At 53.1% G+C, this 51,504-nt stretch carries 46 protein-coding genes, 3 tRNA genes, 2 rRNA genes and 2 pseudogenes; 14 read left to right on the forward strand and 39 right to left on the reverse strand.

Annotated elements, in window-relative coordinates:
• Window positions 1–75: 75 nt before the first annotated feature.
• The gene (locus SK51_RS22310; RefSeq protein ID WP_045608302.1) at window positions 76–432 is read right to left on the reverse strand and encodes a hypothetical protein; all 357 of its coding nucleotides are present in this window, start codon (window positions 430–432) and stop codon (window positions 76–78) included.
• Between the two features lie 291 nt (window positions 433–723).
• On the opposite strand from SK51_RS22310, the gene yecR reads away from it, so the two are divergent.
• Complete coding sequence (gene yecR / locus SK51_RS25710; protein ID WP_223862021.1) at window positions 724–897, forward strand: YecR family lipoprotein; 174 nt, start codon at window positions 724–726, stop codon at window positions 895–897.
• Window positions 898–918: 21 nt separating this feature from the next.
• Here the strand turns inward: yecR and SK51_RS22315 are convergent, their stop codons facing one another.
• From SK51_RS22315 to SK51_RS22320, 3 genes are all read right to left on the reverse strand, one after another.
• Window positions 919–1,161: a hypothetical protein gene (locus SK51_RS22315; protein ID WP_023303151.1), complete on the reverse strand. Its 243-nt coding sequence runs from the start codon at window positions 1,159–1,161 to the stop codon at window positions 919–921.
• Between the two features lie 157 nt (window positions 1,162–1,318).
• On the reverse strand, window positions 1,319–1,477 hold the full coding sequence (locus SK51_RS25515; protein WP_023303150.1) for a hypothetical protein: 159 nt from the start codon (window positions 1,475–1,477) through the stop codon (window positions 1,319–1,321).
• 754 nt (window positions 1,478–2,231) lie between these two features.
• On the reverse strand, window positions 2,232–2,615 hold the full coding sequence (locus SK51_RS22320) for a HumD family translesion DNA polymerase (RefSeq protein ID WP_047353026.1): 384 nt from the start codon (window positions 2,613–2,615) through the stop codon (window positions 2,232–2,234).
• 365 nt (window positions 2,616–2,980) lie between these two features.
• On the opposite strand from SK51_RS22320, the gene SK51_RS22325 reads away from it, so the two are divergent.
• Window positions 2,981–4,105: an acyltransferase family protein gene (locus SK51_RS22325; protein ID WP_048207154.1), complete on the forward strand. Its 1,125-nt coding sequence runs from the start codon at window positions 2,981–2,983 to the stop codon at window positions 4,103–4,105.
• Between the two features lie 29 nt (window positions 4,106–4,134).
• Here SK51_RS22325 and SK51_RS25085 read toward each other — a convergent pair whose 3' ends face one another.
• Complete coding sequence (locus SK51_RS25085) at window positions 4,135–6,384, reverse strand: SGNH/GDSL hydrolase family protein (protein WP_047353024.1); 2,250 nt, start codon at window positions 6,382–6,384, stop codon at window positions 4,135–4,137.
• 58 nt (window positions 6,385–6,442) lie between these two features.
• Window positions 6,443–7,636: pseudogene (locus SK51_RS22335) on the reverse strand (host specificity factor TipJ family phage tail protein); the annotation flags it as partial.
• 107 nt (window positions 7,637–7,743) lie between these two features.
• Between SK51_RS22335 and SK51_RS22340 the strand changes: the two are divergent.
• The 3 genes and pseudogenes from SK51_RS22340 to SK51_RS22345 all read left to right on the forward strand — a co-directional run.
• Window positions 7,744–8,016: pseudogene (locus SK51_RS22340) on the forward strand (DUF550 domain-containing protein); the annotation flags it as partial.
• A gap of 117 nt (window positions 8,017–8,133) precedes the next feature.
• On the forward strand, window positions 8,134–8,481 hold the full coding sequence (locus tag SK51_RS24665) for a helix-turn-helix domain-containing protein (protein ID WP_072023904.1): 348 nt from the start codon (window positions 8,134–8,136) through the stop codon (window positions 8,479–8,481).
• Window positions 8,364–9,518, forward strand: coding sequence for a site-specific integrase (locus tag SK51_RS22345; protein ID WP_230679803.1), 1,155 nt, complete (start codon window positions 8,364–8,366; stop codon window positions 9,516–9,518). Before SK51_RS24665 ends, SK51_RS22345 begins: the two co-directional genes overlap by 118 nt.
• 14 nt (window positions 9,519–9,532) lie before the next feature.
• Here SK51_RS22345 and SK51_RS22350 read toward each other — a convergent pair.
• The 3 genes from SK51_RS22350 to proB all read right to left on the reverse strand — a co-directional run bounded on the left by SK51_RS22350 (window position 9,533) and on the right by proB (window position 12,088).
• A tRNA-Thr gene (locus SK51_RS22350) sits at window positions 9,533–9,608 on the reverse strand.
• A gap of 111 nt (window positions 9,609–9,719) precedes the next feature.
• Window positions 9,720–10,973 (reverse strand): glutamate-5-semialdehyde dehydrogenase, encoded by a 1,254-nt coding sequence (gene proA, locus SK51_RS22355; RefSeq protein ID WP_023305491.1) that lies wholly within the window; start codon window positions 10,971–10,973, stop codon window positions 9,720–9,722.
• Window positions 10,974–10,984: 11 nt separating this feature from the next.
• Complete coding sequence (proB, locus tag SK51_RS22360) at window positions 10,985–12,088, reverse strand: glutamate 5-kinase (protein WP_015571369.1); 1,104 nt, start codon at window positions 12,086–12,088, stop codon at window positions 10,985–10,987.
• Window positions 12,089–12,393: 305 nt separating this feature from the next.
• Between proB and phoE the strand changes: the two genes are divergently transcribed.
• Window positions 12,394–13,446 carry a phosphoporin PhoE gene (gene phoE, locus SK51_RS22365; RefSeq protein WP_022647150.1) on the forward strand — a complete coding sequence of 351 codons (1,053 nt, stop codon included), beginning with the start codon at window positions 12,394–12,396 and terminating at the stop codon, window positions 13,444–13,446.
• A 131-nt stretch (window positions 13,447–13,577) separates the two neighbouring features.
• Here the strand turns inward: phoE and crl are convergent, their stop codons facing one another.
• From crl to gpt, 3 genes are all read right to left on the reverse strand, one after another.
• On the reverse strand, window positions 13,578–13,979 hold the full coding sequence (gene crl, locus SK51_RS22370; protein WP_022647149.1) for a sigma factor-binding protein Crl: 402 nt from the start codon (window positions 13,977–13,979) through the stop codon (window positions 13,578–13,580).
• Between the two features lie 56 nt (window positions 13,980–14,035).
• Window positions 14,036–15,280, reverse strand: a complete 1,245-nt coding sequence (gene frsA, locus SK51_RS22375) for an esterase FrsA (protein ID WP_023305490.1) — start codon at window positions 15,278–15,280, stop codon at window positions 14,036–14,038.
• A 104-nt stretch (window positions 15,281–15,384) separates the two neighbouring features.
• Window positions 15,385–15,843, reverse strand: coding sequence for a xanthine phosphoribosyltransferase (gene gpt / locus SK51_RS22380; protein ID WP_003863205.1), 459 nt, complete (start codon window positions 15,841–15,843; stop codon window positions 15,385–15,387).
• Window positions 15,844–16,101: 258 nt separating this feature from the next.
• Here gpt and pepD point away from each other — a divergent pair, with 258 nt between their 5' ends.
• Window positions 16,102–17,559: a cytosol nonspecific dipeptidase gene (pepD, locus tag SK51_RS22385; protein ID WP_032676430.1), complete on the forward strand. Its 1,458-nt coding sequence runs from the start codon at window positions 16,102–16,104 to the stop codon at window positions 17,557–17,559.
• Window positions 17,560–17,614: 55 nt separating this feature from the next.
• Here pepD and dinB read toward each other — a convergent pair whose 3' ends face one another.
• The 8 genes from dinB to SK51_RS22425 form a co-directional block, all read right to left on the reverse strand.
• On the reverse strand, window positions 17,615–18,673 hold the full coding sequence (dinB, locus tag SK51_RS22390; protein ID WP_023299391.1) for a DNA polymerase IV: 1,059 nt from the start codon (window positions 18,671–18,673) through the stop codon (window positions 17,615–17,617).
• A 107-nt stretch (window positions 18,674–18,780) separates the two neighbouring features.
• Window positions 18,781–18,981, reverse strand: a complete 201-nt coding sequence (gene nqrM, locus SK51_RS22395; protein ID WP_023305488.1) for a (Na+)-NQR maturation NqrM — start codon at window positions 18,979–18,981, stop codon at window positions 18,781–18,783.
• A gap of 2 nt (window positions 18,982–18,983) precedes the next feature.
• Window positions 18,984–20,207 (reverse strand): NADH:ubiquinone reductase (Na(+)-transporting) subunit F, encoded by a 1,224-nt coding sequence (gene nqrF, locus SK51_RS22400; RefSeq protein WP_015571374.1) that lies wholly within the window; start codon window positions 20,205–20,207, stop codon window positions 18,984–18,986.
• Window positions 20,208–20,217: 10 nt separating this feature from the next.
• Entirely contained in the window at window positions 20,218–20,814 is a 597-nt protein-coding gene (nqrE, locus tag SK51_RS22405; protein ID WP_003863217.1) for an NADH:ubiquinone reductase (Na(+)-transporting) subunit E, read from the reverse strand.
• Between the two features lie 6 nt (window positions 20,815–20,820).
• Entirely contained in the window at window positions 20,821–21,459 is a 639-nt protein-coding gene (locus SK51_RS22410; RefSeq protein WP_003863219.1) for an NADH:ubiquinone reductase (Na(+)-transporting) subunit D, read from the reverse strand.
• Window positions 21,452–22,246, reverse strand: a complete 795-nt coding sequence (locus tag SK51_RS22415) for a Na(+)-translocating NADH-quinone reductase subunit C (protein WP_022647144.1) — start codon at window positions 22,244–22,246, stop codon at window positions 21,452–21,454. The genes SK51_RS22410 and SK51_RS22415 overlap by 8 nt, the downstream gene beginning before the upstream one ends.
• A complete protein-coding gene (locus SK51_RS22420) occupies window positions 22,239–23,474 on the reverse strand; it encodes an NADH:ubiquinone reductase (Na(+)-transporting) subunit B (protein ID WP_022647143.1) in 1,236 nt (411 codons plus the stop codon). Before SK51_RS22420 ends, SK51_RS22415 begins: the two co-directional genes overlap by 8 nt.
• Before the next feature lie 2 nt (window positions 23,475–23,476).
• Complete coding sequence (locus SK51_RS22425) at window positions 23,477–24,820, reverse strand: Na(+)-translocating NADH-quinone reductase subunit A (RefSeq protein ID WP_023305487.1); 1,344 nt, start codon at window positions 24,818–24,820, stop codon at window positions 23,477–23,479.
• A gap of 300 nt (window positions 24,821–25,120) precedes the next feature.
• Here SK51_RS22425 and dpaA point away from each other — a divergent pair, with 300 nt between their 5' ends.
• Complete coding sequence (gene dpaA, locus SK51_RS22430) at window positions 25,121–25,861, forward strand: peptidoglycan meso-diaminopimelic acid protein amidase (protein WP_023305486.1); 741 nt, start codon at window positions 25,121–25,123, stop codon at window positions 25,859–25,861.
• Here the strand turns inward: dpaA and SK51_RS22435 are convergent.
• Window positions 25,832–26,599, reverse strand: coding sequence for a class II glutamine amidotransferase (locus SK51_RS22435; protein ID WP_017383120.1), 768 nt, complete (start codon window positions 26,597–26,599; stop codon window positions 25,832–25,834). The two genes, dpaA and SK51_RS22435, sit on opposite strands and share 30 nt — an antisense overlap.
• A 48-nt stretch (window positions 26,600–26,647) precedes the next feature.
• Window positions 26,648–27,226 carry a D-sedoheptulose 7-phosphate isomerase gene (gene lpcA, locus SK51_RS22440; RefSeq protein WP_003863232.1) on the reverse strand — a complete coding sequence of 193 codons (579 nt, stop codon included), beginning with the start codon at window positions 27,224–27,226 and terminating at the stop codon, window positions 26,648–26,650.
• A gap of 239 nt (window positions 27,227–27,465) precedes the next feature.
• Here lpcA and fadE point away from each other — a divergent pair, with 239 nt between their 5' ends.
• Window positions 27,466–29,910, forward strand: coding sequence for an acyl-CoA dehydrogenase FadE (fadE, locus tag SK51_RS22445; RefSeq protein ID WP_023305485.1), 2,445 nt, complete (start codon window positions 27,466–27,468; stop codon window positions 29,908–29,910).
• Between the two features lie 107 nt (window positions 29,911–30,017).
• Window positions 30,018–30,788 carry an amidohydrolase gene (locus tag SK51_RS22450; protein WP_023305484.1) on the forward strand — a complete coding sequence of 257 codons (771 nt, stop codon included), beginning with the start codon at window positions 30,018–30,020 and terminating at the stop codon, window positions 30,786–30,788.
• A gap of 41 nt (window positions 30,789–30,829) precedes the next feature.
• On the opposite strand, the gene SK51_RS22455 is transcribed toward SK51_RS22450, so the two are convergent.
• The 9 genes from SK51_RS22455 to dnaQ all read right to left on the reverse strand — a co-directional run bounded on the left by SK51_RS22455 (window position 30,830) and on the right by dnaQ (window position 39,932).
• A complete protein-coding gene (locus SK51_RS22455) occupies window positions 30,830–32,431 on the reverse strand; it encodes a gamma-glutamyltransferase family protein (protein WP_023305483.1) in 1,602 nt (533 codons plus the stop codon).
• A gap of 9 nt (window positions 32,432–32,440) precedes the next feature.
• Window positions 32,441–33,316 carry an ABC transporter permease gene (locus tag SK51_RS22460; RefSeq protein ID WP_022647137.1) on the reverse strand — a complete coding sequence of 292 codons (876 nt, stop codon included), beginning with the start codon at window positions 33,314–33,316 and terminating at the stop codon, window positions 32,441–32,443.
• 2 nt (window positions 33,317–33,318) lie between these two features.
• Window positions 33,319–34,260 (reverse strand): ABC transporter permease, encoded by a 942-nt coding sequence (locus SK51_RS22465; protein WP_023305482.1) that lies wholly within the window; start codon window positions 34,258–34,260, stop codon window positions 33,319–33,321.
• An 18-nt stretch (window positions 34,261–34,278) separates the two neighbouring features.
• Complete coding sequence (locus tag SK51_RS22470; RefSeq protein WP_022647135.1) at window positions 34,279–35,793, reverse strand: ABC transporter substrate-binding protein; 1,515 nt, start codon at window positions 35,791–35,793, stop codon at window positions 34,279–34,281.
• Between the two features lie 2 nt (window positions 35,794–35,795).
• Window positions 35,796–36,878, reverse strand: a complete 1,083-nt coding sequence (locus SK51_RS22475) for an ABC transporter ATP-binding protein (protein WP_023305481.1) — start codon at window positions 36,876–36,878, stop codon at window positions 35,796–35,798.
• Window positions 36,875–37,888 (reverse strand): ABC transporter ATP-binding protein, encoded by a 1,014-nt coding sequence (locus tag SK51_RS22480; RefSeq protein WP_023305480.1) that lies wholly within the window; start codon window positions 37,886–37,888, stop codon window positions 36,875–36,877. Before SK51_RS22480 ends, SK51_RS22475 begins: the two co-directional genes overlap by 4 nt.
• The gene (locus tag SK51_RS22485) at window positions 37,885–38,604 is read right to left on the reverse strand and encodes a FadR/GntR family transcriptional regulator (protein WP_023299382.1); all 720 of its coding nucleotides are present in this window, start codon (window positions 38,602–38,604) and stop codon (window positions 37,885–37,887) included. The genes SK51_RS22480 and SK51_RS22485 overlap by 4 nt, the downstream gene beginning before the upstream one ends.
• 387 nt (window positions 38,605–38,991) lie before the next feature.
• Window positions 38,992–39,068: transfer RNA gene (locus tag SK51_RS22490), tRNA-Asp, on the reverse strand.
• A 132-nt stretch (window positions 39,069–39,200) separates the two neighbouring features.
• Window positions 39,201–39,932 carry a DNA polymerase III subunit epsilon gene (gene dnaQ, locus SK51_RS22495; protein WP_075551289.1) on the reverse strand — a complete coding sequence of 244 codons (732 nt, stop codon included), beginning with the start codon at window positions 39,930–39,932 and terminating at the stop codon, window positions 39,201–39,203.
• Between dnaQ and rnhA the strand changes: the two genes are divergently transcribed.
• Window positions 39,886–40,464 carry a ribonuclease HI gene (gene rnhA / locus SK51_RS22500; RefSeq protein WP_162196835.1) on the forward strand — a complete coding sequence of 193 codons (579 nt, stop codon included), beginning with the start codon at window positions 39,886–39,888 and terminating at the stop codon, window positions 40,462–40,464. The genes dnaQ and rnhA overlap by 47 nt on opposite strands.
• Here the strand turns inward: rnhA and SK51_RS22505 are convergent, their stop codons facing one another.
• Window positions 40,465–41,181: a class I SAM-dependent methyltransferase gene (locus tag SK51_RS22505; protein WP_023305478.1), complete on the reverse strand. Its 717-nt coding sequence runs from the start codon at window positions 41,179–41,181 to the stop codon at window positions 40,465–40,467. It lies immediately after the preceding gene.
• Between the two features lie 32 nt (window positions 41,182–41,213).
• Between SK51_RS22505 and gloB the strand changes: the two genes are divergently transcribed.
• A complete protein-coding gene (gene gloB / locus SK51_RS22510; RefSeq protein WP_023305477.1) occupies window positions 41,214–41,972 on the forward strand; it encodes a hydroxyacylglutathione hydrolase in 759 nt (252 codons plus the stop codon).
• A gap of 68 nt (window positions 41,973–42,040) precedes the next feature.
• Window positions 42,041–43,405 (forward strand): murein transglycosylase D, encoded by a 1,365-nt coding sequence (gene mltD, locus SK51_RS22515; RefSeq protein WP_022647128.1) that lies wholly within the window; start codon window positions 42,041–42,043, stop codon window positions 43,403–43,405.
• 52 nt (window positions 43,406–43,457) lie between these two features.
• On the opposite strand, the gene SK51_RS22520 is transcribed toward mltD, so the two are convergent.
• The 3 genes from SK51_RS22520 to SK51_RS22530 form a co-directional block, all read right to left on the reverse strand.
• Entirely contained in the window at window positions 43,458–44,231 is a 774-nt protein-coding gene (locus SK51_RS22520) for a class I SAM-dependent methyltransferase (RefSeq protein WP_023299379.1), read from the reverse strand.
• A 77-nt stretch (window positions 44,232–44,308) separates the two neighbouring features.
• Window positions 44,309–45,109: an endonuclease/exonuclease/phosphatase family protein gene (locus tag SK51_RS22525; RefSeq protein WP_032621812.1), complete on the reverse strand. Its 801-nt coding sequence runs from the start codon at window positions 45,107–45,109 to the stop codon at window positions 44,309–44,311.
• Between the two features lie 137 nt (window positions 45,110–45,246).
• Window positions 45,247–46,422, reverse strand: coding sequence for an MFS transporter (locus tag SK51_RS22530; RefSeq protein WP_023305476.1), 1,176 nt, complete (start codon window positions 46,420–46,422; stop codon window positions 45,247–45,249).
• A 104-nt stretch (window positions 46,423–46,526) separates the two neighbouring features.
• Here SK51_RS22530 and yafC point away from each other — a divergent pair, with 104 nt between their 5' ends.
• Window positions 46,527–47,432, forward strand: a complete 906-nt coding sequence (yafC, locus tag SK51_RS22535; protein ID WP_023305475.1) for a DNA-binding transcriptional regulator YafC — start codon at window positions 46,527–46,529, stop codon at window positions 47,430–47,432.
• A 30-nt stretch (window positions 47,433–47,462) separates the two neighbouring features.
• Here yafC and dkgB read toward each other — a convergent pair whose 3' ends face one another.
• From dkgB to SK51_RS22555, 4 genes are all read right to left on the reverse strand, one after another.
• Window positions 47,463–48,266, reverse strand: coding sequence for a 2,5-didehydrogluconate reductase DkgB (gene dkgB / locus SK51_RS22540; RefSeq protein WP_023305474.1), 804 nt, complete (start codon window positions 48,264–48,266; stop codon window positions 47,463–47,465).
• A gap of 160 nt (window positions 48,267–48,426) precedes the next feature.
• A tRNA-Asp gene (locus SK51_RS22545) sits at window positions 48,427–48,503 on the reverse strand.
• 55 nt (window positions 48,504–48,558) lie between these two features.
• A 5S ribosomal RNA gene (gene rrf / locus SK51_RS22550) occupies window positions 48,559–48,674 on the reverse strand.
• 69 nt (window positions 48,675–48,743) lie between these two features.
• Window positions 48,744–51,504, reverse strand: a 23S ribosomal RNA gene (locus SK51_RS22555); the annotation flags it as partial.

A 51,504-nucleotide genomic window follows, 5' to 3' on the forward strand; every position in this document is an offset into this window, starting at 1 on the left:
GCTTGATTGTACTGCCGCTGGCGCTCATGAGACTGAAAGGTTAACGCAAGGCGCACCAGAGCATTTGGAAAGCAATCAGAACACACCAGCAGTGAGGGTGCACTTGGTAAACTTGTAGTGATCATAAGTGAACTCACAGTACACATTACCCACACCTTGCAGAGATACATCCCCCTGATACTTTCTCTCTCGTGTGTCGGGATCAAATTGGTTGAGGTAAAACTCCCCAAACATACTAAAAAACTTCTTCGCCCCAAATCTGCTCACACGAAGTTCGAAACTATCTATATAACCAGATGAACGCATCTCGACGGCAATAATACGCGCGATGGCAATCGCCTCCTGTTTACTTAACCAGTTATTCACAAACAAGAACACAATAAAAGAGCAACCTAATGTTTCAGGTAATGCCAAGATAGAAACAATTAACATTATCACGCGCAGCAACTATTATTCCTTCTTTCAAGAATCAGACAGAAATCATTAAGAAAACTCTTAAAGTTTTTGAGGCTATATTTTAAGTTAGCAATCTTACCGCAACAACTTAACACAAAAACTCTTGGTAGGGATGATCCTTGATGCGTAAAAGTTTATTGATGTTGTTAGCTTCTTCTCTGCTTCTGTCTGGGTGTGCTGTATAGAAACAACAGGTTCTAACTGGTGGTAGCAAGTCTGATGGGACTGTAAAAACGAGTTATTCTTTCGGGATGTTCGCCCCCTAAAGTGAACGTCCAGCAAGGCGCTCAAGCAGCAGCACAGCGTTGCGCTGCATGTGGCTATTCTGGTGCTGAGCCTTTCGGCGGTTATACTTCAGTTTGTTCTCAACCATCCACAAGCGGATGTATGGAAACACTGGTCTCAATGGAGTATCAATGTACTGGCGATATTAAAAAATAAAATAAAGGGGACATCGCCCCCTTATGCCCTTGCCAACCATTTTGTAGGGATCTCTTCCCACTTTTTGCTTACTTCATCAAAGAAGAACACATCATCAATGCCATGCTCAAGGAGGTTAACTGTCTGAGTAGCTGTCGGTATATTCAAATCTTCAACAAGCGCTGACAACACGGTATTGATTTGATCACATCCGTCCCATTCAATAATTTTCTCTTTATGTTTTCCATGAAACCCATAGTGGATACGTAACTGCTTATTGGTCATTACCATCCCCCTACTGTTAGTATTATCCTGATACATTGACTCAACAAAATCTCGTTGCTCTCCAGTCAAGGTGAGTGTCTCCAAAGAAAGAGCCCACTAAATTGTGCAACTAATAGATTTTAGACGATATAAGCCATTTAGCACCGTGATGGGTAGCTTAAAACATGTTGTTAGCCGTTCGCGCCAGCTTGATTTCCTCTCGCTCTTCCTGCTTCTTAGCAAGCCAAGCTTTACCTTCTGGCGTAGCAAGGAATTTACGAGCGTGAATCTTACGGTTGTTGCGCTTAGTGGCTGCCTTATTCGTGGCTTTTGACATGATATCACCTCCGCTGAATCTGCCAGCGCTCAACGTACAGCAGAGAGACAGTACAACGAAAGTTACAATGGTGCAGATAATGGATGACCATTACGTGCCGTGTTGGGCACATAAGAAAAGGCGGCGCGTAGCGCTTCCGCAGGGTGTAATCCCTTCGCAGGGAGGATAAAGCCTTAGCACGTTCTCTTATCAGGTGATCGTTATACTCCGGTGATCGAAACCGTGGCAGAGCCGGATTCTTTCCCGATCCGGTTAGTCTTCCCAACATTACGCCTGTTTATTCTCTGCAACGTCATCTCGACGTGTAGCATCATTGAGCGCCGCACGAAGCGCGGAACGTATCGCTAAGGGTTCAAGTGATGTGTTTAGAGAGTCCGGCAACTCTTTTAGCTTCAAGGGATGGCATAATTTCTAATGCTGTTCGGGCTTGAGCCTGGTAACTACCCGCCAGTACGTTGTACAATACTTGAGCCGATACAACGCAAAGGCGTTTACCAGTGCTAACAGAAGTTACAAACCGTTAGATAAACATGCTAAAGAATGCTGTTTTTACGGGATTTTCTGTTGATGGTGCCGATAATAGGAGTCGAACCTACGACCTTCGCATTACGAATCAGAAGCACCACATTTAACTAACTGTTTTTACAAGCATTGACCGCATTCACACAGCCAATGCTGATGGCACAAACAGAAAGATGATGGATGATGATTTCTGGTGCATGACACAATCATGGCACAACCGTGGCACAAGAAATCACATCACCGGGCAATCATCAAACTCACCAGAACGTGCATCGTTGATGATGTACGTGATGACTCCAAACACCGGACTCTCTATCCCTTCGAAGTGACCAGGTAACTTTTCCTTCCTGCCATTAAGGGCTTTCTCAAGATGAGGCTGAGGATATGTCCGGTAAATCTTCACCTTAAACTCGCCTTCCACCTCACAGACCAACAAGGAGCCATCGCAAGGGTTTAGTGACGAGTCGATGACCAGCAGCGCATCTTTCATGATGCCGCAGCGGTAGATAGTCTCTGACGACTTCATGTAGTAAGTAGCTGATGGCCTGGTTACGATGCGCTGATCTAGCGATATGCGCTGCTCAACATAGTCTGCTGCAGGGCTAGGAAATCCCATAACCACCTCCTGTTTACTGTATACACATACAGTATAGAAGGACCTGATGATTATCAATAGATGATCTATTATCATCTTGGTGCTAAACTCATCGGCATTATAAATGTGTTTCACAAACAAATGCTTAATTCACATTTAAATAAATGTTTTTTTAATTAATAACGGCGGATATTATGCTGACAATAATTTCTAATAATCTTGTGAGATTTGCTGCTTTGATAAGCGCTTTCGGTTTAATTAAGGGGCATAGCGGAGGAAATAGTATTATGTTTTTAATAGAGTTGTCATGATGGCTATGTGGCTGCAAATGGATTACAAACTAATCATATCTTTAATTAAAAAATAAACCTGACATTCTGAATTATATGAAAAATGAAAAGCTTTACGGGATTGAGGCGCTTAGAGGAATTGCAGCTCTTGTGGTCGCGATTGGTCATAATCGAGGTTTGTTTGGTCATGTAGAGACAGAGTCATTCATGGACAGACTAACTGCAAATGCAATATTTGGAGTTGAAATATTCTTCATAATAAGCGGGTTTATTATTTCATATTCCACAAGAAACATAAAATCACCATCATTGCGTAACACAGCTTCATTCCTTGTTAAAAGAATATTTAGAATATATCCTGTTTACTTTGTAATACTTGCTGTTTATGTAGTCCTGTTTTACAGGAACATTTACACCGGCATTCCAGAGGGTGGTGCTTTATCAACAGTAAATATCATTAAGTCTTTCTTCCTTATACCGCTAGACTGGAATTCCTTACCTCCATATTATGGATGGGGAGCAATAATTGTTTCATGGTCTTTAGCTTATGAAATGTATTTTTATATTGTATTTGCACTATCAATGTCAATTAGTATCAAATATAGGGCTTTGATTGCATCTATTGTACTGGTGAGCGTTAGTGTTTTATTGCCTGTGATATTCAATGGTAATTTTACCATCGACGCACAAAGATATTATTTCAATGGTGGTTATTTATTATCTCACTTTGGGTTTATAGGAAATCCAATTGTTTTTGATTTCATTCTTGGAATGATAATTGCACAAGCACTTCCATTAATCAATAAAGTCAAAATAAACAACGGAATAATTAACAGCATTGCAATAGCTTTGCTAGGATTTTCTTTTGTGTTTTGGCTAAATGGAATTTCAGAAGGCCATGGGTTAACCAAATCTGCATATATTGCTTTTACGATAGTATCATGCGTTATAATTCTTGAAAGAAATTCAGTTTTTGTTTTTAACAAGATGTTAATATCATTAGGTACAATATCTTACTCGCTTTATTTGATTCACGTTCCAGTAATAAAATACATAGAGCTTTACGGTCAGACAATAGGGCTTAACACTGATATTAGATCATTGCCTCTATATTTATCATCTTTAACAATATCTGTTTGCTTGTCGTATGTGATATTCAACGTAATAGAAAAACCTTTCATCAATGCAGGGGCAAGGATAGCCAAAAAGATTTCTGGATAAATGTTAGGCGTCTTTCGACGCCTTTCCGTTTAGAATGCTGTAGCGCAGAACTCTCCACTGCCTACAGCTACGCCTCTCACCTCAATGTACCAGTATCCAGCATCATTAGCAGTTGGATAGTCAAATGTCATGGTAAGAGCCCTTCCCATAGGGGACATTGATATCTCATTTACCGGATCGCCAGGTCCAAATATCTTTTGCAATGGCATATTTGGCGCAAAACTACCTGATGCATATTTGATGTTGTTAGGCACAGTCATAATCTTCAGTGAGGCTATTGATGGCATTGATGTGTTACCACTTCGAAATGTTTCTGTTAATGCCAGATCCGTCCCAATTGCGTTTTTATATCCAGTCCACTTAACTAACCCATTTCCAACAGTACCGCCCACGCAACGTAGTGTTATCTCAATAATCCCACAGTCGAAGAAATCAGTGTCGTTATTAAACATCATTCCGTAAAGGGCCTTGGGTAATGGGAACGTAGCACCGTTCAATCTTATTGCGGATGGCGGGCCGCCTGCCTCATTATTTCCTTTGTGAGGTACCGTCTGACGATAAACCTCGTCAGTGCCTCTTAAAACCTGGTTTCCTGAATAATCATTTTGAGCTACCGAAAGCGCTACAGGTCGGACAGTTATACCCTGAATAAACACGTCGTTAGTGCTTCCAGTATCCTCCCGCGTCTGGAATGTTATCGTCTTCCACCCTCGGCCAACAAGGCTACCTACAATTCGTGGTAACCCGCTTAATTTACCTCCAGATCTATCCCTCATCTGAATCTGAAAAGGCTGACCAGATCTGGTGTCGATGTACCGCGAACTTCTCGGGTTTACATCGTCATAATAAGGGGGATAAACACTACCGTGAACCTGCTCAGAAGTCATTCCGCAAACCACATCAAGGTCTGACCACTGCCCTATCACATCTACTTCAGCAGCATCAGCATCAAGGTAAAATGAAAATGATATTCTTGTCGGAGTCCCTGCAACCATTCTCCCAACAATCTTCTGAAGAATGAATGATCCATCGTTATACAGAGTTTCGAAACTACCAAGTGCGTCATAAAAACCGACTGTGTCACTTTGCATTGAAGGCCAAAAAAATGTTTCTTGCGAAAGTGGTTTATAGGCAGAAAGCACACCTCCAGCAAGAATAAAACCGGCTACCGCTTCGCCAAGCTTTGAATATCCAGCAGAGTTAAGATGAGTTCCGTCAGCCTCTACAGCACCCTGCGGGATGTAATAGAGTACTTCGTTTGCATTCATGTAAGCGCAGCCAAATACCGTAGCCATGCTCTTTGCCTGCTGAGCGAATTTCTGGAATAGTGGGTCAGTTCTCCCGGTGCCGCCCGATGCGCAAGCCATGATTACAACACCACATCCCCAGTCAATGTAACGGCGAATAAGCAACTCCATATACTGCATGTATTCTTCATGGGTGCTATTGATGGGGTCTGCATCATTTATGCCATACATCAGGAACACAACATCTGCGTTAGGATTGGTTGTCCAGTATTCATAACCTTCTTTTGCTGTATGGCCACTCACCCCCTGATTAACTACCGTCACAGGGATTCCTGAAACGTAATTCATAAACACGCCGAGCCTTGCAGGGTATTCAATCGTGGCGTGTGTGATAGTAGGGTTTACTATGGCATCAGCGCCCGTTGGTGGGACGACATCGGTGGATGTTGTGTCCATGCCGGCTGTAATAGAATCGCCTTGGCATATGATCTTGACGCTCTGCTTTGTGCGACATTTGTATTGGAACTGCGCAAGAAGCTTTATGTTACGTTCGCGATATTGCGCACTCAGGACGTCCTCAAGTTTTTTCTGTACTGTTCCTCCAAGCGTGGTGCCGACCATCCCTGCACCCGCAGCAGACTCCAAATCACTTCGCAGAGTGGCATCTCCTACACTGAGCCACTTTCCTACCCCTACTCCACCAGTAGAATCTGGCGTTGAACCTGCAGGAACGTCTTTTGGAAATGCACCATCCCAGCGGTAGTATTCGCCTGTCGCTTCAAGGCGCAGAACCTGGTTAGGCAGCGTGAGATTGTTTCCATCTTCGAAGCTGTCGAGTGTAATGTACCCAAAAGTTGAAATAGCCTGTTGAGCTACCCAGCGCAAGCCCTCGATCGTGTAATGTTTTTTGCCAAATCTGTCTTCGTACTCACGCTGCAGTGAAGTGACGAATTCGTCAATCTTGCCCGCATTGTATTTCAGGTCGCGGTATGATTCGCTTGGTACAGCGTTTTGAGTTGGTTGAGTAGCCATATTAATTCCATAAAAAAACCCGGCGCGGTGGCCGGGTCTGGTTGGTCGTGGGATGTTCTTATTGGTAGATCGCGTCGCTGTATTCCGCGACGGTCAGAGATACCGTGTTATCCGTGTTTGGTTTGATGCTGTTCACCGTCCATAGTTGGCTGTCCAGTTCCTCCACGGTCGCTATGAGATAGCGTGACGGGAGCTGCACAGTGTCTCCGTTCCAGATATTGAGCTGAATGTTGGGTATTGCTGCGGTGAAGCCGTACTTTGTATCGCTGCGGGCCGTCGCCGGATAGCGCAGCGTCGGGTTACCCAAGCTGTCGGTGACAAGGACATACATCGAACCGGTGAAGGTGATCGGCTCGCTGGTATCGAAGTCATTCCCGGAGCGGCCGGTGACGTAACCACCCTGCTGGTTGCTGTCGTAGATGTCAGGCATCTGAATGACGCTGCCGACCTGTATTATCCCGTCCTCAAAAACTTTGGCGTTCATCTTCACGCGCGAGTAGATCAGGCGTTTGGTTTCGCGCAGAGCTCGCTCCCGGGCCTGATACTCGTTACGGAAGCCGACTATCTCCAGCTTGTTTGGGTTCTCCGCTTCCTGCTCGACGATGGCGCCATTCAGCACGCGGTAGTTGATGTACGTCTTGTTGTTCGTTGTGGGGTGGACGTATGACACCTGCACGCCGTCATAACCGCCTGGGAGAGTGGCCTCGTACGTCATTTTGTACTCGTCCGTCTTCATGTTGGCCCGGTTGAATACTGCCGCCGGGTAGTCAACCTTCTGATCGCGGGTAAACGTCAGCACGCCATCGTCCCAGTACGCCACAACCGACGCAGCATTGCAGATCGCCTGCACGCGGTCTCCCAGTGAGTCGTTCTCGTCGTCGAACGTGTAGTCGAAGTAACCCAGCCGTTCATCCGGCAGGCTTTCGGCGATCGAGTACAGCCCGTACAGGTCAATGCTGCTTACCGGCTGCTCACCCATGATGAGCCAGGTGTGCGCAACCGCATCAGCGAACGAGCGCGACGGCCGCAGAGTGTAATCCACCGTCTGTGTGTCGAGGTCGTACGTGATGGTATGACGCGTCACCAGCGCGTTATATTTGCGCTCACGGCTGCCCAGGGCATTCTCGGTCGCCCGGACTTTTACGCGCACCAGCGTGTCGGTCGGATGAACGACGTTTGCTCTGATGTTGATGCTGTGGATCTCTTCAACCTTGAGCAGTGACGCGTCACCGGAGTTATCCGTGCGCTGGAATCGAAACAGCAGAGCACCTGAAGAAGCTGCGTGCCCAGCGCGCGGCATGAGGAGAGAGCGTGAAACCTTACGAATCGAAGAAATCGCAGTTCACCAGAAATCTGATCCGGCGGCGCCACGCTGAATGGTCAGAAAGAACCTTTGGTAATGTCGGTCCAGTCGGACCGCTGAAGCACCTTTCCAAAGAGGCACTCGAAGCTTCCGCCGATCCTGGCGACCTCAGTGAGTGGGCTGATATGCAGTTCCTGCTATGGGACGCGCAGCGGCGCGCCGGAATCACCGATGAGCAGATCACCGCAGCGCTGGAAGAAAAGCTAAAGGTGAACATGGCGCGCCAGTGGCCTGAACCGAAAGACGGCGAACCGCGCCTTCACATCAAACCATGACGCAACTGATAGCCAGTTATGAGCTGGCTATTGGGTGCGAAAGCCCACCTCGTAAATACCTTGATGTTATTGCCGCCTACGGGCGGCGTCTTTTTTGCCTGGAGGAAACCAATGGAAGAGGAAATCTTCACACGTGAAGAGGCTGCGTCGTACCTGAAGGTTGATAAAGGCACCATCACGCAGTGGATCCGCAGCGGTCGACTTCCGGCCGCAAAGATAAATCCAGAAAAACCCAAGAGCCCGTATCGCATTTGTAAGTCTGACTGCATTGCAGCGCTGAAGTCTGTCCGACACAATAGCGCTGTGAATGCGGTTGGTATGCAGGAGGAAAAAGCATGTCAATCAAACTACGCGGTGGCACGTGGCACTGCGACTTCGTCGCGCCAGATGGATCACGAGTTAGACGTTCTCTTGAAACCTCAGACAAGAGAGAAGCGCAGGAACTTCACGATCGTCTGAAGTCGGAAGCGTGGCGGGTAAAACAACTTGGGGAGTCGCCTAAGAAGTTATTCAAGGAGGCCTGCATAAGATGGCTCAGGGAGAAAGAGGATAAGAAGAGCCTGGATGATGACAAAAGCATCATTAAGTTCTGGTTACTGCATTTCAGAGAGACTGTTCTCGCTGACATCACAACAGACAAAATAATGGAGGCGGTAGACGGAATGGAAAACCGCCGCCATCGCCTGAACTGGGAAATGACCAGAGACAGGTGTTTGAGACTCTCTAAACCAGTACCAGATTATATTCCTAAGCTCGCAACGAAGGGAACAAGGACGAGGCATCTGGCGATACTAAGGGCCATTCTGAATATGGCGGTGCAGTGGGGGTGGCTGGATAAAGCGCCGAAGATATCCACGCCAAGGGTGAAGAATGGCCGCATCCGCTGGCTGACGGAAGAGGAGTCGAAACGTCTTTTTGCAGAGATAGCCCCTCACTTCTTCCCGGTCGTTATGTTTGCTGTCACCACCGGCCTTCGTCGTTCTAACGTAACCGACCTCGAATGGTCACAGGTAGACCTGGATAAGCGGATGGCATGGATGCACCCTGACGAAACTAAAGCCGGAAACGCCATCGGCGTTCCACTGAACGAAACAGCGTTAGGGATACTGAGGAAACAGCAAGGTCTGCATAAGCGCTGGGTGTTCGTTCACACGACTCCCGGGTACAGAAGCGACGGAACCAAAACAGCAGCAGTCAGAAAAATGCGGACAGATAGTAATAAGGCATGGAAGGGAGCACTAAAGCGGGCAGGCATTAGCAATTTCCGCTTCCATGACCTCAGGCATACATGGGCAAGCTGGCTTGTACAGTCTGGTGTTTCACTTCTGGCGCTTAAGGAAATGGGGGGATGGGAGACGCTGGAAATGGTTCAACGATATGCACATTTGTCTGCCGGACATCTTACGGAGCACGCGAGCAAAATTGATGCGATTATTGGTCGCAATGTCACAAATACGGCACAAGAGGAGAATGTGGTTTACTTGAATGTAAGGTAAGTAATTGAAATAACTGGTGCCGATAATAGGAGTCGAACCTACGACCTTCGCATTACGAATGCGCTGCTCTACCAACTGAGCTATATCGGCCCTGAGAGGCCGGTTACGAGCGTAACCACGGGGCAAAAGAGTAGATCTAACCGGGTGATGCGTCAATGCCCTTTTGAATCAAACGGCTATTTTTGCATCACCCGCGATTATTTACGCACGAATGGTATCATCACCGAAGCCGATCCACTTGTAGGTGGTCAGCGCTTCCAGCCCCATCGGACCGCGGGCATGCAGCTTCTGAGTGCTCACAGCCACCTCCGCGCCCAGACCAAACTGGCCGCCATCGGTGAAGCGCGTCGAGGCATTCACGTAAACCGCAGACGAATCCACTTCATTCACAAAACGATCGGCATTGCGCAGGGTGCGCGTCAGGATCGCATCAGAATGCTGGGTTCCGTGTTCACGAATGTGCGCAATAGCGTCATCGAGATCCGCAACTACCTTCACGTTCAGATCCAGCGACAAATACTCATCGTCGTACTGCTCCGCGTTAACCGGAACGATCTTTGCCGGACCGTCTTTCAGCAGGGCGAGAGCCTTCTCGTCCGCATGCAGCGTAACGCCACTTTCCGCCATCTGCATGCTCAGCGCTGGCAGGAAGGTACTGGCGATGCCCTGATGCACCAGCAGCGTTTCGACCGTATTACAGGTGCTTGGACGCTGAGTTTTAGCGTTGACGATAATCTTCAGTGCAGGTTCGATCTCCGCGGTGTCATCCACCACGATATGGCATACGCCGATACCGCCGGTAATGACCGGAATGGTGGAATGCTCACGGCACAGCTTGTGCAGGCCCGCGCCGCCGCGTGGGATGAGCATGTCGATGTGTTTGTCCATGCGCAGCATCTCGTTGACCAGCGCGCGGTCGGGGCTTTCAATCGCCTGCACGGCAGCCGCCGGTAAGCCGCACTCCTCCAGCGCCTGCTGAATGACGTTCACCGTCGCGGCGTTGGTGCGCCAGGTCTCTTTCCCGCCACGCAGGATAGCGGCGTTACCGGTTTTCAGGCACAGGGAGGCGACATCCACCGTCACGTTTGGACGCGCTTCGTAAATCACACCGATGACGCCGAGTGGCACACGACGACGCTCAAGGCGTAACCCGCTGTCGAGCACCCCACCGTCAATCACCTGCCCTACCGGGTCGGCGAGGTTGCACACCTGACGGACGTCGTCGGCGATACCTTTCAAACGCGCCGGGGTCAATGCCAGACGGTCGAGCATCGCTTCGCTCAAGCCGTTACGACGCGCTTCCAGCAGATCCTGCTCATTGGCGAGCAAAATTTCCTGCGACTGGGATTCCAGATAATCAGCGATTTTTTCCAGCACGCGGTTTTTCTCACGGCTGGAAAGGAGCGCGAGTTTATACGAGGCGGCTTTCGCGGCTGCGCCCATTTGTTCCAGCATGTTCTGGCTCCTTAACGAATAATCATGTCGTCGCGATGCACGGCAACCGGGCCATATTCATAGCCCAGGATGGCGTCGATCTGCTGGGAATGGTGGCCAGCAATCCGACGCAGCGCGTCGCTGTTATAACGGCTTACGCCATGAGCGATGTCGCGACCTTCAAGGTTACGGATTCGGATCACTTCACCACGCGAGAAGTTGCCTGTCACGCTTTTAATTCCTTTTGGAAGCAATGAGCTTCCTCTTTCCAGAATAGCGGCGGTCGCGCCTTCATCCACGGTCAATTCACCAGCCGGGGGCGCGCCAAAGATCCAGCGTTTGCGGTTTTCCAGCGGGGACGCCTGGGCGTGGAAGCGTGTGCCCACAGAGATGCCTTCCATCACATCACCTATCACGCCCGGACGGCTGCCCGCGGCAATGATGGTGTCGATACCGGCCCGGCACGCCACGTCCGCAGCCTGGAGCTTGGTGCCCATACCGCCTGTACCAAGACCAGAAACGCTGTCTCCCGCAATGGCACGCAGCGCATCGTCAATGCCGTGAACGTCTTTGATCAGTTCTGCCTGTGGATTGGAACGCGGGTCAGCGGTAAACAGCCCCTGCTGATCGGTCAGAAGCAGCAGCTTATCGGCCCCTGCCAGGATCGCCGCCAGCGCAGAGAGGTTATCGTTGTCGCCTACTTTGATTTCAGCGGTGGCAACAGCGTCGTTTTCGTTGATGACCGGAACGATATGGTTATCCAGCAGCGCGCGCAGCGTATCGCGGGCGTTCAGGAAACGTTCTCTGTCTTCCATATCCGCACGCGTCAACAGCATCTGCCCGACGTGAATGCCATAAATGGAGAACAGTTGTTCCCAGAGCTGTATGAGTCGGCTTTGTCCTACGGCGGCCAGCAGCTGTTTGGAGGCGATCGTCGCGGGGAGTTCGGGGTAGCCCAGGTGTTCACGCCCGGCGGCAATCGCCCCGGAGGTCACAATCACAATACGATGCCCTGCGGCATGCAACTGAGCGCACTGACGTACAAGCTCAACGATATGGGCACGATTAAGGCGGCGTGATCCGCCTGTTAACACACTGGTACCGAGTTTTACCACCAGCGTCTGGCTGTCACTCATGATTCTCTGCCATTCAACAATAAGGGAAAATGATGTCAGTCAGACGTTTTAACAGGTGTCAGCCCCGTTGCCAACTGCCTTAGCACATCACCCGTCACTTTGTTGCGCGGGATCAGGAAGCGTAGCGGCAGATTTTGACAATTTTATTACCGAAAAATTAAAACATACTTTTTTAGACATATTCTTACTTTGTCATAAAACGTTCACCCACTAACGATAAAACCCTTCCTGTTTTTCACGGGGTAATAAGTTGAATCTTATTGCTCAGCGAATATTAGCGCGTTTTTATAAAATCAGGATTGAAAATGAAAAAGAGCACTCTGGCATTAGTGGTAATGGGCGTAGTTGCATCCACATCTGTTCACGCAGCAGAAGTTTATAATAAAAACGGTAATAAACTGGACGTGTACGGCAAAGTAAAAGCAATGCACTATCTCAGTGATGATGACGCGAAGGATGGTGACCAGACTTACGTTCGTTTTGGCTTTAAGGGTGAAACGCAGATTAACGATCAGCTGACGGGCTACGGACGTTGGGAAGCAGAGTTCGCGGGTAACAAAGCAGAAAGCGACTCTTCTCAAAAAACGCGCCTGGCATTTGCGGGTATTAAACTGAAAGATTTTGGTTCTTTTGATTACGGTCGTAACCTGGGTGCACTGTATGACGTCGCCGCATACACCGATATGTTCCCGGAGTTCGGCGGTGACGGCCTGGCGCAGACCGATAACTTCATGACGAAACGCGCTTCCGGTCTGGCCACATACCGTAATACCGATTTCTTTGGCATGGTTGACGGTCTTAATATGACCCTGCAATATCAGGGTAAAAATGAAAACCGCGACGTGAAGAAGCAAAACGGTGACGGCTTCGGTACCTCCCTGAGCTATGACTTCGGCGGCAGCGATTTCTCTGTGATTGGTGCGTATGCCAGCTCCGATCGCACCAATGAGCAAAACCTTCAGGCACGCGGCGAAGGTAAAAAAGCAGAAGGCTGGGCGACCGGTCTGAAATATGATGCCAACGATATATATCTGGCCACTCTCTATTCTGAAACCCGCAATATGGCCCCTATTTCCGGTGGCTTTGCAAATAAAGCGCAAAACTTCGAAGTGGTTGCGCAATATCAGTTTGACTTTGGTCTGCGCCCATCTCTGGGTTACGTGCAGTCTAAAGGCAAAGATATCGAAGGCATCGGCGATGAAGATATCGTGAAATACATCGATGTAGGTGCGACCTATTATTTCAACAAAAACATGTCTGCGTTTGTTGATTATAAAATCAACCAGATCGATGACGATAATAAACTGGGCGTAAGCAGCGATGATATCGTTGCGCTGGGCATGACCTACCAGTTCTGATGTTGTGGTAATAAAAAAACCGGCGCTGAGCCGGTTTTTTTGTGCCCGGTGACGCTATGCTTACCGGACCTGGGGAGTAATACGTTTTTAGGCCGGGTAAGGCGTAGCCGCCACCCGGCGCTGTGACATCATCAGGCTCTCAGTTTCACCGCTTCGCTGGAAAAATCGTCCGCAGGCTCCAGCTTCAGATCCAGCGTTGCCAGCAGGTCGCGAGCTCTGCCGTGAAATTCTTTTAGCGTATGCTCCAGGCGATCGATCACTTCCTGATCTTTGATGCTCGTCGCCTGCCAGTGCCCGTCTTTATTAAACAGGCCAAACTGATAGCTATAGGTAAAACGGTTTTCCTGTGCTTCCATTTCCATCCACCAGCCCCAGAACTCACGTTTTTCGGGTGCAGGCTTCACGTTGACGCAAACAGCCAGGCAGTCGAAAAAAAAGCGATTCTCTTCACACTGCTCTTCTCGAATATACGGGCCAAGAGCCATGAACTTCTTAATCAGTCTACTTTTCGGGTGTCCACTCGGTAACGTCATTGCGATCTCCTTTTGTGAAGCACTGTTTTACCAAACCAACGAAATTTAGCAAACTATTAACACAATCTCTGCGTGATCCAGCGTGTGATCTCTTTAAGCGCTTTGTCAAAATTTTGGTACACCGGGCTGAAGGGTACCTCCAGCAATTTGCCATCCGAAGATGACGAGGTGATTAAGCGTGACTCCTCTTCCGGGCTAAATGGATCGTTCTTCCAGAAACCGGACATCATCGGGGTTGGGCAACGGCGGCCCAGCAAGCCCTGCGTTTTTAATGAATATCGATTAAGTTCAATGCGCAACGCTTCATCTGAAGCATCATGCATGCCAAGTCGGCTCGCCAGCACGTCCAGATACATTTCAGGAACGCTACCCTGACGCGCAGGCTCGCTTAGCAGTGCATGCACTACCGGACCAAGACAGGCGACGGCCTTCAGGCGGGAAGATTCAAGGTAGGCCAGCCGTACCGCGACGTTAGCGCCAAAGCGGAAGCCAAACGCACCTACCCGGGTATGGTCAACCCAGGGGATATTCTCCAGCGCTTTTAATGCATGCTGGTGCAGCAGGCTGGAGTCTTGCGTAAGTTTCCATTTGGATGAAAAACCAATTGATGGCATATCGAGCGTCAGCATGGCGATCCCGTTTGGGGCAAAGTAGCGCTCATACAGGCTGTAATAATCAATTTGTAACGAATCCAGGCCGCCGCACATCAGAACCGTCGGGAACGGGCCTTCCCCCTCCGGCATATGCAGGAATCCAGTCACCGGGCTACCGCCGGGAATGGCGAACTCAATTTCACGCATCCGGCCAGGCAGCCGCTGGGCGGCCTCTTCATAAGCCCGGTTTGCCAGCGCCTGGGCCTGCTCCGCCAGTTCGTCTCCTTTCAGATGCGGGTATGCAGCGATGCTGTAAAGGTTTGCCGCATGCAGCCAGTGTTTGCCGCTGAGAGTGGCATCTTCTTCCTGGCTCGCTTTTTGCTGCCAGAGCATGGCCTGCTTTGACCATTCGTAGATCCAGTTCCCGCCACGGTAGCCCACCACCGTGTCGTAGAGATCGCTGTCGGTGCGCTCAGACTCGCTCATCACGATACGCGCCTGCACGTCGAGGATTTCGCGCGGGTCGATACCGCGCCAGATCCACATCAGGCGATTAATCATGCGGTACCAGTGGGGCACGTTTTTACCATCTAACGCTGACTGTACAGCAGGCATGGTCCCCGGATTAAACCGACGCACCAGCGTCGAGGTTTCAGGGTGCTTGAAACGGGGTTTGAAAAGAGTTTCGGTGAGATTCGCCTGCGCCATTGCGTTGCCTCCATGGATACATCACTTGGAGACCATTGTAACGCGTGGCAGGGTAAAAAGAACAACGCCCGGCATAACCGGGCGTGTAAAGTTACGTACTGAAATTAACGGCCAGAGATAGGCGGTACGAAGACCACGCCCATATCCCATGGCTGTTCAATCCAGGTATCCTGTGGGATATCAATGACGTAATCATCAACCAGGGGACGACCCGCTGGTTTCGCGAAGATAGTGACGAAGTGCGCTTTTGGATACATTTCGCGGATAGCCACAGCGGTACCGCCGGTGTCCACCAGATCGTCGATAACGATAAAGCCTTCACCGTCGCCTTCCGCGCGCTTCAGCACTTTCAGCTCACGCTGGTTATCGTGGTCATAGCTGGAGATACATACGGTATCGACATGACGAATACCCAGCTCACGTGCCAGCAGCGCCCCCGGTACCAAACCGCCACGGCTGACGGCAATAATGCCTTTCCACTGTTCGGAAGGCATCAGACGCGCAGCCAGTTTGCGTGCGTGAATCTGCAACATGTCCCAGGTGACGACGTATTTTTCGCTCATGTGAAGTGTCCCAGCCTGTTTATATACGGCTTAAAAAAATGAGGGTGAACCAGGTTGCGCGAGATTATAGAGATCTGACGCACTAAAAACCAGTGTTACGCGCCATGAGCCTGAGTTTTTACATGCTTAATGCTACCAGCCACGGGAGAAAGTGGTATTCTCAGATGCATCTCGCAAGCCCGTCTTGTGGTAACGATTAACCTGCTAACCCAGTGACCTGCAACATTGTTTTGCAGCGCAACGACAAGGAGACCTATCGTGTCTGAACTGTCTCAATTATCTCCACAGCCGCTGTGGGATATTTTTGCCAAAATCTGCTCCATTCCGCACCCTTCCTATCACGAAGAACAGCTTGCCGAACATATTATGGGCTGGGCAAAGGAAAAAGGTCTGCACGCTGAGCGCGACCAGGTTGGCAATATTCTCATCCGCAAACCTGCCACCGCAGGTATGGAAAACCGTAAGCCAGTGGTATTGCAGGCGCACCTGGACATGGTTCCGCAGAAAAACAACGACACCGTTCACGACTTCACAAAAGACCCGATTCAGCCGTACATCGACGGTGAGTGGGTGAAGGCGCGCGGCACGACCCTGGGCGCAGATAACGGTATTGGTATGGCTTCCGCGCTGGCCGTGCTGGCTGACGACAGCGTTGAACACGGTCCGCTGGAAGTGCTGCTGACCATGACTGAAGAAGCGGGCATGGATGGCGCGTTCGGTCTCCAGGCAAACTGGCTGCAAGCGGACATTCTGATCAACACCGACTCCGAAGAAGAAGGTGAGATCTACATGGGCTGCGCGGGCGGGATCGATTTCATCTCTACCCTGCCGCTGTCCCGCGAAGCGATTCCTGCCGGTTTCGAGACCTTTAAGCTGACGCTGAAAGGGCTGAAAGGCGGTCACTCCGGCGGTGATATTCACCTGGGCCTGGGCAACGCCAACAAACTGCTGGCGCGTTTCCTGGCGGGCCATGCCGCTGAACTGGATCTGCGTCTGGTGGACTTCAACGGTGGCACTCTGCGTAACGCGATCCCTCGTGAAGCCTTTGCGACCGTGGCGGTGCCTGCGGCGAAAGCGGAAGAACTGAAAAACCTCTCCAGCCTGTATCTGGATATCCTGAAAAACGAGCTGTCTGAGAAAGAGAAAAACCTGACGGTGGTACTGGAGTCCGTTACAACGGATAAAGCCGCGCTGACCGCACAGTCTCGTGACACGTTCGTCCAGTTGCTGAACGCAACGCCAAACGGCGTGATCCGCAATTCTGACGTTGCAAAAGGCGTGGTTGAAACCTCCCTGAACGTGGGCGTAGTGACCATGGGCGACGACAGCGCAGAGATCATTTGCCTGATCCGTTCCCTGATCGACAGCGGTAAAGAGTACGTTGTGAGCATGCTGGAATCTCTGGGTACCCTGGCGGGCGCGAAAACGTCTGCAAAAGGCAGCTACCCTGGCTGGCAGCCGGATGCAAGTTCTCCGGTCATGGCACTGGTGCGTGAAACTTATCAGAGACTGTTCAACAGCACCCCGAACATTCAGGTTATTCACGCGGGTCTGGAATGTGGTCTGTTCAAGAAACCGTATCCGGATATGGACATGGTCTCCATCGGGCCGACCATCACGGGTCCACACTCCCCGGATGAGCAGGTTCACATTGAAAGCGTCGGTCACTACTGGACGCTGCTGACTGAGCTGCTGAAAGCAATCCCTGTTAAGTAATAAGCCGTTTGATGCCCGGTGGCGCTTCGCTTACCGGGCATACGATTAGCCTAATCTACAGTCCCAGCACCAGCTGACGCTCCAGCTGCGGATCCAGCAAGGTGACGTGCAGCCCCACCAGCCTTACCCCTCGTCCGCCCCGCCGCTCTTCCCATGCCTTTTTTGCCGTCGCAATAAGATCCTCTTTGTTGAGGCGTGGCCAGACGTGTTCCTGCGTCGTCTGCTGAAAATCGTTAAATTTCAGTTTGATGCCCTGCCGGGCAATAAGCAGATCTGGTTTGACCTTCAGTAAGCGTCGTTCAAGCTCAGGATAGAGTTGTTCCGTAATAATGGTTTCACACTCTGTCCAGTCATGGATATCTTCGCTCAGCGTGCGTTCAACGCCGACCGATTTACGCAGCCGTTCGTTGTTCACATCCCGGTCATCAATGCCCTGACTGCGTTCCCACAGTACGCGGCCAAACTTACCAAAACGCTTAAGCAGCAGCGCCAGATCGCTGCGCTGAACGTCTTCACAGGTGCGTAGCCCCATACTTTCCAGCTTCGCGGCGGAGACTTTACCCACACCGGGGATTTTGCTGAGCGGCAGCGTCTTTAAAAACGCCGGAACCTCTTCCGGGGTGATGACGTACTGGCCGTTGGGCTTATTTAAATCGGAGGCGATTTTGGCGAGAAATTTTATCGGCGCGACGCCTGCCGATGCCGTCAGGTTCAGCTCGTTAAAAATAGTCTGGCGGATCTCCTGCGCCATCAGGGTGGCAGAGCCGTGGCAGTGCACGCTGTGGGTGACATCCAGATAGGCTTCATCCAGCGATAACGGTTCAATCAGAGAGGTGTAGCGGGAGAAGATCTCCCGAATGTGGTTCGATGCTTCTTTATAGGCATCAAAACGTCCGGGCAAAAGAGTGAGATGCGGGCACAGTTTCAGCGCCATCGCTGTCGGCATGGCGCTGCGCACACCGTATTTGCGAGCAGGATAGTTGGCGGTGCTGATGACACCGCGCTGAACCCGGCTGCCGCCAATGGCGATGGGAATATCCCGCAGCGCCGGGTTGTCACGCATCTCCACTGCGGCAAAAAAGCAGTCCATATCGACATGGATTATTTTGCGCATAGTAAGCCCTCACTCATTACTGGATAAGTATACAGTAAACAAATGAGGGTTGAGAAGTATGCGTGGGAATTGTCGGGTGGCGGCGTTGCCTTACCCGACATACAAAACTAAATAATGCGTTGCTGCTCGCGAGCCATCCGTTTTTTTCGCGCATCGCACGGTTCCGGACATTCGCACACTTTTTCCATTCCGATGGAAGATATACCTCCACAGCTGCCCTGGATGCTTTTACGCTTGATGATCCAGCCTAAGGACATCCCGAATATCACCAGTACAAACACCGCAAAGGTCGCCAGAAAGGTCAGCATAATCAGCCTCCGAAATCATCGAGCATGATGTTCTCATCTTCCACGCCAAGATCTTTTAGCATCTTAATCACGGCAGCGTTCATCATTGGCGGGCCACACATATAAAACTCGCAATCTTCCGGTGCCGGGTGCTGTTTGAGGTAATTTTCATACAGCACGTTGTGGATGAAGCCCGTATAACCTGTCCAGTTATCTTCCGGCTGCGGATCGGATAACGCCACATGGAAGGTAAAGTTAGGGTTATCACGTGCCAGTTGTTCAAACTCATCGTCATAGAACATTTCGCGCAGTGAACGCGCCCCGTACCAGAAGCTGATCTTGCGCTTGCTGCCAAGTCGTTTGAGCTGGTCAAAGATATGCGAACGCATCGGTGCCATACCCGCACCGCCGCCGATAAAGACCATTTCCGCGTCGGTGTCTTTGGCAAAGAATTCGCCGAACGGGCCGGAAATCGTCACTTTGTCGCCAGGCTTGAGGGACCAGATATAGGACGACATGACGCCAGGGGGTGCATCAGGCACATTCGGCGGCGGCGTGGCGATACGCACGTTGAGCATAATAATGCCCTTCTCTTCCGGATAGTTAGCCATGGAATAAGCGCGAAGCGCGGGCTCTTTTACTTCGGAAACAAAGCGGAAGAGGTTAAATTTATCCCAGTCGGCCCGGTACTCCTCGGGCACGTCGAAGTCAGCATACGCCACGGTGTGTGCCGGACAATCAATCTGGATATACCCACCCGCACGGAACGGGACGCTCTCCCCTTCAGGAACGCGCAGCTTGAGCTCTTTAATGAACGTGGCTTTGTTATCGTTAGAGATAACTTCGCACTCCCATTTTTTCACGCCGAAGATCTCCTCCGGCAGCTCAATCTTCATGTTCTGGCGCACAGCGACCTGACACGCCAGACGGCAGCCCTCTTTCGCTTCACGCTTCGTGATATGCGACAGTTCTGTTGGCAGAATATCACCGCCTCCCTCTTTCACCGTCACACGGCACTGTCCACAGGAGCCACCGCCGCCACAGGCAGACGAGACAAAAATCCCGTTGCCGGAGAGCGTGTTAAGCAGCTTATCCCCTGCCGGGGTACGGATCTGATTCTGCGGATCGTCATTGATATCAATGATCACATCCCCGGAATTCACCAGCTTCGCACGCGCTGCCAGGATCAGCCCTGACAGCACCAGTACTATCAGCGTGAACATCACCACGCCAAGAATAATTTCCATCTTTTAGCCCTTATAGCTGCACACCGGAGAAGGACATAAAGCCCAACGCCATCAGGCCGGTGGTGATAAAGGTGATCCCTAAGCCACGAAGCCCCGCAGGTACGTTGGCATATTTCATTTTTTCACGGATCCCCGCCATGGTGACAATCGCCAGCATCCAGCCGATACCGGAACCGAAACCATACACAACCGATTCACTGAAGTTGTAATCGCGCTGAACCATAAATGAGACGCCGCCGAAAATGGCGCAGTTCACCGCGATTAGCGGCAGGAAGATCCCCAGTGCGTTGTACAGCGACGGGAAGTATTTATCGAGGATCATCTCCAGGATCTGAACAAGCGCCGCAATCACCCCGATAAAGGTGATGAAGTTCAGGAAGCTAAGATCAACGCCCTCCACCAGCGCGCCATCGCGAAGCACGAAGTTGAACACCAGGTTGTTAATCGGAACGGAAAGCCCCAGCACAACAGTGACCGCCACACCCAGACCGAATGCCGTCGATACCTTCTTAGAAACAGCAAGGAACGTACACATGCCCAGGAAGAAAGCGAGCGCCATGTTTTCAACAAACACCGCGCGCACAAATAAACTCAGGTAATGAGCCATCGTCGGTTACTCCTTTTCCTGCTGTTCAGGCTTCAGCGTACGAATCAGCCAGATCAGCAAACCGATAATGAAAAATGCGCTTGGTGCCAGCAGGAACAGGCCGTTCGGCAGATACCAGCCGCCGTTCTGTACCGTATCCAGCACCGGAATGCCAAACAGTTTGCCGCTGCCAATAAGTTCGCGCAGGAAACCAACCGTCAACAGGATCACACCGTAACCCAGCCCGTTGCCGATACCGTCCATAAAGCTCGCCAGTGGCGGCATTTTCATCGCATAGGCTTCAGCGCGCCCCATCACGATACAGTTGGTGATAATCAGGCCGACAAACACCGAAAGCTGCTTCGAGGTTTCATAAGCGAAGGCGCGCAGAAGCTGATCAACCACGATCACCAGCGAGGCGATGATCGCCATCTGGACAATGATCCTCACGCTGTTGGGTATGTGGTGGCGGATCATTGAGATAAACATGCTGGAAAACGCTGTCACCAGCGTTACCGCCAGCGTCATGACCACCGCCGTTTCCAGCTTGGTGGTTACCGCCAGAGCCGAGCATACACCCAGCACCTGAAGCGTTATCGGGTTATTGGCTAAAAGTGGGCCAATCAGCACCTTTTTAACTTCTTTCAGTTCACCCGTATCAGCCATTGTTCAGCGCTCCTTCACGTACATTCTTCAGGAAGGGACCAAAGCCCAGTTCACCCATCCAGAAATCAAAGCTGTGCTGCACCCCATTAGAGGTGAGCGTAGCGCCGGAAAGGCCATCAACGGCAAATTCATCACCGGGACGCGCTCCACCTTTCACCACCTTCAGCGCAGGCTGGCCGTTGTCATCGAGCACTTTTTTACCGACAAACTGTGCCCGCCAGTTAGGGTTCTCAACTTCGCCCCCCAGCCCTGGTGTTTCGCCCTGATCGTAATATGTAATGCCTTTGACCGTACGGCCATCGGTATCCAGCGCCACAAAGGCGTACATCATTGACCATAAACCGTTGCCATAGATGGGCAACACGATTTCCTGGATGCGCTTTTGCTCGTCGCGGACGAGGTAAATCTCCGCGACATTGCTGCGGCGCTTAATGCCTGCCGGATCCTGCGAGGCGTCAAGCATGGTGCTCATCTGCGGATCTTTTAGCGCCAGCGCCTGGTTATATTTCGCCGGGTCTTTATCCATTAACTCCCCGGTTTTTAAATCCACCAGCCGTGCGGTAATGCGTTCGGCAAACACCGCTGCGACGTCATCCTTCGTCATGCCTTCCTGCATCAGCCCGGCAACGGCAAGGATGTTACGCTGTTTATCCAGCGCACGTTGCTCCTGCTGTAGCGGTTTCAACCCAACGGCAGAACCGGCCACGACAATGGAACAGACCAGACACAGTACCAGCACCACCAGCAGCGTTTTGCTGATACTGTCGTTATTTTTGATCTCAGCCACGCGCCTTCCTCCGCTTAATGTTGGCGCGCACGACCAGATAGTCGAACAGCGGCGCAAACAGATTGGCAAACAGAATGGCCAACATCATCCCTTCCGGATAGGCCGGGTTGACCACGCGAATCAGTACACACATCACCCCAATGAGCGCGCCGTAGCACCATTTTCCTCTGTCGGTAAACGAAGCCGAGACGGGATCGGTGGCCATGAACATCATGCCAAACGCAAAGCCTCCCAGCACGAGGTGCCAGTACCACGGCATGGAGAACATCGGGTTAGTGTCTGAACCAATGAAATTGAAAAGCGTGGCGGTGAGGACCATCCCAAGCATGACGCCAGCGACAATGCGCCAGGACGCCACGCGGCCAAAGAGGATGATGGCTCCGCCGATCAAAATCATCAGGGTAGACACTTCACCGATGGAGCCTGGAATATTGCCAATAAACGCATCAAACCAGGTGACAGGCTGTCCGGTTGCATTGTTAACCAGCGTTTCGCCGCCGCCAGCCGCCCACTGTGAAAGTGGCGTCGCGCCGGAGAATCCGTCTGCTGCCGTCCACACCAGGTCGCCCGAGATTTGCGCCGGATAAGCAAAGAACAGGAACGCGCGCCCTGCCAGTGCCGGGTTGAGGAAGTTGCGTCCGGTCCCGCCGAAGATCTCCTTGGCAATCACTACGCCAAAGCTGATCCCCATCGCCGCCTGCCAGAGCGGCAGCGTTGGCGGAACAATCAGCGCAAACAGAATAGAGGTAACAAAGAAGCCCTCGTTGATCTCATGTTTGCGAATAATAGCGAACAGAACCTCCCAGAAACCGCCCACAATAAAGACAGTCATATAGATGGGGAGGAAGAAGACAGCGCCCAGCGTCATCATGCTGATCCAGCCTGCATCTGCCGCAAAGCTCACCCCCAGCGACTGCGCCAGACGATAGTGCCAGTCAGACTGAATCACCTGCGCCAGCTGCTCTGCATCGTACATATGGTGCAGCGCCGGAATAGTCTGCAACCCAACGTTATACATCCCCCAGAACATGGCCGGGAAGACCGCAAACCAGACCAGAATCATCATTCGCTTGAGGTCGATGGCGTCGCGAACGTGCGCCGCGCCTTTCGTCACCAGACCCGGGGTGTAGAAAATGGTCGTTGTCGCTTCATACAGCGGGTAGTACTTTTTGAGCTTCCCTTCGGTAAAGTGCGGCTCAATTTTTTCAAAGAGGTGTTTTAAGCCCATGGTTATCCTTCCTGCTCAATGCGGGTTAACACCTCGCGCAATACGGGTCCATATTCGTATTTACCTGGACACACATAGGTACACAGCGCCAGATCTTCCTCGTCCAGCTCCAGACAGCCCAGCGCCTGGGCACCGTCGGTATCGCCGGCCAGCAGATCGCGCAGCAGCACAGTGGGCAGAATATCCAGCGGCATCACGCGTTCGTAGTTGCCAATCGGGACCATGGCGCGCTCACCGCCGTTGGTGCTGGTGGAGAAGTTAAACAGCTTACGACGCAAAAAGTGGCCGAGCGTGGTACGGGTTAACGAGTATTTTTCCGCGCCAGGCAGCACCCAGCCGAACAGCTCTTTCTCGCGCCCTTCAAGCACCACGCTCACCTGAAGATGGAAACGACCCAGCCAGGCCATCGGGCCTGTCGCGTGTCTGCCGCTCAGCACCGAACCGGAAATAATGCGGTTTTCACCTTCTTTCGTTTCGCCAGCCAACAGCGCCGTCAGGTCTGCCCCAAGCAGCGTGCGAACCAGACGCGGTTGGGTTGCCTGAGGGCCGCCGATGGCAATAATGCGTTCTGCGCACAGCTCACCCGTGGTGAAGAGCTTACCGATAGCGATCACGTCCTGATAATTAAGATGCCAGACCTGTTTCGTCAGGCTTACCGGCTCCAGGAAATGAATATGCGTTCCCACCAGCCCGGCCGGATGCGGGCCGGCAAATTCATTAAAGGCGACCTGCCCTTGCGGATGCCCGCCCAGCTTACCGCCGCTGGCCTGGCAGACATGCACTTTGCCCGGCGTCAGGCGCGTTAACACGGTGAGGCCGGCATCGAAAGCTTTGCGTTCCGCCAGGATAAGAGGCTGCGGATCCGCGCTGAGCGGGTTGGTGTCGATGGCCGTAACGAAGATAGCGGCTGGCACAGTGCCAGGTACGGGCGTTTTGCTATAGGGACGCGTGCGAAGCGCCGTCCACAGTCCTGACTCCAGCAGTTGCGTCTGCACCGCGTCGTGGCTGAGGGTAGCGAGATCGGCGGCGTCAAAACGCGCAAACTCGCGTTTCTCATCGCCTTCAATTTGAATAACTACCGATTGCAGAACGCGACGCTCACCACGATGGATGGCGACAACGGTGCCGCTGGCTGGGGCTGTAAACATAACGCCAGGATTTTTTTTATCCTCGAAGAGTGCCTGGCCTTTTATTACACGATCGCCTTCCTGTACCAGCATCGCGGGGCGCATGCCCACGTAATCATCACCCACAATAGCGACATGATGAATACTGGCGCCGGTCGTTACGTGCTGTTCAGGCACGCCAGAGATTGGCAGATCGAGTCCTTTTCTGATTCTAAACATGTGGTTAGCAGGTATCCATGAACAACAATCCAGAGAGGCCGGAGTGTACCATTTTCGGCCCTGCCAAGGGCAGTAAATCCGCCGTCTGGCGCGCCGAAATGCGAGCTATTGCGCAAAGTTCCTGGAGTCAGGACAATATGAATGGGTTATAAAGTAAAACTAATTTGTAAACGCAAAGGTTGGCTCTTGCGAAAATCTCCATCGGTGCTAATGTGAGCGCTCCTGTCCAGATTAGTCTGATTTCGGGTGTCTTTTGCCGTTCTGGCAAGTTGGTCATTGTTTTATCAAGGAACCAGTAGTATGCGTAAAATCGCATTGTTCATTGCGATGCTTCTGATACCGTGCATGTCGTTTGCCGGGCTGCTTGGCAGTAATAGTTCAACGACGCCGGTCAGCAAAGAGTATAAACAGCAGTTGATGGGTTCCCCGGTTTATATTCAAATCTTCAAGGAAGAGCGCACACTCGATCTGTTTGTCAAAATGGGCGAGACGTATCAACTGCTCGATAGCTACAAAATCTGTAACTATTCTGGCGGACTGGGGCCAAAACAGCGCCAGGGTGACTTCAAAAGTCCGGAAGGGTTTTACAACGTTCAGCGTAGCCAGCTAAAACCGGACAGCCGCTTTTATAAAGCGATTAACATCGGTTTCCCTAACGCCTTTGACCGTGCGCACGGTTACGAAGGGAAATACCTGATGATCCACGGCGCCTGCGTGTCTGTCGGCTGTTATGCGATGACGGATTCCGGCATTGATGAAATCTTCCAGTTTGTCACGGGCGCACTGGTCTTCGGCCAGCCGAATGTTCAGGTCAGCATCTATCCGTTCCGTATGACGGATGCCAACATGGCGCGCCATAAGTACTCTGTTTACACAGATTTCTGGAAACAGCTAAAACCGGGTTATGACTACTTCGAGCAGACCCATAAGCCGCCGGTGGTGTCCATCGTCAATGGCCGTTACGTGGTGAGTAAACCGCTCAGCCATGAAGTGGTTCAGCCTCAGCTGGCGTCAAATTACGCGGTCCCCGAGACAAAATAGCGCCCACTCGCCTGGCATGATCTTTTGCCAGGTTTCGTTGCCCGTCAGCGGCTGCGTTGCAATGACAGTGACCACATCGTTCGGTGTGGTCTCCTTCTGAAAATCAATTTCCACATCCTGATCGAGCAGCGTGGCGACGCCAAACGGCGCACGTCGGGTGATCCAGAACAGATTCGTCGAGCAGAATGCCATCACGTAGCGTCCGTCAGACAGCAGCATATTAAACACGCCCTTCTCGCGTAACTCAGACGCCAGTGACGCTATGTACTTAAATACTGCGGTCATGTTGCCGGGCGTACGGGGGTAGCGCTCGGTCAGCTTGTGCAGCAGCCAGCAAAATGCTTTTTCGCTGTCCGTTTCACCGACAGGACGAAAATTGCCGGTTTCCAGTGATTTATAGCCCGAGAGCTGCCCGTTGTGCGCATAGGTCCAGTTACGTCCCCACAGTTCACGGGTAAACGGATGGGTATTTTCCAGCGCCACTTCGCCGCGATTGGCCTGGCGGATATGGGCGATCACCGAACAGGATTTAATAGGATAGTCCTGCACCAGTCTGGCAATGGGTGAGTTAAAGCTGGGCTGTGGATCTTTAAACGTGCGGCATCCTTTGCCTTCGTAGAAGGTAATGCCCCAGCCGTCTTTATGCGGCCCGGTTCCTCCACCGCGCTGAACCAGCCCGGTGAAACTAAAGCAGATATCGGTTGGCACATTGGCGCTCATCCCGAGCAGTTCGCACATAGAACACCTCCACAACAGCGGGGGGCACCGGCGCCCCCCAGCGAAGTCTTACTTAACCATCTCTTTTTCGATCAGTTGGATCAGGATGTGGATCACTTTGATGTGAATTTCCTGAACGCGATCCGCATAACCGAAGTGTGGTACACGGATTTCAATGTCCGCTGTACCGTCCATCTTACCGCCATCTTTCCCGGTCAGGGTGATCACTTTCATGCCCTTCTCACGCGCGGCGGCGATCGCTTTGATCACGTTAGCGGAGTTACCGGACGTGGAGATCCCCAGCAGCACGTCGCCTTCACGGCCTACGGCTTCAACGTAGCGGGAAAAGATATGGTCGTAACCGAAGTCGTTGCCTACACAGGAGATGTGGCTCACGTCGGAAATCGCAATCGCCGGGTAGCCCGGACGGTTTTCGCGATAGCGTCCGGTCAGCTCTTCGGCGAAGTGCATGGCGTCACAGTGGGAACCGCCGTTACCGCAGGAGAGCACTTTACCGCCGGCTTTGAAGCTGTCGGCAAGCAGGACCGCCGCGCGCTGAATAGCGTGAATATTGGCATCATCTTTCAGAAAGTTCGCCAGCGTTTCCGCCGCTTCGTTCAGTTCGTTACGAATAAGATCCTGGTACATGAGGATAATCCTTCAGTATTGATGAAATAACACAGTGGAGTGTACCGGATAGCAGTAAAAGCGAGAAGCTAAAGCCATGCGAATCGTCCGGCGTTTTGATTTTTTGTGCCGGCTAAAACGCGAACAATGTGAACCAGGTTGTAATTATTTTGTAAACACATTGCTAAAGGAAATGACATCAACTACAACCATATCATCACAAGTGGTCAGACCTCCTACAAGCAAGGGAGCTTTTCTTTATGATGATTTTGAGCATTCTCGCAACCGTTGTACTGCTCGGAGTGTTGTTCTATCACCGTGTCAGTTTATTCCTGAGTAGCCTGATTCTTCTGGCCTGGACGGCTGCACTTGGCGTCGCTGGCCTGTGGAATATCTGGGTTCTTGTTCCCCTGGCCATCATTTTACTGCCGTTTAACCTGACGCCGATGCGTAAGTCGATGATCTCTGTGCCGGTGTTCAGGGGATTCCGTAAAGTGATGCCGCCGATGTCGCGTACAGAGAAAGAAGCGATTGACGCCGGTACGACCTGGTGGGAAGGCGATCTGTTCCAGGGCAACCCGGACTGGAAAAAGCTTCACAACTATCCACAGCCGCGTCTGACCGCCGAAGAACAGGCCTTTATTGATGGTCCGGTAGAAGAAGCGTGCCGCATGGCAAACGACTTTGCCATCACTCACGAAATGGCCGATCTGCCGCCTGAGCTGTGGGCATATCTGAAAGAGCATCGCTTCTTCGCGATGATCATTAAGAAAGAGTATGGCGGTCTGGAATTCTCCGCTTACGCTCAGGCTCGCGTCCTGCAAAAACTGGCGGGTGTCTCCGGGATCCTGGCGATCACCGTTGGCGTGCCAAACTCCTTAGGCCCGGGCGAGCTGTTACAGCATTACGGTACGGAAGAGCAGAAAGATCACTATCTGCCGCGTCTGGCGCGTGGTCAGGAAATTCCGTGCTTCGCGCTGACCAGCCCGGAAGCCGGTTCTGATGCCGGTGCGATCCCGGATACTGGCGTGGTCTGCATGGGCGAATGGCAGGGCGAACAGGTGCTGGGCATGCGCCTGACCTGGAACAAACGTTATATCACCCTGGCGCCTATCGCCACCGTACTCGGTCTGGCGTTCAAACTTTCTGACCCGGAAAAACTGCTGGGCGGTGAAGAAGATCTGGGCATTACCTGTGCGCTGATCCCAACCTCGACCCCGGGGGTTGAAATTGGTCGTCGTCATTTCCCGCTGAACGTACCGTTCCAGAACGGCCCGACTCGCGGTCAGGATATCTTTGTGCCGATTGACTACATCATCGGTGGACCGAAAATGGCCGGCCAGGGCTGGCGTATGCTGGTGGAATGTCTGTCGGTGGGCCGCGGCATTACCCTGCCGTCGAACTCTACCGGCGGTCTGAAATCGGTGGCGATGGGGATTGGGGCTTACGCGCATATCCGCCGTCAGTTCAAAATTTCCATCGGCAAGATGGAAGGTATCGAAGAGCCGCTGGCGCGCATTGCGGGCAATGCCTACGTGATGGACGCCGCAGCCTCGCTGATTACCTACGGTATTATGCTGGGCGAAAAACCCGCCGTGCTGTCGGCGATTGTGAAGTACCACTGTACCCACCGCGCACAGCAGTCAATTATTGATGCAATGGATATCGCAGGCGGTAAAGGCATTATGCTTGGCGAAGGCAACTTCCTGGCGCGCGGCTATCAGGGCGCACCGATTGCCATCACCGTGGAAGGGGCAAACATCCTGACCCGCAGCATGATGATCTTCGGCCAGGGTGCGATTCGTTGCCATCCGTACGTGCTGGAAGAGATGGCCGCCGCGCAGAATAACGACGTGGATGCCTTCGACAAGCTGCTGTTCAAACATATCGGTCACGTTTGCAGCAATGAAGTTCGCAGCTTCTGGCTCGGCCTGACGCGGGGGCTGACCAGCGCGACGCCGACCCGCGATGCAACCAAACGTTACTACCAACACCTGAACCGTCTGAGCGCTAACCTGGCGCTGCTGTCTGACGTCTCCATGGCCGTTCTGGGCGGAAGCCTGAAGCGTCGCGAACGCATCTCCGCCCGTCTGGGTGATGTGCTGAGCCAGATCTTCCTGGCCTCTGCGGTGCTGAAACGCTACGACGATGAAGGCCGTCAGGAAGCGGATCTGCCGCTGGTGCACTGGGGCGTGCAGGATGCGATGTATCAGGCGGAACAGGCGATTGACGACCTGCTGGCAAACTTCCCGAACCGCTTCGTGGCGGGCGCCCTGCGCGCGGTGATCTTCCCGACCGGTCGTCACCATCTGGCACCGTCTGACAAGCTGGATCATAAAGTGGCGAAGATCCTCCAGGTACCAAGCGCAACCCGTTCCCGTATTGGCCGTGGTCAATACCTGGAACCTACCCCGCATAACCCGGTAGGTTTGCTGGAAGAAGCGCTGCTTGACGTGATGGCCGCCGACCCGATTCACCAGAAGATCTGCAAACAGCTGGGCAAAAACCTGCCGTTTACACGACTGGATGAGCTGGCAAAACAGGCGCTGGCGGGTGGCATCATCGACAACAGCGAAGCTGCGATTCTGGTGAAAGCCGAAGAGAGCCGTCTGCGCAGTATTAACGTGGATGATTTCGAACCAGAAGAGCTGGCGACTCAGCCGGTAAAGCTGCCAGAGAAGCACCGCAAACCTGAAGCGGCATAAGGTATTTTGCTCTCACAAACCCCGCCCCGCGCGGGGTTTTTTATTGCCACATTTTCTGGTAATGACGTGCTACAGTGTCATAAAGTGTTTATTAAGGAGCCTGTATCGTGCCTGGTTTAAAGATTTCTGTTTTGCAGCAACCTTTAGTGTGGATGGACGGCCCCGCCAACCTTCGCCATTTTGATCGCCAGCTGGAAGAGATTACCGGACGCGATGTGATTGTCCTGCCGGAGATGTTCACCACAGGTTTCGCGATGGAGGCAGCAAAACAGTCCATGCCGCAGGACGAGGTGGTGGCCTGGATGCACGCCAGGGCGCAGGAAACAAACGCGCTGATTGCCGGCAGCGTCGCGCTCCAGACCGGGCGCGGACCGGTCAATCGCTTCCTGCTGGTCGAGCCGGAAGGAAACGTCCATTTCTACGATAAGCGCCATCTGTTCCGCATGGCGGATGAACATCAACATTATGAAGCCGGAAACGAACGCGTGGTATTTGAATGGCGCGGCTGGCGTATTCTGCCGCTGGTCTGCTATGACCTGCGCTTCCCGGTGTGGTCGCGCAACCGCAACGATTATGACCTGGCGTTGTACGTCGCCAACTGGCCCGCCCCACGCTCCCTGCACTGGCAGGCTTTACTGACCGCGCGCGCGATTGAAAATCAGGCTTATGTCGTTGGCTGTAACCGCGTAGGAACGGACGGCAACGGGCATCACTATCGCGGTGACAGCCGGGTGATCAGTCCGCAGGGTGAGATTATTGCCACCGCCGAGCCGCATCAGGCGACACGAATTGACGCTGAGATCTCGTTAACGGCGTTAAAGGAGTATCGGGAGAAGTTTCCGGCCTGGCAGGATGCAGATCCATTTAGCATTGGATAAGAAAAAGCCGGGTGGCGGCTGCGCCTTACCCGGCCTACAAATCAGCTCACCAACGCCTGCCCGTCTTTGCGGCTCTCCGTCGCAGCCACGTAGTGCCCTTCCGGCATACGGTAAATCACCTGCGCGCCGCCAAAATTGTAATCCTGAAGCGGATCTTCCACCACTATCTGGTGTCCGCGCTCGCGCAGCGCCGCGATGGTATTGCGATCGAAGGTCGATTCAACAACCACTTCCCTGCCCTGCACCACGCGCCAGCGCGGGGCGTCAATCGCCGCTTGCGGGTTTTGCCCGTGCAGCATAATGCGAAGCGCCATCTGCATGTGCCCCTGCGCCTGCATCGGGCCGCCCATCACGCCGAAGGACATCAGCGGTTTGCCGTTACCGTCCATCGCAAAGCCCGGAATGATGGTGTGGAAAGGACGCTTGCTGCCTGCCAGCGCGTTCGGGTGTTTGGGATCGAGCACAAAGCCGCAGCCGCGGTTTTGCAGGCTGATCCCCGTATCCGGCACCACGATCCCTGAACCGAAGCCCATAAAATTGGACTGGATAAAGGAGATCATCATCCCGCTGGAATCCGCTGCGCTGAGGTAAACCGTCCCACTCTGCGTCGGCGATCCGTACACAAAATCAGAGGCTTTATCGTGATTGATAAGCGCGGCGCGCGACTTCAGATAATGGTCGCTCAGCAGCGCTTTGGCGGCAAACTCCATATGCTCTTCATCCGCAACGTAGCGATCGAGATCCGCCAGCGCCAGCTTCATTGCCTCTATAGACAGGTGCAGCCCCTGCACGGAATCCGGGTGATGTTTCTCGATGCCGCACTGCTCCAGAATGCCGAGCGCAATCAGGGTGGCGATCCCCTGACCGTTTGGCGGCAATTCCTGCACCGAACCGCCCGCGAAGTCGCGCGATAGCAGTTCCACCCAGTCCACACGGTGATTCGCCAGGTCTGCTTCGGTCAGGTGTGCACCATGTGCTTTGGCGAAGGCGGCAATTTTCTGCGCCAGTTCGCCACGGTAAAACGCGTCGCCGTTGGTTTTGGCGATCAGCTCCAGTGAGTTCGCCTGCGCCGGGTTACGGAAGATCTCCCCCACGCGCGGCGCGCGGCCTTCCGGCGCAAAGCAGGCACTAAACCCGGGCTGATCTTTCAGCTTGTTGTAGCCGCGCTGCCAGAGATGGCCGATCAGCGGCGAGACCGGGAAACCGTTACGCGCGTAATCAATGGCTGGCTGCGCGAGCGTGGTCAGCGGCAGCGTGCCAAAACGTTCAGCCAGCGCCACCCAGCCCGACACCGCACCCGGCACGGTCACCGCGTCCCAGCCGATTTCCGGTACGGCGGTTTTTCCGGCAAACAGATCCGCATGCCAGCTGGCTGGCGAACGACCGGACGCATTCAGACCGTGAAGTTTTTCACCGTCCCAGACAATGGCAAAAGCATCGCTGCCGATGCCGTTGCCGGTCGGCTCGACAACGGTCAGCGCCATGGCGGTTGCAATCGCCGCATCAACGGCATTTCCGCCCAGCTGTAGCATCTTCATTCCCGCCTGTGCCGCCAGCGGCTGCGAGGTGGCAACGGCGTTATGGCCCATCATCGGCGGGCGTCGTGAATCGTAACCGGTTGTAAAATCGAGCGTTTTGGTCATCATGACTCCTTAGTCGTGGCGCGGATCGAGCGCATCGCGCAGCCCGTCGCCGAGTAAATTAAAGCCCTGAACGGCAAGGAAAATCGCCACGCCGGGGAAAACCGACATCCACGGCGCCTGTTCGAGAAACCCTTTTGCGGTGTTGAGCATGGAGCCCCAGGATGGGTTCGGCGGCTGTTGGCCTAACCCTAAAAACGAAAGGCTGGCTTCGGCGATAATCGCCGAGGCAATGGCCAGCGTGGCCTGCACCAGGATAGGTGACATCACGTTGGGCAGAACGTATTTAATGATGATCCAGCGGTCCGGCAGGCCAATCGCCCGCGCGCCGTCGATGTACTCTTCGTTGCGAATGGCGATCACCTGGCCGCGCGTCAGGCGGGCGAAGATCGGCATTGCCGAGAGTCCAATAGCGATCATGGCATTCGTCAGGCTTGGGCCTAAGAATGCCCCCAGCGCGATCGCCATGATCAGGAATGGACAGGCCAGCAGTGCCTCAATAAAGCGGGAGATCACCCCGTCCCACATCTTCTGGAAATAACCCGCCACCAGCCCCAGCGGCACGCCGATGACAACCGCGATCGCCACCGACATACAGCCCGCCATCAGCGAGGTTCTCGCCCCCCAGATAATGCGGGACAAGATATCGCGCCCCAGCTCGTCGGTGCCGAACCAGTACATCGCCGATGGCGCTTTGCGCACCGCGAGGAAGTTAGCTTTGACCGGGTCAAATGGCGCGATCCACGGCGCCAGCAGCGCCACCAGCACAAAAAAGCCCACCACAATCGCGCCAATCACCGCACTTTTATTGGCGAGGAATTTTTTCAGCACCCGGTTTTGCGCGCGCGGCAGCGCGGGCGCCACGGTTTGCGTCGTCAGTTCCGCCATGATTAACCTCGCATTTTCGGGTTGATAAGGACGTAGAGCACGTCAGCCAGCAGGTTGAGCATCAGGAAACCGATCGCCACGATCAGCACTACGCCCTGCACCACCGCGTAGTCGCGGTTGAACACCGAGTCGACGATCATTTTGCCGAAGCCCGGAATGGTGAACACCTGCTCGGTCAGCACCGCCCCGCCCAGCAGCTCGCCGAACAGCAACGTGGTGAGGGTGATCACCGGCACCAGCGCATTGCGAAAGGCGTGCTTCAGGATCACCGCTTTCGGCAGCAGCCCCTTAGCGCGCGCGGTGCGGATGTAATCCGCTTTCAGCACCGCAATCATCGACGCGCGGGTATGGCGCATCAGCGTCGCCGCCAGGCCGGTTCCGAGCACGGACGCGGGCAGCAGCAATGTCCGCATGTTCTGGATCGGATCTTCACTGAACGACACATAACCGGACGCAGGCAACCATTGCAGGTTTACTGAAAAGACCAGAATCAGCAGGATCCCCAGCCAGAAGTGCGGTATTGAGATCCCCGAGATCGCCACAAAGTTCGCCCCGTGATCGACCCAGCTGTTTTTGTTCACCGCCGCGAGGATCCCCATGCTGATACCAAACACCAGCGCGATAATCATCGCCAGCAGCGACAGTTCCAGCGTGACCGGCAGCTTGCTGGCAATCAGTTGCGTGACCGGCTCATGAGTGCGTAAGGAGACACCCAGATCGCCTTGCAGCGCCCGCGTCAGCCAGTTGAAATACTGCACGGGGATCGGCGCGTCCAGATTCAGCTCAGCACGCAGCTGGGCGATCACCGCCGGATCGCGCTCCTCCCCGGCCATGGCAATCAGCGGATCGCCAGGCAGCAGCTTTTGCAGGCCAAACACCATCATGCTCACCAACAGCAGAGTGGGTATAGCCAGCAGCAGACGTTTGCAAATCAGTTCCAGCATGGGTTCTCCTCAGGAGGTTTATTTCGCCAGCGTTAAGCCAGCCAGACGCACAATGCCGTCCGGGTACGCTTTAAAGCCCTGCACGCGCTTGTTCAGGCCAAAAATGCGCGGTTCGAAGTAAAGGTATGCAATCGGCATATCGGTCTGAAGCTGCTTCACAACCTTGTCATACAGCGGCTGGCGAGCGGCCTGATCGGTGCTCTGGCGCGCCTGCGTCAGCCATTCATCCACCTGAGCATTGCTGTAGCGGCCGTCGTTGAGGGTGCCTTTGCTGTTGATAAAGCCGTAGATGCTGCCATCTGGATCCGGGCGACCCGACCAGCCGGAGAAGCTCAACTGGTAGTCACCGCTCTGCTGGCGATCCAGCAGCGTGGCGAACTCGGTCATTTGCAGGTTCAGGTTAAAGCCCGCCTCTGCCACCATCGCCTGCAATACCTGGCCCACCTGCTGCGAGGTTGGGTTGTTCGGCACCAGTAGATTGACGGTCAGCGGTGCGGTGACGCCTGCGGCTTTCAGCAGCGCTTTGGCTTTGTCGACGTCACGCGGGGGAACCGGGAAATTGACGTGATACGGGCTTACCGGCGAAAACGCCTGGTTTGCCGGAGTGTAAAGCCCTTCGAACACTACCTGGTTTAAAGCATCGCGATCGATGGCCTGGGAAAATGCTTCACGCACGCGGGCATCTTTGAAGGGATCGTTCGCCGGGACTTTGCCATTGTTAATATTGAAGGTGATGCCCTGGTATCCGAGGCCCGTCACCTTCGCCAGCGCCAGCTTGCTGTCGGCTTCGACGGTTTTGACGTCGCTGGCGGCAATGCCTTCGGTCAGGTCGAGATCGCCCGCGCGCAGGTTCGCCAGGCGCACGGAGGCATCCGGGATCGGCAGATAGATAATTTTATCGAAGTGATAGGCGTCTTTGTTCCAGTAGTTGTCGAAGCGGGTCAGCACAATGCGGTCCTGCGACACGCGGCTGTCGAATTTATACGGGCCGGAACAGACCGGATGGGCGGCAAAATCGGCTTTTTTCGCGGCTTCCGGCGCCATCATTGCGCCTGCGCGATCGGTGAGCTGCATCAGAAGTGCGGCATCCGGCGTTTTCAGGTGCAGGGCTATCTGCATCGGGCCGGTGACCTCCACCGACTCAACAGAAGAGAGTTCACTTTTACGCAGAGAGCCTTTTAGCGTCAGGGCCCGGTCGAGGTTGTATTTCGCGGCGGCGGCATCGAATTTTTCACCGTCGTGGAAGGCCACGCCTTCACGGAGATCCAGGGTCAGCGTTTTGCCGTCATCGCTCCACGCCCAGGATTTCGCCAGTCCCGGCACCACCTTGAGGTGCTCGTCCACGTCCACCAGCCGGTCACACAGGGAGGCAAAGACGAAGCGGCCATAATAGGTACGCGCCAGATGTGGGTCCAGCATGTCCGGATCTGCACCCAGGCCGATTCGCAGCACGCTTTCAGAATGGGCGGGCAGCGCCGCGCCAAGCAACATAACACTTCCCAGTACGGTCAAAAGAGAATTACGCATTGTCATTATCATGAGTTCCTTGAAGGAAGGGAGGAGTGAGTAGCCGCGTGTTCAAACAGCGCGCGGCGGCGCAAAAATGCGGCGGATGGCGGTGCGATCTGTATAACGCTGCGATCGCGATTAATCTCCTGCCAGCGGTGGCAGGCGACCTGACGTCCGCCGTCGATTACCTGATGAATCGGCTCAACCTGACGACATTCATCGCTAACATAGGGGCAACGGGTGTGGAAACGGCAGCCGGAGGGCGGATTAGCCGGGTTCGGTAAATCACCCTGCAACAGCGGCGCATCCCGCGCTACGCCTGGCTGCATTTGCGGCGCAGAGGCAATTAATGCCTGGGTATAAGGATGCAGCGGCGCGTCGAAGATATCGTCGACGGTGGCCAGCTCGACGATTTGCCCAAGATACATCACCGCCACGCGGTCGCTCATATGACGGATAACCGCCAGACCGTGGGCGACGATCACCATCGTTAGCCCCAACTGGTGCTTCAGGCTTTCCAGTAAATTGACCACCTGTGCCTGGACGGAAACATCCAGTGCGGAAACCGGTTCATCGCCCAGCAGCAGCTTTGGGCCTGACGCCAGCGCGCGCGCAATGCCGATACGCTGACGCTGCCCGCCGGAAAATTCGTGCGGATAACGTCCGGCCCAGGCCGCGGGCAAGCCGACCGTCCTGAGCAGCTCGGCGACGTGGTACTGGCGATCCGCTTTTTTCATGTTCTGGTGCAGCCACAGCGGCTCACCGACAATCTGTTCTACCGTCATGCGCGGGTTCAGCGAGGCGAAGGGATCCTGAAAGATGATCTGTAGCTCACGCCGGAGCTGGTTCAGACGTGCGCCTGAGGCGTGGGTGATCTCCTCACCCTGATAAAATACGCGCCCTTCGCTGGCGCCCAGCAGGCGCAGCAGCAGCCGGCCGAGGGTGGATTTCCCGGAACCTGATTCGCCGACAATAGCCAGCGTTTCGCCTGGCAGCACCGACAGTGAAACGCGGTCAACAGCCGTGACAAAGCGGGCCGGCGTAAACAGTTTTTTCGGGCTGGGGAAAAGCTTGCTCAGATCCCGGGCTTCAAGAATGGGCGTGGTCATGCAATTTCTCCCAGGACAATGTGTTGTTCCAGCGGCACGCGGAAGCAGGCAACCTGATGACCCGTGCCGAGCATAGTGAGCGGTGGTTTTTCAGCATGACAGCGCGTCTGCGCGAAGGGACACCGGGTGGCGAAGCGGCAGCCCTGAGGCATAGATTCCGGCAGCGGGACCGATCCGGGAATGGTGGAAAGCTGGCCCTTGCGTACGCCAAGGGAGGGGATCGAGCCCATCAGGCCAATTGTGTACGGGTGCTGCGGGTCGGCAAATATCGCCTCGACGCTTCCCTGCTCTACTACCTGGCCGGCATACATCACCGCCACCTGCTGTGCCACTTCGGCCACCACGCCTAAATCGTGGGTGATCATCAGCACCGCCGTGCCCGTTTCTTCTTTTAAGGTATTGAGCAGAGCGAGAATTTGCGCCTGAATGGTCACGTCCAGAGCGGTAGTGGGTTCGTCAGCGATCAGTAATTTGGGATGGTTTATCAGCGCCATCGCAATCATCACGCGCTGGCGCATACCGCCGGAAAGCTGATGCGGGTAAGCCTTAAGGCGCATCTCTGCGGCCGGGATCTGCACCTTCTCCAGGATCTGTAGCGCAACCGTCATCGCCTCAGCCCGGGAGAGCGTTTGATGGCGCATCACCGCTTCACTGAGCTGATCGCCAAGCGTGAAAGCCGGGTTGAGCGAGGTCATGGGCTCCTGGAATATCATCGCCAGCTCGCTGCCGCGCAGATTGGCATACTCGCGCGGCGAGAGCTTGCGCAGATCGTGGCGGCGGAAGTGCATCTCCCCGCTGACGATCCTGGCGCTGGCAGGCAATAACCCCATCAGCGCCAGGGAAGTGATGCTTTTACCACAGCCGGACTCGCCCACCAGCGCCAGCGTTTCGCCCGCCCTTACCGTCAGCGAGATGTCTTCGAGCACGCTTACCGGCGAGCCCGCGAATTTAACGTTGAGGTTTTGCAGCCGCAGTACGGGCATGGAGTCCTTAAAGGGTATCGTCGTCATAGCGTGGAATCGTCCTCAAGGTGGATGGCCTGAATCAGGGCGGTTTGCAGGCTGAGCAGGTGTTCGCGCATGGCGGCCGCAGCTTCATTAGGCTGGCGATGAATAATCGCTGACATGATGTTGTGATGGTGGTCGTTGTAGTTGTCGACACGTTCGGGGGTGCGGGCAAGCTCGCGTAAATACTGCCAGCCGGGCTCCCGGCGGACGGCATCTATCGCATCGAAAAGCCCTAGCATCAGGCGGTTGCCGGCTGCTTCCGCAATGGCGCGATGAAAGGCGCTATCCCACAGTTCGTTAAGATCGCGGTCATCCGGGCTGACCTTGTCAATGCGTTCCAGCATGCGCTGCATGAGCGCGAGGTTTTCCCTGGTGGCACGCAGTGCCGCAAGTCGGGCTAAGCCGGGTTCGAGCTGTAGTCGAGCTTCCATGACTTCCAGCAGGTTGGTTTGCTGAACCAATCCCTGAAGCGCCAACGGCTCAACAGGGGCAGCCGGACCAATGAAGGTACCTTTGCCCTGCTTGCGCCAGATCCGCCCTTCTTCTTCCAGCACGTCCAGCGCGCGACGCACTTCGCGTCGTCCTACGCCGAGTGTTTCCGATAGCTCACGTTCAGTGGGCAGCGGAGTGCCTGGTGTTGACTCGTGCTGGTTGATAAGCCCGCGCAACTGGTCAAGCGCGGTGCTGGAATTTGCTAAAACCCGTGAAGGTTTTTCCATATTGGTTCGCTCGCTTTCATCATGACTTTATTTTCATTAACGATAAGTTATTGATATGACGAACTACTTATCGTGCTAATGATTAAGCAATAAGCGAACCAATAGCGTATTGGTTCATGAGTTTTCTGAAGAATGACAGGTAACTGAATGATTTCTTATGAATTATTTTTACATAATTATTACATATCAACATGAGGGCAGAAGGTGAGATGGAGACATAATGCACAATAACAGTGCAAATTACGCACCAATAATGTGCATTTGTTAATAAATTGCACTTTGTTTATTAAATCTTTGTTAATGAAAATAGAATGAGAATAGGTGAGTTTTTAGGGGGTATAAAACGACGAAAGCCTGAATCATTTCTGATTCAGGCTTTCTGAATAGTGGCGGAACGGACGGGACTCGAACCCGCGACCCCCTGCGTGACAGGCAGGTATTCTAACCGACTGAACTACCGCTCCACTGTTCCCGTTTGGGGAACGAGGCGAATATTACGGTTTGCCTCTGAACTCGTCAACGCTTTTTCTCAGGTTTTGAATCGTTTGCTGCAAAAATCACCCAAACGGCGATTTAACAAACGTTTCCGCCTTTTTTCATCCACGCCACAGACAGCTTCCGCCCTTCTTCTGCACTAAATCGAGGCGAGATTCGTGGTTCATTAGCTCTTCATCACTGGCTAAAACAACCCGCAGGCGATTAGCCTGGCGCACGACACGCTGAATGCCGCCTTTATCCCGCGTCTGCTGGGATTCATTTTCCATACTGAATTTTATCGACGTTTGCCCGCCGGTCATGGTCAGGTATACATCGGCCAGGATCTGGGCATCGAGCAATGCGCCGTGCAGGGTACGCTTGGTGTTGTCTATCTCATAGCGAGAGCACAGGGCATCAAGGCTGTTACGCTTGCCGGGGAACATCTTCCTTGCCAGCGCCAGGCTATCCGTGACTTTACAGAACGTATTGGTCTTTGGAATATCGCGGTTGAGCTTGCTGAACTCATAGTCCATAAAGCCGATATCGAACGACGCGTTATGAATGACAAGTTCCGCACCTCTGATGTAGTCGAGAAATTCATCCGCGACATCGGCGAAGGTGGGCTTATCCAGCAAAAACTCATCGGCAATCCCGTGAACGCCGAACGCTTCCGGATCCACCAGCCGATCGGGTTTGAGGTAAACGTGGAAGTTGTTGCCCGTAAGACGACGGTTCACTACTTCAACGGCACCAATCTCAATGATTTTGTGCCCTTCGTAGTGGGCGCCAATCTGGTTCATACCGGTGGTTTCGGTATCAAGAACAATCTGGCGAGTAATTGCAGTGCTCATAGCGGTCATTTATGTCAGACTTATCGTTTTACTGAACGTTTCAAATACAGGAAGTCTACCAGAGATGCGTAAACAGGTAGAAATTTTCACCGATGGATCTTGTCTCGGTAACCCAGGGCCCGGTGGTTATGGCGCCATTATGCGTTATCGTGAGCATGAAAAAACCTTTAGTGAAGGCTATTTTCTCACCACCAACAACCGCATGGAGCTGATGGCGGCCATCGTGGCGCTGGAAGCCTTAAAAGAACATTGTGACGTGGTGCTGAGTACCGACAGCCAGTATGTTCGCCAGGGCATTACCCAATGGATCCACAACTGGAAAAAGCGCGGCTGGAAAACGGCAGAGAAAAAACCCGTCAAGAATGTCGATCTCTGGAAGCGTCTTGATGCCGCCCTCGGTCAGCACGAAATCAAATGGGAGTGGGTAAAGGGGCACGCCGGTCACCCTGAAAACGAACGCTGTGACGAGCTGGCTCGCGCGGCGGCATCAAACCCAACCCATGAGGATGCAGGTTATCAACCTGAATCCTGATCACGGTTTTTTGTACTGCCGCGTGGCACCCACGGTCTGGCGGATCCGCGTTTTTGATTTGCTTTGCTTCATTGGGTTGAGCGTAAGTGGGATCGTCCTCTTACGCGCGACAATAAATTGCATGCAGCCCAGCGCGGGTAAATGGGTACTTAATAAGACCCCGCCTTTACGCGTCCAGGGGATGACCTGAAAACCCCCGTAGCTCAGCACTTCGAAATTTAACAGTGAAAGCCAGTCCAGCTGGCGCATCATGGTAAACATCCTGCTGTTATATGGCGGCGTGCGGCGCAGAACGGGCGTCAGTTTACGTAGCCCGATCAGACTCAGCGGATTAAAACCGCTCAGGATCAGCCAGCCGTCATCAATCAAAACGCGGTCGGCTTCCCGCAGCAGACGATGGGGATCGCTGCACCAGGGCAGCGTGTGAGCGAGCAGACAGGCATCAATGGATTTTTCCGCAAACGGCAAATGCAGCGGATCAGCCTTCACCTGAACCGGGGAGCCATTAAGCGATACGCTAACCTGATGCGAGATAGCGCAGCTTTCGGTATTGATTTCTGCGCTCAGATTGCCAATCTTAAGCAGGTGAAAACCATACATTTTCGCGAGCCAGGGTTTAAGCTGAAGTTCTAAGGCCTCGCGATAATATTCACCCCAGGGCAACTCTGCCCAACGTTCCGGTGGTGCGACAGTCTGAGGTATCCTTGCCGGTTTCATCAAAACACCCGCCACGCTATAAGAGGTAATGCATGAATCTTATCAGTATTTCCGCCTTTCAGGACAATTACATCTGGGTTTTAGTCGATGACGATCGCAGATGCATCATTGTTGATCCCGGCGAATCCGTACCGATCCTGCACGCGATAGAAGAAAACGACTGGCAGCCTGAAGCGATCCTCCTTACCCATCACCATCACGATCATGTCGGCGGTGTTCCCGATCTCCTTGCGCGCTATCCCCATATTCCCGTCTACGGACCAGCAGAGACACAGGATAAGGGTACGACGCAAGTTGTCGAAGAAGGCGAAAGTATCTTCATACTCGGGTGCGAGTTTTCCGTATTTGCTACGCCAGGTCACACTTCCGGCCATCTCTGTTTCTACAGCAAACCTTATCTTTTTTGTGGCGACACGCTGTTTTCCGGCGGCTGTGGAAGGCTGTTTGAAGGCACGCCAGAACAGATGTATCAATCTTTACAAAAAATTAATGATCTGCCAGCCGACACCGTAATTTGTTGCGCACATGAGTATACATTAGGGAATATGAAGTTTGCTGCAAGCGTACTACCAGAGGATCGGGCGATTCAGGATTATTACCAGAAAGTGAAGGAGTTACGTGCAAAAAACCAAAAAACACTCCCCGTAATTCTGAAAAATGAGCGACAAATAAATTTATTTTTAAGAACGAATGACGTTGATTTAATTAATAAAATTAATCAAGAAACAAATTTGTTACAACCTGAAGCGCGATTTGCATGGTTAAGGTCAAAGAAAGATAACTTCAGATAATTGCGGGTTGCCTTTTCAAAATTTCGCCGTTATCATCGCTCGTCTTTTAAGCAACTATTGACACACACATGAAGGCAAAAGCGATATTACTCGCCTCTGTCCTGCTTGTAGGTTGCCAGTCACAAAACGGCAGCAACGTACAACAGCACGCACAGAGCCTTTCTGCGGCTGGTCAAGGGGAAGCAGGGAAGTTTACGAGTCAGGCGCGATGGTTGGACGATGGGACATCCTTCGCGCAGGAACAAGACTTGTGGGCCTCTATTGGCGACGAGCTAAAGATGGGAATTCCGGAAAACAGCCGGATTCGCGAACAGAAACAGAAGTATTTGAGAAATAAGAGCTATCTCCACGATGTAACATTACGGGCAGAGCCGTATATGTACTGGATAGCAGGGCAAGTTAAGAAACGTAACATGCCTATGGAACTGGTACTACTACCCATAGTGGAGAGCGCTTTTGACCCGCACGCGACGTCTGGCGCCAATGCAGCAGGCATCTGGCAGATCATTCCGAGCACAGGGCGAAATTATGGTTTAAAGCAGACCCGCAACTACGATGCGCGTCGTGATGTTGTCGCTTCAACGACAGCCGCTCTCGACATGATGCAACGTCTGAACAAGATGTTTGACGGCGACTGGTTATTGACTGTCGCGGCGTATAACAGTGGTGAAGGTCGTGTACTGAAGGCAATGAAAGCGAATAAAGCGCGTGGAAAATCCACAGACTTCTGGTCGCTCTCACTGCCACAGGAAACAAAGATTTACGTACCGAAAATGCTGGCACTGAGTGACATTCTCAAGAACAGCAAACGTTACGGTGTACAACTGCCAACACCAGACGAAAGTCGTGCACTGGCGCGTGTCCGCCTCAGCAGCCCTGTTGATATTCAACAGGTTGCTGATATGACGGGTATGTCGGTAAGTAAGCTTAAAACCTTTAATGCAGGTGTTAAAGGCTCCACGCTGGGTGCAAGCGGCCCGCGCTATGTGATGGTTCCGCAGAAACACGCGGAGCAGTTACGTGAGTCTTTAGCTTCGGGTGAAATTGCAGCCGTTCAGTCTACGCTGATTGCTGATACGTCGCCTGTAAGCAGCCGCAGCTATAAGGTGCGTTCAGGTGATACGCTTTCAGGTATTGCATCACGTCTTGGCGTGAATACGAAAGATCTCCAGCAGTGGAATAATCTGCGCGGATCCGGTCTGAAAGTGGGTCAAACGCTGACCGTAGGTGCAGGTAGCAGCGCACAGCGTCTCGCTAAAAACAGCGATAGCATTACCTATCGCGTACGTAAAGGCGACTCGCTGTCCAGTATTGCTAAGCGTCACGGCGTAAACATCAAAGATGTGATGCGCTGGAACAACGATACTGACAACCTGCAACCTGGCGACCAGCTGACGTTGTTTGTGAAAAACAGCGCTACGCCAGATTCCTGATAGTACGATCGCTTATTAAAAAGGCACCGATTCCCCTCGGTGCCTTTTTTGTTTATCCCGCTTTTTGCGCTTCAGCCATAATGGTGTCGCTGGTAAACGAACCATCGTCATGCAATTCAAAGTACGCCTTGACATCAGCAGAGGCACTCTCCTGATACAATCGGATCGCCTGAGTTAATGCCTCCGGTGTGCGCATCCGTGCAATCCATGACGTGAACTCCAGCGACAAACGGTCGGTTATCAATGAGCGTGAAATCAAGCCAGCTTCGGTGATAAACGTAAGCCACTCTCCACTGGAGTAGTTTTGCACGTGCGAGGTATCACGCAGCGCTTCAACCGTCTGGAGCCAGATATTCCGTACCGGATGCCCGGGAGACATCACGTCCATGATGATGAATATTCCACCCGGTTTGAGCACGCGTTTCACTTCCCGTAATGCCTGCCCCACATCATGCCAGTGGTGTGCAGAGTAACGGCTAATCACAGCCTCAAAGGATGCATCCTCAAAGGGTAAAGATTCAGCGTAGCCCTGTCGCGTCGTGACGTTATTCAGCCCTTTCGCTTTCGCCGCTTCAGCAACCACATCCAGCATCTGGCTCGATAAGTCATACGCCGTCACCTGAGCAACCTGCTGTGCGGCGGTAAAACTGGCATGCCCCGCCCCGCAGCCTAAGTCCAGCACGTGCGCGTCAGGAAACGCGGCGAGCCGTTCGCCGAGACGTACCAGATCGCGGCCAGAGGCATGTACGGCACTGCTCAGGTAGGCACTTGCCTGAGAACCAAACTGTTTTTCGACGTTGTCATGATGGGAGTGTGTTGTTGTCATGTTGCTGTCCTTTTATGGGTTAAAAAATAAAGGGCAGCACCCGCACAGGCCTGCCCCACGGCAGACCTGACGCACCATTATTTATCAGGTTTGCCGGGACTGAATTCGACTAGTAGAGGATTATGATCGGAGGCGCGCGTCACCAGAACGGAGGCGTCGTGCACGCTTAAACCCCGATAGAAGACAAAATCGAGAGGACGACCAAACGCTTTCTTGCGCTGGTCATCGTTAAAACGAACTTCACGCAGCGACATTTCACGCGCGAAGCGGTACAACGCGTTCATACGCGGACGGCTCCAGGCATTGAAGTCCCCGGCCATAATGATCGGCCCACTGTGATGAGCAATCTGATCGCCGATGGGAAGTAACTGCTTACTGTACACATCAACACCCAGGCTGAAGTTCACCGCATGAATGTTTACCACCATCAGCAGGCGGGTGTCGGGCAACGGATAGACCGTGACCAGCGCTGATTTTGCCAGACGCAGGATCGGCTCACGTTCACGCAGCGGGCAGCAATAGACCGGATGTGCGGCTGAAAGGGTCATCACCCCGGAAGGATGCTGTGGCAGAACAAAGGCAGGCACCTGATCGGCTGCAAGATAGTTCGTCGTTGCAAACCTGACCAGTTCAGGCGTGGTTTGCGCCTCCTGTAACAGAACCAGATGCGCATCTTTACCAAAATTTTGAAGTACGGATAACCACTCCGCACGCTGTTGCTTAAAGATGTTCCACACCAGTACGCGAATTTTTTCGTCACTGCTTAATGGAGTGCCCGCTGGTAATGCCTGGCTAAGGCTCGCAAACGACCCCGGAGGCAAGATCCTCTCCGCAGGCATTCCGGCAACATAACGCATGGCATAGGTATTTTTTCGCACTTTTGGAAACGGCCTCTGTAACATGAACCAGCCCGGAAAACGGACTGGTTCTAATGTTATAGGGATTTTAGGTCACACTTTCAACGCAATTACTGAGAAACCGCTTTCCAGTTTTGTAAGCAAGCACTTACTGATACTTATCCAAGTGCGACGCGAGCGGGTTTATCAAGCCGTCCACTGAGACCAATAAGGAGGAAAGCGATAAGCACAATTACCGCACCAATCCATGGCGTTTGGGTTAATCCAACATGTTCAACCACCTGCCCACCGATAACCGAACCGAGTGCGATACCGATATTAAATGCGGCGATATTCAGCCCAGATGCGACATCCACCGCATTAGGCGTATAACGTTCGGCTTTCTGCACAACATATACCTGCAATCCCGGCACGTTACCAAAAGCGAATATCCCCATAACCAACACCGTTACCAGCGCGGCGTATTGCATCGATGCGGTGAACTGGAAAATCATCAGCAGGGCAACCAGGGCGGCGAAGATGAATTTCAGCGCCGGTACCGCACCATGCTTATCCGCAAGCTTGCCGCCCCAGATATTGCCGATTGCGACGGAGATACCGTAGCCCAGTAAAATCCAGCTCACCGCGCCCGGAGAAAAACCAGCCAGTTCCTGCATCATCGGTGCAAGGAAGGTGAAGGCAGTGAACACACCTCCATAACCCAGGGCCGTAACGGCATAGATCAGCAGCAGGCGCGGGTGTGTCAGAACTTTAACCTGATCGCTCAGGCTGACGCTCGCGCGCCCCGGAATACTGGAGGGCACCAGCAGCAGGCTGGCTACCAGAGCAATCACGCCCAACAGCGATACCGCGAGGAAGGTTTCACGCCAGCCAAAATGTTGTCCGATAAACGTTCCTAACGGCACGCCGGTGACCAGCGCGACGGTTAAGCCACCAAACATAATCGCAATGGCTGACGCCGCTTTCTCTTTTGGCACCAGACTGGTTGCAATCGTGGAACCGATGGAGAAGAAGACACCGTGCGCGAGGCCTGTCAGCAGGCGGGCAATGACCAGCGTGGAGTAATCCGGTGACTGCCACGCCAGAATATTGCCGGCGGTGAAGAGCACCATCAGGGCAACTAACAGTTGTTTACGTGGAAAGCGTCCAGTCAGTGCGGTCAGCACAGGCGCCCCAACAGCGACGCCTAACGCGTAAATAGATACCAGCAGCCCGGCAGAAGGCAGCGAGATAGCGAGTTGTTCAGCAATGGTAGGAACAAGTCCTACAATAACAAATTCGGTCGTGCCAATTGCGAAGGCACTGATCGTCAGGGCAAGAAGCGCCAGTGGCATAAAATACTCCGTCTCTTCAGGATTAAGATGACAGGCAGTATGCGCCAGTGTTTAAATAACAAAAATGGTTAGAATCTCAATAGAATTTTGCAGGTGATGCAATAATGAAAGCCACATCGGAAGAACTGACTGTCTTCGTTGCCGTTGTTGAAAGCGGCAGCTTCAGCCGTGCTGCCGAACAGCTCGGACAGGCGAACTCCGCCATCAGCCGCTCGCTGAAAAAGCTGGAGATGAAGCTCGGGGTGAGTCTGCTCAACAGAACAACGCGGCAGCTCAGCCTGACGGAAGAAGGTGAACGTTATTTTCGACGCGTGCAGTCCGTTTTGCAGGAGATGGCGGCAGCAGAAACGGAAATCATGGAATCACGCAGCACGCCGCGTGGGCTGCTGCGCATAGATGCGGCGACGCCGGTCGTGCTGCATTTCCTGATGCCGTTGATTAAACCCTTCCGCGAACGCTACCCGGAGATGACCCTGTCTCTGGTCTCTTCTGAGACGTTTATTAACCTGATTGAGCGTAAAGTTGATGTGGCGATCCGCGCGGGAACCCTGACGGATTCAAGTTTACGCGCTCGCCCTCTGTTCACCAGCTACCGCAAAATTATCGCGTCACCGCAATATATTGCAGAGCATGGCAAACCTGAGACCGTTGAGGAGCTGAAGCAGCACCTGTGCCTGGGCTTTACGGAACCTGTCTCGCTGAACACCTGGCCCGTGGCCTGTCATGACGGACAACTTCATGAGATCACCTGCGGACTTTCGTCTAATAGCGGGGAAACGCTGAAACAGCTATGTCTTGAAGGAAACGGGATCGCCTGTTTATCAGACTATATGATTGATAAGGAAATTGCCGCGGGCCAGCTAGTTGAGCTAATGGCTGACAAACGCTTACCTGTAGAGATGCCTTTTAGCGCGGTGTATTACAGTGACAGAGCAGTAAGTACGCGCATACGCGCATTTATCGACTTCCTTAGTGAGCATATAAAAACAGCTCCCGGAGGAGCTGTATGAGGGTTTAAAGGCACAGAGGGAGGGTTTTTACTAATCCCAGTTAGGTGCTAACCCTTCGGGACTGACCAGACGATCGTTGCATTCCAGTGCAGCGATCGCTTTTTTATCTTCATCATCGAGCTGGAGATCCCACGCTAACAGGTTACTTGCCAGGTTTTCACGTTTGGTTGAAGACGGGATCACGGCATATCCTTCACCTATCGCCCATGCCAGGATCACCTGTGCAGCTGTTGCATTGTGTTTTTCAGCGATGCGTGCAATCACTTCATCTTTCAGGGCCTTACCATATGCCAGCGTCATGTACGAGGTGATGTGAATGCCATGCTGTTTCGCCCAGTCCACAACTTTGCGGTTTTGCAGGTAAGGAGAGAGTTCAATCTGGTTAGTAGCAATATTCTCTTTACCCACTGCGGCAATGGCTTTTTCCATCAATGGGATAGTGAAATTCGAGATACCAATTTCACGCGTCAAGCCTTGCTCTTTTGCTTCCAGCAGCGCCTGCATGAACTCCTCTACAGAGACGGCATCGCCAGGTGATGGCCAGTGGATCAGCGTCAGATCAATATAATCAGTACGCAGCTTTTTCAGACTTTCCTTCAGGCTTAGGATCAGTTTGTCTTTGCTGAGGTTCTCAATCCAGATTTTGGTGGTGATGAAAAGCTCATGGCGCGGTACGCCGCTCTCCTCGATAGCCTGACCTACGGCAGCTTCGTTGTCATAAATCTGCGCCGTATCAATAGCGCGATAGCCCAACTCGAGTGCGGTTTTAACAGATGCGATAACAACGTCGTCCTTCAGGCGAAAAGTGCCCAGACCCAGTGCAGGGATAGTCATATCATTCCTCAATCGTTATGTTCGTAAACTGAGGAGGATTATCGCTGTGGTTGTTATGTCGAAAAAGATCGTAAAATGCAGAGGATTTTTGCTAATTTCGCAATAGTAAAACGACAGATAAGAAAAAAGCCCTGAGCGTTAGCTCAGGGCTTTTAATAAGTGGCGGAACGGACGGGACTCGAACCCGCGACCCCCTGCGTGACAGGCAGGTATTCTAACCGACTGAACTACCGCTCCACCGAATACTTCTGTAACCACCGGATTAATGCACCGGCTTACTACTTAATTTGATGCCTGGCAGTTCCCTACTCTCACATGGGGAGACCCCACACTACCATCGGCGCTACGGCGTTTCACTTCTGAGTTCGGCATGGGGTCAGGTGGGACCACCGCGCTAAAGCCGCCAGGCAAATTCTGTTAATCTGTATCAGGCTGAAAATCGTGTCTGTCTCTTCGCCAAAACAGCTTCGGCGTTGTAAGGTTAAGCCTCACGGTTCATTAGTATCGGTTAGCTCAACGCATCGCTGCGCTTACACACCCGACCTATCAACGTCGTCGTCTTCAACGTTCCTTCAGGAGACTTAAAGTCTCAGGGAGAACTCATCTCGGGGCAAGTTTCGTGCTTAGATGCTTTCAGCACTTATCTTTTCCGCATTTAGCTACCGGGCAGTGCCATTGGCATGACAACCCGAACACCAGTGATGCGTCCACTCCGGTCCTCTCGTACTAGGAGCAGCCCCCCTCAATTCTCCAGCGCCCACGGCAGATAGGGACCGAACTGTCTCACGACGTTCTAAACCCAGCTCGCGTACCACTTTAAATGGCGAACAGCCATACCCTTGGGACCTACTTCAGCCCCAGGATGTGATGAGCCGACATCGAGGTGCCAAACACCGCCGTCGATATGAACTCTTGGGCGGTATCAGCCTGTTATCCCCGGAGTACCTTTTATCCGTTGAGCGATGGCCCTTCCATTCAGAACCACCGGATCACTATGACCTGCTTTCGCACCTGCTCGCGCCGTCACGCTCGCAGTCAAGCTGGCTTATGCCATTGCACTAACCTCCTGATGTCCGACCAGGATTAGCCAACCTTCGTGCTCCTCCGTTACTCTTTGGGAGGAGACCGCCCCAGTCAAACTACCCACCAGACACTGTCCGCAACCCGGATCACGGGTCTACGTTAGAACACCAGCCATTAAAGGGTGGTATTTCAAGGTTGGCTCCACGCAGACTGGCGTCCACGCTTCAAAGCCTCCCACCTATCCTACACATCAAGGACCAGTGTTCAGTGTCAAGCTATAGTAAAGGTTCACGGGGTCTTTCCGTCTTGCCGCGGGTACACTGCATCTTCACAGCGAGTTCAATTTCACTGAGTCTCGGGTGGAGACAGCCTGGCCATCATTACGCCATTCGTGCAGGTCGGAACTTACCCGACAAGGAATTTCGCTACCTTAGGACCGTTATAGTTACGGCCGCCGTTTACCGGGGCTTCGATCAAGAGCTTCGCGTTGCCGCTAACCCCATCAATTAACCTTCCGGCACCGGGCAGGCGTCACACCGTATACGTCCACTTTCGTGTTTGCACAGTGCTGTGTTTTTAATAAACAGTTGCAGCCAGCTGGTATCTTCGACTGATTTCAGCTCCGTCCGCAGGGACTTCACCTACATATCAGCGTGCCTTCTCCCGAAGTTACGGCACCATTTTGCCTAGTTCCTTCACCCGAGTTCTCTCAAGCGCCTTGGTATTCTCTACCTGACCACCTGTGTCGGTTTGGGGTACGATTTCGTGTTACCTGATGCTTAGAGGCTTTTCCTGGAAGCAGGGCATTTATCACTTCAGCACCGTAGTGCCTCGTCATCACACCTCAGCGTTAACAAGGTACCGGATTTACCTGGAACCTCCGCCTACATGCTTAAACCGGGACAACCGTCGCCCGGCTGACATAGCCTTCTCCGTCCCCCCTTCGCAGTAACACCAAGTACAGGAATATTAACCTGTTTCCCATCGACTACGCCTTTCGGCCTCGCCTTAGGGGTCGACTCACCCTGCCCCGATTAACGTTGGACAGGAACCCTTGGTCTTCCGGCGAGCGGGCTTTTCACCCGCTTTATCGTTACTTATGTCAGCATTCGCACTTCTGATACCTCCAGCACCCCTCACAGGACACCTTCAACGGCTTACAGAACGCTCCCCTACCCAACAACGCATAAGCGTCGCTGCCGCAGCTTCGGTGCATGGTTTAGCCCCGTTACATCTTCCGCGCAGGCCGACTCGACCAGTGAGCTATTACGCTTTCTTTAAATGATGGCTGCTTCTAAGCCAACATCCTGGCTGTCTGTGCCTTCCCACATCGTTTCCCACTTAACCATGACTTTGGGACCTTAGCTGGCGGTCTGGGTTGTTTCCCTCTTCACGACGGACGTTAGCACCCGCCGTGTGTCTCCCGTGATAACATTCTTCGGTATTCGTAGTTTGCATCGGGTTGGTAAGCCGGGATGGCCCCCTAGCCGAAACAGTGCTCTACCCCCGAAGATGAGTTCACGAGGCGCTACCTAAATAGCTTTCGGGGAGAACCAGCTATCTCCCGGTTTGATTGGCCTTTCACCCCCAGCCACAGGTCATCCGCTAATTTTTCAACATTAGTCGGTTCGGTCCTCCAGTTAGTGTTACCCAACCTTCAACCTGCCCATGGCTAGATCACCGGGTTTCGGGTCTATACCCTGCAACTTAACGCCCAGTTAAGACTCGGTTTCCCTTCGGCTCCCCTATACGGTTAACCTTGCTACAGAATATAAGTCGCTGACCCATTATACAAAAGGTACGCAGTCACCCCATAAAGAGGCTCCCACTGCTTGTACGTACACGGTTTCAGGTTCTTTTTCACTCCCCTCGCCGGGGTTCTTTTCGCCTTTCCCTCACGGTACTGGTTCACTATCGGTCAGTCAGGAGTATTTAGCCTTGGAGGATGGTCCCCCCATATTCAGACAGGATACCACGTGTCCCGCCCTACTCTTCGAGTTCACAGCAAGTGTGCTTTCGTGTACGGGACTATCACCCTGTACCGTCGGACTTTCCAGACCGTTCCACTAACACACAAGCTGATTCAGACTCCGGGCTGCTCCCCGTTCGCTCGCCGCTACTGGGGGAATCTCGGTTGATTTCTTTTCCTCGGGGTACTTAGATGTTTCAGTTCCCCCGGTTCGCCTCGTTAACCTATGTATTCAGTTAACGATAG

This window comes from Enterobacter sp. MGH85 (genome assembly GCF_001037655.1).
Lineage (GTDB): Bacteria > Pseudomonadota > Gammaproteobacteria > Enterobacterales > Enterobacteriaceae > Enterobacter > Enterobacter intestinihominis.

Coding starts and splice junctions, on each gene's coding strand:
- SK51_RS22485 (WP_023299382.1), bottom strand. CDS start 38,604: ATGGAAAAACCTTCACGGGTTTTAGCAAATTCCAGCACCGCGCTTGAC.
- SK51_RS22425 (WP_023305487.1), bottom strand. CDS start 24,820: ATGTTTAGAATCAGAAAAGGACTCGATCTGCCAATCTCTGGCGTGCCT.
- SK51_RS22410 (WP_003863219.1), bottom strand. CDS start 21,459: ATGGCTGATACGGGTGAACTGAAAGAAGTTAAAAAGGTGCTGATTGGC.
- SK51_RS22455 (WP_023305483.1), bottom strand. CDS start 32,431: ATGACCAAAACGCTCGATTTTACAACCGGTTACGATTCACGACGCCCG.
- SK51_RS25515 (WP_023303150.1), bottom strand. CDS start 1,477: ATGTCAAAAGCCACGAATAAGGCAGCCACTAAGCGCAACAACCGTAAG.
- SK51_RS22505 (WP_023305478.1), bottom strand. CDS start 41,181: ATGAAACCGGCAAGGATACCTCAGACTGTCGCACCACCGGAACGTTGG.
- dinB (WP_023299391.1), bottom strand. CDS start 18,673: ATGCGCAAAATAATCCATGTCGATATGGACTGCTTTTTTGCCGCAGTG.
- mltD (WP_022647128.1), top strand. CDS start 42,041: ATGAAGGCAAAAGCGATATTACTCGCCTCTGTCCTGCTTGTAGGTTGC.
- SK51_RS25085 (WP_047353024.1), bottom strand. CDS start 6,384: ATGGCTACTCAACCAACTCAAAACGCTGTACCAAGCGAATCATACCGC.
- SK51_RS22320 (WP_047353026.1), bottom strand. CDS start 2,615: ATGGGATTTCCTAGCCCTGCAGCAGACTATGTTGAGCAGCGCATATCG.
- yafC (WP_023305475.1), top strand. CDS start 46,527: ATGAAAGCCACATCGGAAGAACTGACTGTCTTCGTTGCCGTTGTTGAA.
- SK51_RS22325 (WP_048207154.1), top strand. CDS start 2,981: ATGAAAAATGAAAAGCTTTACGGGATTGAGGCGCTTAGAGGAATTGCA.
- SK51_RS22420 (WP_022647143.1), bottom strand. CDS start 23,474: ATGGGCTTAAAACACCTCTTTGAAAAAATTGAGCCGCACTTTACCGAA.
- lpcA (WP_003863232.1), bottom strand. CDS start 27,226: ATGTACCAGGATCTTATTCGTAACGAACTGAACGAAGCGGCGGAAACG.
- phoE (WP_022647150.1), top strand. CDS start 12,394: ATGAAAAAGAGCACTCTGGCATTAGTGGTAATGGGCGTAGTTGCATCC.
- SK51_RS22460 (WP_022647137.1), bottom strand. CDS start 33,316: ATGGCGGAACTGACGACGCAAACCGTGGCGCCCGCGCTGCCGCGCGCG.
- proA (WP_023305491.1), bottom strand. CDS start 10,973: ATGCTGGAACAAATGGGCGCAGCCGCGAAAGCCGCCTCGTATAAACTC.
- dkgB (WP_023305474.1), bottom strand. CDS start 48,266: ATGACTATCCCTGCACTGGGTCTGGGCACTTTTCGCCTGAAGGACGAC.
- SK51_RS22435 (WP_017383120.1), bottom strand. CDS start 26,599: ATGTGCGAACTGCTCGGGATGAGCGCCAATGTGCCAACCGATATCTGC.
- nqrF (WP_015571374.1), bottom strand. CDS start 20,207: ATGGAAATTATTCTTGGCGTGGTGATGTTCACGCTGATAGTACTGGTG.
- SK51_RS22480 (WP_023305480.1), bottom strand. CDS start 37,888: ATGACGACGATACCCTTTAAGGACTCCATGCCCGTACTGCGGCTGCAA.
- proB (WP_015571369.1), bottom strand. CDS start 12,088: ATGAGTGACAGCCAGACGCTGGTGGTAAAACTCGGTACCAGTGTGTTA.
- SK51_RS22465 (WP_023305482.1), bottom strand. CDS start 34,260: ATGCTGGAACTGATTTGCAAACGTCTGCTGCTGGCTATACCCACTCTG.
- gpt (WP_003863205.1), bottom strand. CDS start 15,843: ATGAGCGAAAAATACGTCGTCACCTGGGACATGTTGCAGATTCACGCA.
- SK51_RS24665 (WP_072023904.1), top strand. CDS start 8,134: ATGGAAGAGGAAATCTTCACACGTGAAGAGGCTGCGTCGTACCTGAAG.
- nqrM (WP_023305488.1), bottom strand. CDS start 18,981: ATGCTGACCTTTCTGGCGACCTTTGCGGTGTTTGTACTGGTGATATTC.
- SK51_RS22470 (WP_022647135.1), bottom strand. CDS start 35,793: ATGACAATGCGTAATTCTCTTTTGACCGTACTGGGAAGTGTTATGTTG.
- SK51_RS22530 (WP_023305476.1), bottom strand. CDS start 46,422: ATGCCACTGGCGCTTCTTGCCCTGACGATCAGTGCCTTCGCAATTGGC.
- SK51_RS22310 (WP_045608302.1), bottom strand. CDS start 432: ATGTTAATTGTTTCTATCTTGGCATTACCTGAAACATTAGGTTGCTCT.
- fadE (WP_023305485.1), top strand. CDS start 27,466: ATGATGATTTTGAGCATTCTCGCAACCGTTGTACTGCTCGGAGTGTTG.
- SK51_RS22520 (WP_023299379.1), bottom strand. CDS start 44,231: ATGACAACAACACACTCCCATCATGACAACGTCGAAAAACAGTTTGGT.
- dpaA (WP_023305486.1), top strand. CDS start 25,121: ATGCGTAAAATCGCATTGTTCATTGCGATGCTTCTGATACCGTGCATG.
- SK51_RS22475 (WP_023305481.1), bottom strand. CDS start 36,878: ATGACCACGCCCATTCTTGAAGCCCGGGATCTGAGCAAGCTTTTCCCC.
- gloB (WP_023305477.1), top strand. CDS start 41,214: ATGAATCTTATCAGTATTTCCGCCTTTCAGGACAATTACATCTGGGTT.
- frsA (WP_023305490.1), bottom strand. CDS start 15,280: ATGGCGCAGGCGAATCTCACCGAAACTCTTTTCAAACCCCGTTTCAAG.
- SK51_RS22315 (WP_023303151.1), bottom strand. CDS start 1,161: ATGACCAATAAGCAGTTACGTATCCACTATGGGTTTCATGGAAAACAT.
- dnaQ (WP_075551289.1), bottom strand. CDS start 39,932: ATGAGCACTGCAATTACTCGCCAGATTGTTCTTGATACCGAAACCACC.
- crl (WP_022647149.1), bottom strand. CDS start 13,979: ATGACGTTACCGAGTGGACACCCGAAAAGTAGACTGATTAAGAAGTTC.
- nqrE (WP_003863217.1), bottom strand. CDS start 20,814: ATGGCTCATTACCTGAGTTTATTTGTGCGCGCGGTGTTTGTTGAAAAC.